Raw genomic sequence first — 54,984 nt, forward strand, 5'->3', positions numbered from 1 at the left:
GACGGGAGCGGCTGCCCGCCCTGGCCGTACTGAACCTCGAGCTCGCCGGCGCGAAGGTGGAGCTGCGCCTGCTCGGGGCCTCCCATCAGGTCCTTCTGGAGGAGGGGGAGGTGCTCTGCTCGGAGACGGTCGCCTGTATGCCCGGCAGCAGTACGCCGCTGCCGCTCGGCGTGGCCAAGCGGGTGGGCGACTGGGAGTACGAGTTCGCCGCGCGGGTCGAGACCCTGTCGCGCGGTTCGTTCGCGGGGCGGGCGCAGGAACTGCTCGCGCTGGTCGCGGATCACCCGAACGGGCTCGCGGGGACCTTCCCGGGCAGCCCGCACGCCTTCACCGCCATGCTGGCGCAACGCTTCGAGGGCCAGGTGCGCTGGCGGACCTGGCACGCGTACCCGCAGGAGGGCCAGTTGGTGGCAACCCGCACCCGGGTGGGCGTACGGATGGGCGCGCCGGCCGGGTCGGCCCTGGAGTCGGCCGCCGCTTCGTCGCTGTAGCGCGGCCGCCCGCGCGGGCGCCGTGGCGCCTTGGCGCAACCGCTCCGGCGGTCGCGCCGCGGTTACGCCAACTGGCTGGACCAGCACCTCACTTGCACCCATGTGGGTGACAGGGTGCACGTGGGTGGTGACGTACGGTTCGCTGCATGATCGACCGTTCCGTCCCGCGCCGGGTACTGCCGGCTCCGGAGTCACGGGGCGTGGCGACCCGTCCGGCCGCCCTGCCCGTACGGCCCAGGACCGGCCGGCTCCTCGTCCTGGCCACCGTGTTCGTATGCGCCGCCTGCGGGCTCGTGTACGAACTGGAGCTCCTCGCCCTCGGCTCCTACCTCATCGGCGACTCCGTCACCCAGGCGTCGGTCGTGCTGTCCGTCATGGTCTTCGCCATGGGCGTCGGCTCGCTCCTCGCCAAACGCCTCAGGAGACGGCCCGCGTTCGGCTTCGGCGCCATCGAAGCCGCGCTCGCCCTGCTCGGCGGGCTCTCCGCCATGGCCCTGTACGCGAGCTTCGCGTGGCTGGGGGAGTCCCGGCCCGCGCTCGTCGCCTTCTCCTTCGCCATCGGGGTGCTCATCGGCGCGGAGATCCCGCTGCTGATGGTCCTGATCCAGCGGATCCGCCGGCAGGACGCGGGCGGGGCCGTCGCGGACCTGTTCGCCGCCGACTACGTGGGCGCCCTGGTCGGCGGGCTCGCGTTCCCGTTCCTGCTGCTCCCGGTGCTCGGCCAGCTCACCGGCGCGATGCTCACCGGCACCGTCAACACGGGCGTCGGCGGCGGGCTCGTGCTGTGGCTGTTCCGCCGCGACCTCAGCCGGCGCGGCCGCTGGGTGCTGATCGCCGCGAACGTGACCGTCCTGGCCGTACTCGCCTCCGCGACCGTCCTCGCCGACGACTTCGAGCGGGTCGCCCGGCGCGCCGTCTACGGCGGGGAGGTCCGGGTCGCCGTGCAGACCGGCGTGCAGGAACTGGTGCTCACCGGGCCCGGCACCGGCTCCCCGCGCTCGCTCGACCTGTACCTCGACGGGCGGCTGCGGGTCAGCGGCTACGACGAGTACCGCTACCACGAGGCCCTGGTGCACCCCGCGATGACCGGCCCGCACGCCCGCGTCCTCGTACTCGGCGGCGGTGACGGGCTCGCCGCCCGCGAGGTGCTGCGCTACCGGGACGTCGCCTCCGTCACCGTGGTGGAGCTCGACCCCGGCGTGGTCCGGCTGGCCCGCACCGACCCGATGCTCTCCCGGCTCAACGGCGGGGCGTACGAGGACCCCCGCCTCGGCGTCGTCACGCAGGACGCGTTCCGCTGGCTGCGCGGCCCGGCCGCGCGGGACCGCTTCGACGTCATCCTGTCCGACCTCCCGGACCCGGCCATCACCCCCAGCACGAAGCTGTACTCGCAGGAGTTCTACGGGCTGGCCGCGCGGGCCCTGAGCCCCGGCGGCCGGATCGCCGTGCACGCGGGACCGCTCACCACCCGGCCGCACACCTACTGGACGGTCGAGTCCACCCTGCGCGCGGCCGGCCTGCGGACCGCCCCCTACAGCGCGGGCGGCCGCCTCACCGGCTTCGCCGCCGGCCCCGACCGGACCCTCGGCGGCAGCGCCTCCCCGCCGCAGGACTGGGGCTTCGTCCTCGCCGCCCGCGCCGCCGTCCCCGCCCTGCGGGTGGACCGTGACACGCCCGGGCTCCGCTCGGTGTCCACCCTGGCCCTCCAGGACGCCGCCCGGGACGCCGAAAGGACCCGCGTGGACGGCCTGCCGCCCTCCACCCTCCCGCACCCGAGGTATTCCTAGGGCCGGCTCTTGGTGCGGGACCGGGTGCTCGGGCCGGTCTCGTCGGTAGGCTCGACCACATGGAGCATCAGGTGTTCGTTCCGGTACCCGCAGCCGACCTCCGCACCGTGCTGCGCGATCCCGCCCGGGTCGCCCGCTGCGTACCCGGGCTCCAGCAGGACGCCGACGCCGAATCCGGGCCGCTGTCGGGCCGGCTGCGGGTGCGGGTCGGCGGGCACACCGTGACCTACCGGGGGGCCCTGGCCCTCACCGAGCGGGACCCCGACCGATTCGGCGTCGAGGGCGAGGGCGCCGAGGCGCGGGGCAGCGGCACGGTCACCTTCTCGCTCGTGCTGCGGCTCTTCCCGCAGGGGGACGGGACCCGGCTGGAGTTCACCGGCGAGGCCACCGCCGACGGGCGGGCCGCCGGCTTCGCCCCCGAGGCCACCGCCACGGCGGTGCAGCGCCTGCTGGAGCGGACCGCCGCGAACCTCGGCGCGGCGGCGACCGCCCCGGAGGCGGAGCCGGTGGCGGACCCGGTGGCCGAGGCCGCGGAGGCCGACGCCGCAGCGGGTTTCGAGGAGGCCGACGGCTTCGAGGACGCCGACGACGTGGACACCGCCGACGGCATCGAGGGCATCGAGGGCATCGAGGGCATCGAGGACGACGAGGACGACGAGGACGACGAGGACGGCGTCACCGAGGTCACCGCCTCGGTGTTCGACGCCGACGTGCCGCCGCCTTCCCTCGACCCCTTCGTCGGAGGCGAGTTCGGTGAGCTGGGCGACCTCGGCAGCCCCGCGCGCCCGCCGGCCGAAGCCGCCCACGCCCGCCGCACGATGATCGGCCGCAGCGCCGAGGAGGTCGACCACGCGCCCCCGCGCGGCCGTTACGCCCCGGTCCCGGCTCCCTCCGCCGGTGCGGCCGGAGTCAGCCTGCGCTGGCTGGCCCCCGCCGCGGCGCTGGCCGTTGCGTCCGCCGTGGTCGTGGGCCGGGTGTTGCGCCGCCGGCGCTAGGGAGGCGGGCCCGGCTCCCTTTAGGGTCGGCGGTATGAGTACGCGACTGAGCGCCGGCGGCGCCGAGCTGACGATCGACCAGGAGAGCGGCTGCCGGATCAGCAGTCTGCGCGTCGACGGGACCGAACTCCTTCGCCAGGGCCCCAAGTACGGGTCCTTCCCGATGGTTCCGTGGTGCGGGCGCACCGCCAACGGCCGGTTCCGGGACGGCGCGACCGTGCACCGGCTGCCGCTCAACCACCCGCCGCACGCCATCCACGGCTTCGGCCGCGACGCGGCCTGGCGCCCGGGCGGCGTCGGCGACACCCGCGCCGCCTTCACGTTCGACCTCGCCGACCCGTGGCCGTACAGCGGCAAGGTGACCCAGATCTTCGAGCTGGCCGAGGACGCGCTGACGCTCACCATGGGCGTGGAGACGTACGAGAGCTCCTTCCCGGCCCAGGCGGGCTGGCACCCGTGGTTCAACCGGACCCTGGCCGCCGACGGCCAGGAAGTCCGGATCGGCTTCGAACCGGCCTGGCAGGAGGAGCGCGGATCCGACCACCTGCCCACCGGCCACCGCATCGACCCGAAGCCGGGCCCCTGGGACGACTGCTTCGGCATGCCCGAGGGCGTCGACGTCACCCTCACGTGGCCCGGTGCGCTGGAGCTCAGCATCACCAGCCGGGCCGAATGGGTGGTCGTCTACGACGAGCAGCCCGAGGCCGTCTGCGTCGAGCCCCAGTCCGGCCCGCCGAACGGGCTGAACACCCTCCCGCAGCTGGTCACGCCCGTGGATCCGCTGGAGATCTCCACGACGTGGACGTGGCGGCGGCTCGGTTAGCGCGCAATTAAGCTCGGGGTCATGAGTGACGTCAATGAAGTAACGCCGTCCGGCACACGCGATGCGCTTCTGCAGCAGATCAAGGACAAGGCCGTCGTGCACGGCAAGGTGACCCTCTCCTCCGGGCGGGAAGCCGACTACTACATCGACCTCCGCCGGATCACCCTCGACGGCGAGGCCGCCCCGCTGGTCGGTCAGGTCATGCTCGACCTGACCGCGGACCTCGACTTCGACTGCGTCGGCGGTCTGACCCTGGGCGCCGACCCGGTCGCGACCTCGATGCTGCACGCCTCCGCCGCGCGCGGCGAGCGCCTGGACGCCTTCGTCGTCCGCAAGGCGCAGAAGGCGCACGGCATGCAGCGCCGCATCGAGGGCACCGACGTCAAGGGCAAGCGCTGCCTGGTGGTCGAGGACACCTCGACCACCGGCGGGTCCCCGCTGACCGCCGTCGAGGCGGTCCGTGAGGCCGGCGGCGAGGTCGTCGCCGTCGCCACGATCGTGGACCGCGGCGCGGCCGGCGCCATCGCCGAGGCGGGCCTGCCGTACCTCACCGGATACCAGCTCCAGGACCTCGGCCTGTCCTAGGTACTGGCTCGACCAGGGCTCGGAACAACTGGGGGCCAAGGTCCTCGCAGATCCCGTGCCGGGTCTTGACCTGGTCTTTTGCCGCCGGGCGGAATGTTTCACGTGAAACGTCCCGCCCGGTTCGCGTTCACCGCGTGGACAGCGGGGTGGAGTGAAGCGCGGAGTCTGGAAAGATGGGGGCGACGGTGACGTCGCCCCCAGGTCAGGGCCCGCAATAAGCACACTCCCCGCACATCCAAGGAGCGGACAGATGCCCATCGCAACCCCCGAGGTCTACAACGAGATGCTCGACCGGGCGAAGGCAGGCAAGTTCGCCTACCCGGCCATCAACGTGACCTCGTCCCAGACCCTGCACGCTGCACTGCGCGGCTTCGCGGAGGCCGAGAGCGACGGCATCATCCAGATCTCCACCGGTGGTGCGGAGTTCCTGGGTGGCCAGCACAACAAGGACATGGTCACCGGCGCGGTCGCCCTGGCCGAGTTCGCGCACATCGTCGCCGCCAAGTACGACATCACGGTCGCGCTGCACACGGACCACTGCCCCAAGGACAAGCTGGACGGCTACGTCCGCCCGCTGCTCGAGGTCTCCGCCGAGCGCGTGGCCCGCGGTCTGAACCCGCTCTTCCAGTCGCACATGTGGGACGGCTCCGCCGAGACCCTGGCCGACAACCTGGCCATCGCCCAGGAGCTGCTGGCCAAGGCCGCCGCCGCCAAGATCATCCTTGAGGTCGAGATCACCCCGACCGGCGGCGAGGAGGACGGCGTCAGCCACGAGATCAACGACGAGCTGTACACCACCGTCGACGACGCGATCCGCACCGCCGAGGCCCTGGGCCTGGGCGAGAAGGGCCGCTACCTGCTGGCCGCCTCCTTCGGCAACGTGCACGGCGTCTACAAGCCGGGCAACGTCGTCCTGCGCCCCGAGCTCCTGAAGGACCTCCAGGCCGGCGTCGGCGAGAAGTACGGCAAGGCCTCGCCGTTCGACTTCGTCTTCCACGGCGGCTCGGGCTCGACGGCCGAGGAGATCGCCACCGCGCTGGAGAACGGCGTGGTGAAGATGAACCTCGACACCGACACCCAGTACGCCTTCACCCGCCCGGTCGTGGACCACATGTTCCGCAACTACGACGCGGTCCTGAAGGTCGACGGCGAGGTCGGCACCAAGTCGAAGTACGACCCCCGCACCTGGGGCAAGGCCGCCGAGGCCGGTATGGCCGTGCGCGTCGCCCAGGCCTGCACCGACCTGCGTTCCACCGGCACCAAGCTGAAGTAGTCCGGCCCGGTACCCGGTAAAGGGGTCCGGCGGTCCGAAAGGGGCCGACGGACCCCTTTCGCATGTCCGAAACCCGGCGGATCCGCCGGAGGTGACATACGCCGGTGGACTGCTGCCCCGCGATGGTGTGGAATCTACGCACAAGAAAGTACCCGCGGTTATGTAATGGCGGCGGGGCAGGAGAGGCGCCATTTATGAGGACAGAGCGACCCCAGGTGAAACAGGACCGGGCGGTGCGCACCCGCCAGGCCATCCTGGAGGCCGCGGCGGTGGTGTTCGAGTCGCACGGCTACGACACGGCCAAGCTCTCGGACATCGTCAACATCGCCAAGGTCACCAAGGGCGCCCTCTACTTCCACTTCGATTCGAAGGAACAGCTGGCGCAGGCCGTCATAGACGCGCAGAACCAGGCGCAGCCGCAGGCCCTGCCGCAGGAGTACAAGGCGCAGGAGTTCGTGGACATCGGGATGGTCTTCTCCCACCAGCTCCAGCACGACGTCCTGATGCGGGCCAGCGCCCGGCTCACCCTGGACCGGGCCGGCCGCAACCTGGACAAAGCGGCGCCCTACCAGGCGTGGGTCGACCTGCACATCGAGGTGCTGTCGGAGGCGAAGCGGCGCGGCGAGCTGCTGCCGAACGTGGACCCGGTGGTTCCGTCGAGGCTGATCGTGGGCGCGTACGCCGGGCTGAACACGATGTCCACGACGCTGGGCCTGGACATGGACCGCCAGGTCTCGGAGCTGTACACGTACGTGATGCCGAACGTGGTGGTCCCGGCCGTGGCGATCCGGCTGGACACCGCCCCGGGGCGGGGTGCGCGCGCTCTCTTCGGGCCGCAGGGCAGCCATGAGTGCGGGGCCGGTTGTCCGACCGGGGTGCCGCCGGCCGACACCGACGCCGCCCCCGAAGCCGAGGCCGAGGCCGAAGCCGAAGCCGCGCATCCTCTTCCATAAAAGATCCTCCTGGGTATTATTTTTCTCCTGGCCCAGGGGGAGAAGACTGTGGACATTGAGGTACTCGGAGAGCTGCGCGTCATCGAGAACGGGGTGCCCATCACGGCACCCACACCGGAATCCCGCCATGTGCTGGCGGTCCTGGCGGCCTGCCCCGACCGGGTCGTACCGGTCAGGGTGCTCGACGGCGAGCTGGCCCGCCGCACCCCGGCCGCGCACGCCCGGTCGCACCTGCTGACCGCCGTACGCCGCCTGCGCGAGCGTTTCGCGGAGGCCCAGGGGGCCGGCTCGGTACGCACCCCCGAAACGGTGCTGGCGGCGCGACCCGGCGGGTATGTTCTCGACACCGGCGGCGGCCGCTCGGACGCCCGGGAATTCGAACGCGAGGCGGGCGCCGGCTACCGCGCCATGGGCCGCGGCGACTTCGAACAGGCGGCCCGCCGGCTGCGCCACGCCCTCGCCCTGTGGACCGGCCCCGCCCTCGACGGCATCGACGCGGGCCCCTGGCTGGCCGGCCGCATCGCCACCCTCGACACCGACCGGCGCTCCGTGCTCGGCCAGTGGGTCGAAGCCGAACTGGCCCTCGGGCGGGACCGGGAACTGCGGCTGGAACTCGCCGGACTGCTCGGCGGCCACGACCGGCCCGGCGGCGCCTACCTGGCCGCCCTGCGCCGCGCCGAGGAACGCGTCGAGGCCCTGCGCGCCGCCCGGCCGGTCCCCGGCCTGACCCTCGCGCTCGCCGCCCGCGGTTAGGTCCGGCCGTTGGGCCGTTGGGCCGTCGGGCCGCTCAAGGCGTGGACACCGGAAGCCGCGCCCCCGCTTGACCCCCCGCCGCCCGGAACCTAGGTTCAAGATCCGGACAGAAAACACCTGGTCGGACGGGGGCGGCAGGATGGGCGGGGACGAAGGCGGCTCGCTCGCCGTGCTGGAACTGCTCGCCGCCGAGGCCCCGCAGAGCGCGTACGACGCCCTGCTGGCCGAAGCCCGCGGCGCGGGCGCCGGCCCCGAGGAGCTCGCGCGGCTCACCCGGGCGGTGGAGCTGGCCCGCTCGGTCCGCAAGAGCGCCAGCCGCCGCGAGCAGCGCGAGGCCGCGCTCACCGCCCTCGTGGACACCGCCCACGACCTGACCTCCCCCTACGACATCGACGGCCTGCTGCGGCTGATCACCCGCCGGGCCCGCCGGCTGCTCGGCTTCGACATGGCCTGGCTGTCGCTGAGCCGCCCCGACGGCTCGGCGTACGTACGGACCTCCGAGGGCGAGACCACCGCCCTGAACGTCGGCCTCGAACTCGGCACCGGCCGTGGCCTCGGCGCCATAGCCCAGGCCCGGCGCTCCGCGGTCTGGAGCGCCGACTACCTGGCCGACGAGGGCATCGCGCACGCCCCCGGCATCGACGCCGTCGTCCGCGCCGAAGGACTGCACGCGATCATCGCCGTCCCGCTCCGGCGCGGGGACTCCACCCTCGGCGCGCTCTACGGTTCCGACCGCTGCGTACGGCAGTTCACCCCCGACGAGATCGGCATGCTGCTCTCCCTCGCCGACCTGGCCGCCGTGGCCATCGAGAAGGCCCGGCTGCTGGAGCAGACCCGGGACGAGGTCACCGAGCTGGAGGCCTTCGGATCGCGGACCAACACCGCCCTCACCCGGGTCCGCTACCTGTGGGAGTGCCACGCCCGGCTGGCCGGTCTGGTGCTGGACGGCGCCGGGCTGCCCACCCTGGCGCGGGCCACCGCGGACGCGCTGGACGGCGTGCTCCAGGTGCGCGACCCCGGCGGGCGGCCGCTGACCGTCACCGGTGAACTCCCCGACCTGGACGAGGACGAGGTGAACCGGGCCTCCCTCCAGGCGCTGATCGACCGGCGCCCCGTCGGGCTGCCCGGCGACGTGTGGCTGGCCCCGGTGCTGGCCGGGGCCGAGGACCTCGGGGTGCTGCTGCTGAGCGCGTCCGCGCCGCTCGCCGACGAGGACGTACGGCTCCTGCAGCTCGCCGCCCAGTCGGTGGCCTCGCTGATGCTGATCCAGCGCGGAACGGCCGCGGCCGAAGGGCCCGTACACGAGGAACTCCTGGCCGACCTGCTGGAGCGCCCCCACTCCGTCGGCCTCCACCTGCTGGAGCGCACCCGCAGGCTCGGCCTCGACCTGGACCGGCCGCATGTGGTGGTCGTGGCCCGGCCCGAAGGCGGCGAACTCGGCAGGGCCGTGGCCTGGGCGTCCTCGTACGCGTACCGGATGGGCGGGCTCAAGGGCGTCCGCCAGGGCTGCATCGTGCTGCTCCTCCCCGGAACGGACGCCTCCGCGGCCGCGCACCGGGCCTCCGGCGAGCTGTCGCCGCTGCTCGGCCACGCCGTCTCCACCGGGGCGGCCGGTCCGGCGGCCGGGCCGGGGGAGGTGGCGCGGGTCTATGCCGAGGCCGTGCGCTGCCTCGACGCGCTCACCGCGCTGGACGGCGCCGGAGGCACGGCTTCGCTGCGCGAGCTGGGCTTCCTCGGACTGCTGCTGTCCGCCGACCACGATGTGGAGGCGTTCATCGCCTCGACCATCGGGCCGGTGCTGGAGTACGACGCGGACCGCCTGACGGACCTGACCCGCACCCTGGACGCGTACTTCGCCTCGGGCGGCAGCCCGACGCACGCCGCGGAGGCGCTGCACGTGCACCCCAACACGGTGTCGCGGCGGCTGGAACGCATCGCGGAACTCCTCGGCGAGGGCTGGCAGAAGCCGGCCCAGGCCCTGGAGATCCAGATGGCCCTCCGCCTGCGCAAGACCCGCCAGGTCCTCCACGCCCGCCGCTCGACGGGCCGCCGTACCCAGGACTAGACCCTGTCGGCCACCCCGCCACGGCCCGCCCGGCCACCCCGCCACGGGCCGCCCGGCCACCGCCGGAACGGCCCGCCCGGCCACCGGCGGAACGGGCCGCCCGGCCACCGGCGGAACGGGCCGCCCGGCCACCGGCGGAACGGGCCGCCCGGTCCCCGGTCAGCAGCCCGCCAGGGCCCCGCACGGCCGGGGCGGGGCGACCAGCCGGCGCCGGGCCGGGGCGGCGGGTCCGGGCGCCCCGGGCTCCACCCGCGGAGCGGCCAGGCCGCCGCCCAGCCACAGCCCCGCGTGCGCCACCGACGCCAGCGTCACGTGCCGGTGCCACCCCGCCAGCGACCGCCCCGCGAAGTCCCGCAGGCCCACCTGCCCCATGGACTGCCCGGCGGCCCGCGACACCCTCCCGGTCTCCTTCGTCATCCGCACCAGCGCCCCCGGCCCCATCCGCACCAGGTCCGTCACCCACAGCTGCACCGGCTGGCGCCGCACATCCGTCCACTCCCCGAACAGCAGCATCTCCCGCCCCCCGAGCAGCACCCGTACCGCCGCGACCAGCGAGCTCCGCCGGGCCCCCGGCCGGTCCGGGTCCGCCCACTCCACCGGCGTGCGCAGCCCCCGCACGCCCTGCAGGACGTCCCGCGCGGCCATCGCCCGGGCCCCGCCGCCCGGCAGCCGCTGGTCCGCCACCACCAGCCGCGCCCCGGCACCGATCCGTGCCACCAGCGGCACCCGGGCCTCCGCGAACCGGCTCACCGTGGCGCGGGTCGCGATGTCGGGCACGTCCAGCACGACGGGCCGCACACCCCCGCCGCCGACACCGCCGCCGACACCGCCGCCGCCACTGCCGACGGCGCCGCGCGCCGTCTCCAGCACCCCCGAGAGCGCGCAGGCCTCGTACGACTCCTCGGCGTCGTCCTCCAGGAACATCCGCCACCCGACCGGCGTCGCCACGCCCCCCGACGTGAACCACGTCCCGAAGGCCTGCTGCCCCTGGAACATCTGCCCCTGGTACGGGTCGAAGCGGTTGCCCACCCCCACCGAGTGCTCCCCGCCCCGCGGGATCGCCATCGGCTGCACCACCCAGGCGTTCAGCGGCGCCGCCCCGGCCAGGTACCGCGACAGCGCGGCCCGGATCGGCTGCCAGTCCCAGGTGGATCCCGCGATGAAGTGGTGCAGGGCCTGCTCCTCCGCCGGGCCGCCGCCACCGGTCTGCTGGGCCATGTTGCGGATCGACTTGCGGCCCTCCGCCGCCAGCAGCCCCCGTACGTACTGACGTCCCCGCTCCCGCTGGTCCCGCCGCCGGAGCGACGCGAACACCGCGCCGCACAACTCCTCGACAGCCTCGTCCAACTGGTCGGGCCGGCCGCCGCCGGTGCTGGTGTCCACGACTTTCCCCCTTCGTCGATGCCCCCCTACCGTCCGCCCCGGGACCCCCCGGCGGGGAGGTGCGCCGGGCACACGGCTTCGCCCCCGGGTGGTGGGCGCCCCACCACCACCCCCGCGGCCGGCCCCGATACCCCAGACTGGGCGCATGTCGATTCACCAGAACCTGCTCGGGGGCCCCGCCCCCACCCACCTGCCCGACGAGCCCGCGCCCCGCGAGGCCCTCGCCGCCGGCACGCCCGCCGCCGAGGTGGCCGCCGCCCACCCGACGTCCTCGCTGGCCTGGGCCACCCTGGCCGACGAGGCCTTCGCCGCCGGGAACACGATCGAGTCGTACGCCTACGCCCGTACGGGCTACCACCGCGGCCTGGACGCGCTGCGCCGCGCAGGCTGGAAGGGCCACGGCCCGGTGCCGTGGGAGCACGAGCCGAACCGCGGCTTCCTGCGCGCCCTGAACGCCCTGGCGCGCGCCGCCGGCGCGATCGACGAGAAGGAGGAGTACGAGCGCTGCTCGACCTTCCTGCGGGATTCCTCGCAGACGGCGGCGGACACGCTCGCATAACACCCGGGCAAAGTGCCCTAGAGGGGTTCCGGATCCCCTGCTTATGATGCGGGTCAGGGGACCGGGGCTCCACTTACCCAACCGGAAGGAGCGGACCGCTACCCGGAAGCACGTGTCGAGGAGACAGAAATGTCGCAAGCCCTTGATGCCTCCGGAGCCGGTTCGGACACCCCGAACCTCGACTTCGCCGGCACCACCCCCTACGAGGACTACGTCCAGGCGGACGTCCTCACCCACCTCCAGCACCTCCGCTCGGACGACCCCGGCGAGATGGTCTTCCTGGTGACGACCCAGGTCATGGAGCTGTGGTTCACCGTCATCGTCCACGAGTGGGAAACCGCCGCGCAGGCGCTGCGCGAGGACCGCATCCCGGTCGCGATGGACGCGCTGAAACGTTCCCTCCGCGAGCTGGAGGCCCTGAACTCCTCCTGGCGCCCGCTGGCGCAGCTCACCCCCGGCCAGTTCAACGCGTACCGCGCGGCCCTGGGCGAGGGCTCCGGGTTCCAGTCCGCGATGTACCGGCGGATGGAGTTCCTGCTGGGCGACAAGTCCGCGTCGATGCTGGTCCCGCACCGGGGCGCGCCGCGCGTCCACGGCGAGCTGGAGAAGGCCCTGCACGAGCCGAGCCTGTACGACGAGGTCCTGCGCCTGCTGGCCCGCCGCGGCTTCGCGATCCCGGCGTCGGTCCTCAGCCGTGACCTCTCGCAGCGCTACGAGCCCTCCCCCGAGGTCGAGGCCGTCTGGACGGCCCTGTACGCCGACCCCGACGCGCAGCTCGACCTGCACCGGCTGGGCGAGGTCCTCACGGACGTGGCGGAGCTCGTCTGGCGCTGGCGCAACGACCACCTGGTGGCGACCCGGCGCGCGATGGGCGCGAAGACGGGCACGGGCGGTTCCGCCGGGGTGACCTGGCTGGAGAAGCGCGCCCAGAAGAACGTGTTCCCCGAGCTGTGGACGGCGCGCAGCCATGTCTGAGCCGATATCCGCCGCGCTCCGGGCGCGGGCGGCGCAGCTGGACGCCGCCGACGACCTCGCCAAGCTCCGCGAGCGCTTCACCCTGCCCGAGGGCGTCGTCTACCTGGACGGCAACAGCCTCGGCGCGCTGCCGGCCGGGGTGCCGTCCGCGACGGCCGACGTCGTGTCCCGGCAGTGGGGCGAGCTCCTCATCCGCTCCTGGGACGAGTCCGGCTGGTGGACCGCCCCCGAGCGGATCGGCGACAAGATCGCCCCCCTCGTCGGCGCGGCCGGGGGCCAGGTGACCGTCGGCGACTCCACCAGCGTCAACCTCTTCAAGGCGCTGGTCGGCGCCGCCCGCCTGGCGGGAGAGGGCCGCACGCAGCTGCTGGTCGACGCGAACACCTTCCCCACCGACGGCTACATCGCCGCGTCCGCCGCCCGGATGACCGGCCTGACGGTGGTTCCGGTCGACCCGGCGTCCGCCGCCGGGGCCATGGGCCCGGACACCGCCGTCGTCCTGCTCAACCACGTCGACTACCGCACCGGCCGCCTCCACGACCTGCCCGCCCTCACCACGGCGGCCCACGCCGCCGGGGCCGTCACGGTCTGGGACCTGTGCCACTCCGCGGGGGCCCTGCCCGTGGACCTCGACGCGAATGCCGTCGACCTCGCGGTCGGCTGCACGTACAAGTACCTCAACGGCGGCCCCGGCGCCCCGGCCTACCTCTACATCGCCGAACGCCACCAGAGCGCCTTCGACTCCCCGCTCCCGGGCTGGAACGGCCACGCGGACCCCTTCGCGATGACCCCGGACTACACCCCGGCCCCCGGCGCCGCCCGCGCCCGGGTCGGAACCCCGGACATCCTGTCCATGCTGGCCCTGGAAGCGGCCCTCGACGCCTGGGACGGGGTGCCGGTCGAAGCCGTCCGCGCCAAGTCGCTGGCCCTGACGGACTTCTTCCTGGAGTGCGTGGCCGCGTACGTCCCCGAAGGCCGGACCGAATCGGTCACCCCGGCCGAGCACGAGCGCCGCGGCAGCCAGGTCTCGCTGCGCACGGAGAACGCCCGCGAGGTCATGGCCGAGCTCATCGCCCGGGGCGTCATCGGTGACTTCCGGGCCCCCGACGTCCTGCGCTTCGGCTTCACCCCGCTCTACGTCGGTTTTGCCGACGCGGAGCGCGCCGCCCGGACACTGGGTCACATTTTCGGGTGACGTAGCGGCGAAACGTCACATCTCAGAGTGCGTCACAGGGCGGGCGGGGCTACGGCTCCGCCCGCGCCCGTCTGTCCTCGCCCCGCCACGGAATGGCCTGTTCCAGCCTGATACGGTCCCGCTCTGCCGTAACACCGGAACATCTGTCCCCGCTGTCACACGCGTTACCGAGAGGTCGAGCCGATGACGGACCCCGCAGTCGAACGGGACGCCGCCGAGGCCGCCTCGGCCTTCTCCCACCCGCCGGTCGAGCCCGACGCCACCGCCGCGTACGGGGAACACCCCGACCAGGTCGTCGATTTCTACGCCCCGCGCGGGGACGCGGCCGCCGGCTCCGCCCCGCTGGTGGTGGTCCTGCACGGCGGTGCCTGGCGGGCCCCGTACGACCGGCAGCACATCACCCCCTTCGCGGACTTCCTGGCCCGCCGGGGCTTCGCCGTCGCCAACGTCGAGTACCGGCGCGGGAGTTCGCTGCCGCACCAGCATGCCAACGGGCCCGTCGCGGGACGCTGGCCCGAGACCTTCGACGACGTCGCGGCCGCACTGGACGCGCTGCCCGGGCTCGCGGCCGGGGTGCTTCCACAGGCGGACGTACGGCGGATCGTGGTGACGGGCCACTCGGCCGGCGGCCACCTCGCCCTGTGGGCCGCGGCCCGCCACGTCCTGCCGGCGGGCAGCCCCTGGCGGCTGCCCGCCGCGCCGCAACTGCGCGGCGTGGTGGCGCTGGCCCCCATCGCGGACTTCACGGTCGCCGAGGAACTCGGCGTCTGCGGTGGCGCGTCGGCGCAGCTGCTGGGGGGCGCGGAGCACTGGGACGAGCGCCTCCCGTTCGCGGACCCCGCTTCGCTGCTCCCGACCGGCATCGCCACGGCCGTGGTCCAGGGCCGGGAGGACATCGTGGTCCCGGAACAGGTGGCGGAGGCCTACGTGGCCGCGGCCGCGCAGGCGGGCGAGCTCGTGGGACTGACCCTGCTGGACGGCGTCGGGCACTTCCCGCTCATCGACCCGGCGGTGGACGCGTGCGCGGTGGTGTCCGAGGAGATCGCGCAACTGGCCTGGTAGGGACCCGCGGAGCCCCGCATGCCCCGCCCCGCCACCCGTCTGCCCGACGCGCCGTCACCCCCCGTGCGCCCGCCGCGCGTCAGGGTCTGGTCCATGAAGCCCGCCCTCACGGCCGCCCTCGCGGCCGCCGCCCTCACCGTGGCGGCGCCCGCCCCGGCGCCCGGCGCCCCGACGGCCCCCACCGCCGCCGCCCGTACCGTCTCCGCATGGCTGCCCTGGTGGGACATCGACACGGGCTACCGCAGCGCCCTGGCGCACGCCGACCAGCTCCACACCGTCAGCCCCTTCTGGTACGCCGTCTCGGACGCGACCGCCGTCGGCAAGGAGACCGGCGCCGGGGACCGCCGCATCATCGACGGCCTCCACGCCGAGGGCGTCAAGGTGGTCCCCACCGTCACCGAGAGCCTGCGCGCCCCGGCCATGGCGGACCTGATGAACGACCCCGCCCGCCGCACCGCGCACGTCGACGCCCTCGTCGCGCTCGCCACGAGCCGCTCGTACGACGGCCTCGACCTGGACTACGAGGTGATGGCCGAGACCGGGGACGAGGCCCTGCGCAAGCGGGTCCGTACCGGATACAACCAGCTCACCACCGACCTCTGCGCCCGCCTCCACGCCCTCGCCAAGCAGTGCGTCATCACCGTCATGCCCCGCACCGGGAACGCCGGCCACGCCTTCGACTACGCCCACCTCGGCGCCGTGGCCGACCGGCTGCGCATCATGGGCTACAACCTGCACGACGCCCTGGGGGCACCCGGGCCGCTCTCGTCGACCGCCTGGTACGAGGAGTTCCTGACCCACGCCGTCACCACCGCCAAGGTCCCGCGCGACAAGCTGGAGGTGGCGCTGCCCGCCTACGGCTGGGACTGGACGGTGGGCTCCAAGGCCCGCGCCAAGCACGTGACGTCGCTGGAGGCCGAATCCCTGCGCCTCGACGTCGGCGCGGACTACGAGTTCGACGCGGTCTCCGGGACCCCGCACTTCGGCTACACGGACGACGAGGGCGAGGAGCACCAGGTCTGGTACCAGGACGCACGGGGCTCGGCGGCCCACCTGGCGGTGCTGGAGCGGTTCGGCGTACGGGGCGCCGGCCTGTGGGCCCTCGGCTTCGAGGAGCCGCAGGTGTGGGACGCGTTCGCGGAGTGAGCGGCCCTCGCCGCTTCGCCTCGCCGGACCGGGCCGGGCCGAGTACGTACGCGTACGCCGGAGGGCGGGACGCCTGAAGCGCCCCGCCCTCCGGTCGGCCGGCGGATTTCCCGCAGGCCCGAAGTCCCCGAGTCCTACAGGAACGAGTTGATCTGGATCGTCTCGGTACGGCCGGGGCCGACGCCGATCGCCGAGATCGGGGCGCCGGACATCTCCTCCAGGGCCTTCACGTACGCCTGGGCGTTCTTCGGAAGGTCGGAGAAGGTCTGGGCCTTGGTGATGTCCTCGGACCAGCCGGGCAGGTTTTCGTAGATCGGCTTCGCGTGGTGGAAGTCCGTCTGCGAGTACGGGAGCTCCTCGACGCGCTTGCCGTCGATCTCGTACGCGACGCACACCGGGATCTGCTCCCAGCCGGTCAGCACGTCCAGCTTGGTGAGGAAGAAGTCCGTCAGACCGTTGACGCGGGTCGCGTAACGGGCGATCGGGGCGTCGAACCAGCCGCAGCGGCGGTCGCGGCCGGTGGTCACACCGCGCTCGCCACCGATGCGGCGCAGCGCCTCGCCGTCCTCGTCGAACAGCTCGGTCGGGAACGGACCCGCACCCACACGCGTGGTGTAGGCCTTCAGGATGCCGATGACGCGGCTGATCTTCGTCGGGCCGACACCCGCACCGGTGCAGGCGCCGCCGGCCGTCGGGTTCGAGGAGGTGACGAAGGGGTACGTGCCGTGGTCGACGTCGAGCAGGGTGCCCTGGCCGCCCTCGAAGAGCACGACCTTGTCCTCGTCGAGCGCATTGTTGATGATCAGGGTGGTGTCGGCGACGTACGGCTTGATCTGCTCCGCGTACTGGAGCATTTCCTCGACGATCTGCGCCGGGTCGATCGCGCGGCGGTTGTACAGCTTCGCGAGGAGCTGGTTCTTGCCCTCCAGCGCCGCTTCGACCTTCTGCGTCAGGATGGACTCGTCGTACAGGTCCTGGACGCGGATGCCGATGCGGTTGATCTTGTCCGCGTAGGTCGGTCCGATGCCGCGGCCGGTCGTACCGATCTTGCGCTTGCCGAGGAAGCGCTCGCCGACCTTGTCGAGGGTGACGTTGTACGGCGTGATCAGGTGCGCGTTGCCGCTCAGGAGCAGCTTGGAGGTGTCGATGCCGCGCTCGTTGAGCCCGCGCAGCTCGGAGAGGAGTACGGCGGGGTCGACCACGACACCGTTGCCGATGACCGGGGTGCATCCGGGGGAGAGGATGCCGGAGGGGAGAAGGTGCAGCGCGTACTTCTGGTCGCCTACGACGACCGTGTGGCCGGCGTTGTTGCCACCCTGATAGCGCACTACATAGTCGACGGATCCACCGAGCAGGTCGGTGGCCTTTCCCTTGCCCTCGTCACCCCACTGAGCTCCGAGCAGCACAAGAGCGGGCACAGGCGTACACCTCTTCCGGATGGGGCATGTCCAAGGTCAGGGGGCGTACGACGATGTACACCGCAGGCTGAGCCGTCGGACCGGTACCCCGGAATAGACGAAGGCCCTGGCGCAATAGCGCAAGGGCCTCTTGCACAAAGATGCTACCCGAGGAAGGACCGAGGTGTCGGCTCCAGAGCCCACCATGAGCCATGCGGGCGCGCCGGTAGGCGGCCTGCTCGTGCTCGTCGACCCGGTCGCCCGCCGTCTTGACGGCGAGTCCGTGCGGATCGCGAAAGATGTGCTGTGCGCCGCGGCGTCGGCGAAAGTTTCTCTCCCCGACTCTCCGGAGGAGTTCGCGCGGGCGCTCGCCCGCCGGGGTCATCGGCGGCTGGTGATCGTGGGGGACGACCGGGCGCTGGTGCGGGCCGTGACCCTGCTGCACCGGTCGCGGGACCTGCCGGGGGAGCCCCTGTCGCTGATCCCGGTGGGCCCGGTCGGCTCCCTCGCGCTGGCGCGGTCCCTCGGTGTGCCGCTGTCGGCGGTGATGGCGGCGCGGGCGGCCCTGGACGGCGTGGCGCACACCCGGGACCTGCTGGTGGACGACAGCGACGGGGTGGTGCTGGGGGGTCTGCGGATCGCGCCGCCGCTGCGTGCCGCGGCGCCGCCCGTACGGAGCTACCGGTCGCTGCTGCGCATGCTGCTGCCCAGTCCGTCGGCCCGGGCGGGGCAGGTGCACCGGCTGCGGGTGGAGGTGGACGGGGCGGTGCTCGCCGATGTGGACCACCCGGTGGAGGAGGTCTTTGTGACCACGCCGGAGCAGGGCGGGCCGGCGGAGGTGGTGGTCCGCCTCGCCGGCTGTCCGGCGCTGACGCGGCGGGCCAGGGCGGTGACGGTGTCCGGGGCGGACTTCCGCTACCGGGCCGACCACGCGGGCGTCACGGGCCCGGTGCGCCGGCGCACGTGGACGCTCCGCCCGGGGGCGTGGGCGCTGACGCTGCCGAGGTGAGCGGCGGGGGCGGTGACCCTGCCGGGGTGTGCGGCGGGGGCGTGGGCGGTGACCCTGCCGGGGTGAGCGGCGCGCGCGTCGGAGGGTCCGGGTGCGGGGGCGGGCCGGCCCCGGGCCCCGTCCGGTGCCGGCCCGCCCCGGACGGGGCCGCGGTGCGGGAGGCGCTGGGGGACTGGCGGCGGGACGGCCTGCTGCTCGGGCTGCTCCCGGTGTTCGGCTGGCCCGCGCTGGCGGGGAGCCTGCTCACGCGCCCGGCGCCGCTGGGGGTGGCCTGCCTCCTGGCGCTCCTCGCGCCGGCCGGGCTCGCGCTGCGGGAGCTGTACGCCGGCTCGCGTGCCCGCCGCGCACTGCGGGAGCCGGGGGTGCGCTGGACCTCGTACGAGGCCACGGTCACGCGCGTCGGACACCGGCCGCCGGTGGTGGTGCTGGACGGCGGCCGGGGCGTCCTGACGCTGGGGCTGCTCGGCCGCCGGGTCCTGTCGGGGGCGCCCGAGCCGGTGGTGTGGCTGGCGGGGGACCCGGAGGCCGGGGGCGTCCTGTGGGCACCCCGCGCAGCAGCCCTGGGCCGGGCGCGGCCGGCCCGCGCGTCCGGGCGCGGCCCGGGGGTGACGCGGCGGCCGGCCCGCGCGTCCGGGCACCGCCGGGGGTGACGCGGCGGCCCGCCCGTGCGCCTGGGCGCCGCCCGGGCTGACGCGGCCGGCGCCACCGGCTCCCGGTCAGGCCAGGTCGAGCGTCGCGCGGTGGTCGCGCCAGCGGTCCATCATGCCGAGCATCTCGTGCTGGAGGAACTCGAAGAACGCCGCCGTCTCCGCGATGCGCGCGCCCGCCGGGGAGCCCGCGCCCAGGCTCGCCGCGCCCTCCCGGAGGGTCTTCTCGAACAGCGTCAGTACCTGGTCCCGCCGGGTGAAGGTCTCGTACCAGAGCTCGTTGTGCAGGACGTACCGGTCCCGCCGCGAGCCCGGTTCCCGCTCCCGGGTGACCATGCTGACCTGCGTCAGATACGAGACCGCGCCCGATACCGCCGCCGGGCTGATCTGCAGGGCATCGCCCAGTTCCGCCGAGGTCATCGCGCCGCTGTCGCTCGCGAGCAGCTGCGCGTAGACGCGGGCGGCCATGCGCTGCATGCCCGCCTCGGTCAGCTGCGCGGCGAACCGCTCCACGAAGCGGGAGACCGCTTCCTCGTCCCGTTCCACATCCATGTCCGCCACCCCTCGAACTTTACGCGATTCCCGAGCTTCACAAGTTTGTGAAAGTAGCGTACGTTCAGAATCATGACGAAGGCAATCAGCGTCGCCGGCCTCCACAAGGCCTTCGGCCGCACCCCCGCACTGGACGGACTCGACCTCGACGTCACCACCGGCGAGGTCCACGGATTCCTCGGCCCCAACGGCGCCGGAAAGTCGACCACCATCCGGGTCCTGCTGGGCCTGCTGCGCGCCGACTCCGGCACCGCCACGCTGCTGGGCGGCGACCCGTGGGCCGACGCCGTCGCGCTGCACCGCCGCGTCGCCTACGTCCCCGGCGACGTCACCCTGTGGCGCAACCTCTCCGGCGGCGAGGTCATCGACCTCTACGGCCGGCTCCGCGGCGGCCTCGACCGGTCCCGCCGCGCCGAGCTGATCGAACGGTTCGAACTCGACCCGACCAAGAAGGGCCGTACGTACTCCAAGGGCAACCGGCAGAAGGTCGCCCTCGTCGCCGCCTTCGCCTCCGACGTCGAACTGCTCATCCTCGACGAGCCCACCTCCGGCCTCGACCCCCTCATGGAGGAGGTCTTCCGGGGCTGTGTGAACGAGGCACGGGCCGCCGGGCGCACCATCCTGCTCAGCTCACACATCCTCAGCGAGGTCGAGACCCTCTGCGACCGGGTCAGCATCATCCGCAAGGGGCGCACGGTGGAGAGCGGAACCCTCACCGAACTCCGCCACCTCACCCGTACGTCCATCAGCGCCGAGCTGGCCGGACCGCCGAACGGCATCGCGCACCTGCCCGGTGTCCACGACGTGGAGGTGCGGGGGCTGAAGGTGCGCCTCCAGGCCGACACCGACAAGCTGGACGCCGTACTGCGCTCGCTGGCCGAGTCCGGGGTGCGGTCGCTGACCTCGACGCCGCCCACGCTCGAAGAGCTCTTCCTGCGCCACTACAGCGAGGACGTCAACACCAAGGCGGGCGCACTGCGATGACGACCAGCCAACTCGCCGGGACCGGCACCCTCCTGCGCCTCGCACTGCGCCGCGACCGCGTGATGATGCCGGTCTGGATCCTCGTGGCGGCGATGACCGTGCTCAGCATGCCCGCCTCCCTCGACTCGATGTACGCCACGCCCGCCGAACGGGCGGAACTGCTCGCCACGATGAACGCCAACGGCTCGCTCCGAGCCCTCTACGGGCCCGTGTTCGGGGACTCGATCGGCGCGCTGACCGCCTGGAAGGGCGGGATCTTCGCCGGGCTCCTCGCCGGGATCATGAGCCTGGTCGTCGTGGTCCGGCACACCCGCGAGGAGGAGGAGACGGGCCGGCAGGAGCTGCTCTCCGCGGCCATGGTGGGCCGGCGCGCCCCGCTGACGGCGGCGCTGCTCGCCGCCCTGGTGGCCAACGGGCTCGTCGTCCTGCTCGTCACCGCCGGCCTCGCCGGGCGCGGGGCCGGCGGCGCCGCGGCCCTCGGGCTGGGCATCGGCGCGACCGGGATGCTGTGCGCGGCGCTGGCCGCCGTCGCCGCCCAGATCACCGAGAGCGCGCGGCTCGCCAAGGGGCTCGCCGGCGGCCTGATCGGCGCGGCGTTCGTACTGCGCGCGGCGGGGGACGCGGGGACCGCCGACGGTTCCTCGGCGCTGACCTGGATCTCGCCGCTGGGCTGGCTGGAGCACGTACGGGCCTTCGCGGACGAACGCTGGTGGGTGCTGGCGCTGTTCGCGGCGGCCACGGCCGCGCTGTCCGCCGCGGCGTACGCGCTCGCCGGCCGCCGGGACCTGGGCATGAGCTTCCTCCCGGCCCGGCCGGGCCCGGCGGAGGGCCGGCTCGCCGGCGCCGGGGCGCTGGCCTGGCGGCTCCAGCGCGGCGCCCTGGCCGGCTGGAGCCTCGGGTTCCTGGTGGCGGGGGTGGTCTTCGGCTCCATGACCGACGGAGCCGCCGACCTGGTCGGGGACAACGAGAAGACCCGCGAGATCATCGAGCGGATGGGCGGCGCCGGCGCCCTCACCGACGCGTTCCTCGCGACGATGGCCGGGATGCTGGGCATGGTCGCCTCCCTCCACATCGTCTCGGCGGTGCTGCGGCTGACCGGCGAGGAGTCGGGCGGGCGCGCCGAACCGCTGCTCGCGAACGCCGTCGGCCGGCTCCGCTGGGCCGGTGGCCACCTCGCCGCCGCCTTCGGCGGCTCGGCGCTGATCCTGCTGCTGGGCGGGCTGGGCCTGGGCATCGGCCACGGCTCGGACGTCGGCGGGGCCGTGGGGGCCTGCCTGACCCAGCTCCCGGCGGTCTGGCTGATCGGCGCGGTCGCCGCCCTGCTGCACGGAGCCGCCCCGAGGTACGCGGTCGCCGCCTGGGCGGTGGCCGGGACGGCGCTGGCCCTCGGATGGGTCGGGCCCGCGCTGAACCTCCCTCAGGTGGTCATGGACCTCTCGCCCTTCGCCCACCTGCCGAAGCTCCCGAGCGCGCAGGCCCTCGCCTGGGCGCCGCTGCTCACCCTCACCGCCCTCGCGGTCGCCCTGACGGCCGGCGGCCTGGCCGCCCTGCGCCGCCGGGACCTGACGGCGTAGCGGACCTGAGGGTGTAGCGGACCTGGCGGCAGGACCTAGAGCTCCACGGCCAACTCCCGCAGCCCGCGGATGACATACCCGTCCCGCCACTGCGGCTCACGTACGAGCCGCAGTGGCGGGACGCCGTCCGCCAGCAGCGCCCCGAACGAGGCCGCCAGCTCCAGTCGGGCCAGCGGCGCCCCGAGGCAGTAGTGGATGCCGGCGCCGAAGGTCAGATGCGGGTTGTCGGCCCGTTCGAGGTCCAGAACATCCGGGTTCGCGAAGCGCGCGGGATCGCGGTTCGCGGACCCGAAGAGCAGCGCGACCTCGGCTCCGCGCGGGATGACGGTGTCCCCGATCGTGATCTCGTCGAGGACCCAGCGTTCGAACATTTGTAGGGGTGTATCGAATCGCATGAGTTCATCCACAGCTGTGGACAACTTTTCGGGATGCGTGCGGAGATCCGCCAACCGGTCGGGATGGCGGTACAGCGCCCACCATCCGTTGACGGTGGTGTTGACCGTCGCCTCGTGCCCGGCGTTGAGCAGGAGCACACAGGTGGAGATCATCTCCTGCTCGCTGAGGCGGCCCTCGTCTTCGTGGGCGGCGATCAGCGCGGAGATCAAATCCGTCCCGGGACGCCGACGGCGTTCGCCGATCAGCGCCCGCAGGTAGTCGCTGAACTCCACGCTCGCCGTGACGGCCCGTCGGGCCGTCGCCTCGTCGGGGTGGAGCTCGTACATCCCGCAGATGTCCGCCGACCACGGCCGCAGCAGCTTCCGGTCCGCCTCCGGGATCCCCAGCAGCTCCGCGATCACCGCCACCGGGAGCGGCTCCGCGAGCGCCGTCAGCAAGTCCCCGCCGCCGTCCGCCAGCAGACCGGCCACCAGCTCCCCGGCCAGCCGCTCCACCGCAGGCGCGAGCCGCTCCACGGTGCGCGGGGTGAACGCCTTCGCCACCAGCCGCCGCACCCGCGCGTGCGCGGGATCCTCCAGGTCCAACAGGCCGTTGTCGTTGAGGACATGGAACGGCTCGTGCTCGGGCGGCGGCGCCTGCCGCCCGAATTCCTCGTGCGAGAAACGGTGCAGGTACGTCCGGCCGAGCCGCCGGTCCCGCAGCAGCGCACTCACGTCGGCGTAATGCGGCACCAGCCACTGACCGGTCGCCTCCGACCACAGCGCCCGCCCCTGCGCCCGCAGCTCCCGGTAGGCCGGGTACGGATCGGCGACGAACGCGGCATCCCACGGATCAAAGCCCATCCCCGCACCCTAGGGGGTGCCTCCCGCGTCCCAGGGGGAGTTCGGGACGACCTCCACGAAATCCGGGCGGCCGGGCGGCCCGGACGAGACCCCCTATCCCGGAGTGACCAGCCGGGTCTCGTACGCGAACACCGCCGCCTGGGTCCGGTCCCGCAGGCCCAGCTTCACCAGGATCCGGCTCACATGCGTCTTGATCGTGGACTCCGCGACGACCAGCCGGTCCGCGATCTCCGCATTGGTCAGCCCCTGCGCGATCAGCACCAGCACCTCCGTCTCCCGCTCCGTCAGCTGAGCCACCCCCGTCGGGTCCGCGAGCCGCGGGGCCTGCGCGAGCTTGGAGAACTCCACGATCAGCCGCTTGGTCACCGAGGGCGCCAGCAAGGCCTCACCGGCAGCCACCACCCTGACCCCGTCGGCCAGTTGCCGGGCGGAGGCGTCCTTCAGCAGGAAGCCCGACGCCCCCGCCCGCAACGCCTGGTACACGTACTCGTCGAGGTCGAAGGTCGTCAGGACCAGCACCTTCGCGTCCGTGTCGGCGGCCACGATCTGCCGCGTCGCCTCCAGGCCGTTCATCTCGGGCATCCGGATGTCCATCAGCACCACATCCGGCCGCAGGGCCGCCACCTGGGCGATGGCCTGGCGGCCGTCCACCGCCTCCCCGACCACCTCGATGCCCTCCATCGCGTTCAGCAGGACGGAGAAGCCCTCACGGACCATCATCTGGTCGTCGACGATCAACACCCTGATCGTCATGCCGACTCCTCCCCGGACTCCGGCCGGCTGCGCACCGGTATGAACACCGCCACCTCGTACCCGCCCGCCGCCGTCTGCGCCGCCGTCATCTCCCCCTCCAGCATCGCCACCCGCTCCCGCATCCCGGTGATCCCGTGCCCGGCTCCCGGCGACGGCGGGACATCCCCGGTCGCCGGACCGTTGACCACCCGTATCCCCAGCCCGCCCAGCACATACGACACCTCGACCCCGGCCGCCGCTCCCGGGGCGTGCCGCAGCGTGTTGCTCAGGGCCTCCTGGATGATGCGGTACGCCGACAGCTCCACGCCCTGCGGCAGATCCCGCACCGCCCCGGTGACCGTCTTCTCCACGGTGAGCCCGGCGTCCCGCACATTGGCCAGCAGCCCGTCCAGCATGGCCAGCGTCGGCTGCGGGGCGTCCGGCGCCTCGTAGTCCGCCGACCGCACCACTCCCAGCACCCGGCGCAGCTCGGTCAGCGCCGCGACCGCGTTCTCCCGGATGGTGACGAACGCCGCCTCCAGCTCCGGCGGCGGGTTCTTCACCCGGTACGGCGCGGCCTCCGCCTGGATCGCCACCACCGACATGTGGTGCGCGACCACGTCATGCAGCTCCCGCGCGATGGTCGTGCGCTCCTCCAGCAGCGTCCGCCGGTCCCGCTCGACCGCCGTGACCTCCTGCTGCGCGGTGACCTCCTGCTGCGCCTGCCTGCGGATGTTCCGCACGGAGACCGTCAGCAGGACGATCGCCGCCACGAAAGCCATCGGACCGACCTCGACCGACTGGGAGCGGCCGAGCAGCATGGGCGTCAGCGTCCCGAACAGCACGGTGATCAGCCACATCCAGCCGGCCACCCGGGGACGGCTCCGCATCGCGACGATGGTCACCACCACGAGGTAGGCGGCGAAGGTGCTCGGCGACCACGGCCAGGTCAAGTCCCTGCTGCCGAGCAGCGACAGCGCCGCCGTCGCGGCCAGCGCCCCCCAGAACGCGGCCACCGGACGCACCAGCGTCATCAGCACCGGCACCGCCGCGATCAGCCCCATCACCGTGTACTGGGCGGGCGGCATACCCGTCCCGGCGCCGGCCATCAGGACCACGATGAAGGCCATCACACCCACGGACGCGTGCGGCAGATACGCCGCCCGCGCCCGTATCCGCTGGGGGAGCAGCCGGATCAGGCGCCCGTCCGTCCGCATCTGCGGCAGCGGTCGGTAGGCGAGGGCATCGGTGATCAGATCCTCGCGCAGGCTCTGGAAGAGCCCCGACGCCAGTCGCAATTCCGGTGTCCGGGCTGCGCCCCCGGTGGTCGTCTCGGTCATGTACGAACCGTAGGTCCGCGCACCCCTCATCCGCGTCGCCGCTGATGGGGATATCCGGGAGTCCCCCTCAAGTACTACGCAGATCCGTCAGTAACCCGTCGGACGGATCAGACCCGTCTCGTACGCGAACACCGCCGCCTGGGTCCGGTCCCGCAGGCCCAGTTTCACCAGGATCCGGCTCACATGCGTCTTCACCGTCTGCTCGGCCAGGATCAGGTGCTCCGCGATCTCCGCATTGGACAGGCCCTGGGCGATCAGCGACAGCACCTCCGTCTCCCGCTCCGTCAGCGCGTCGATCCGCGCCCGCGACGGGGCGCGCGGCGCACCCAGCCGGGAGAATTCCGTGATCAGCCGCTTCGTGATGTTCGGTGACAGCAGGGCCTCGCCGGCCGCCACCACGCGCACCGCCTCCGCGAGCTGGTCGGCCGACGCGTCCTTGAGGAGGAACCCCGAGGCTCCGGCGCGCAACGCCTCGTACACGTACTCGTCGAGGTCGAAGGTGGTCAGCACCAGCACCTTCACGGTGGCGGCCGGATCGGCGGTGATGACCGAGGTGGCCTCGATACCGCCCATGCCCGGCATGCGAATGTCCATGAGCACCACGTCCGGGCGCAGCTCCGCGACCTTCTCGACGGCCTCGGCGCCGTCCACGGCCTGGCCGACGACCTCGATGTCGGGTTGTGCGTTGAGGAGCACGGTGAAGCCCTGGCGGACCATCATCTGATCGTCGGCGATCATCACCTTGATCGGGCCGACCGTGTTGTTCAGGGCAGTCATCAGGCCTTCTTCGTCTCGTTCGGCGCAGGGGCCAGGACCCCGGGCGGATCCATGGGCAGGACGGCGCTCACCTCGTACCCGCCGTCGGGGCGCGGGCCGGCCGCCAGCTCCCCGCCCAGCATGCCTGCCCGTTCACGCATGCCGAGCAGCCCGTGCCCGGCACCGTGGGACGGCGGGGCGGGCCGGGTCGGCGCGCTGTTGGCCACGCACAGGTGCAACTCGCGCGGCCCGTAGGCGATGCCGACCTCCACCTGTGAACCGGGGGCGTGGCGCAGACAGTTGCTCAGCGCCTCCTGCACGATCCGGTACGCGGTGAGCTCCACGCCCGGGGTCAGCGCCCGCCGGATGCCCGCGATCTCGGTGGTCACGTCCAGGCCCGCCCCCCGGACGTTGTCCACGAGGCCGTCCAGTTCGGCGAGGGTGGGCTGCGGGTGATGGGGGTTCGCCGGGTCGTCCGCGTGCTCCGAGCGCAGGACGCCCAGCACCCGGCGCAGCTCGGTCAGGGCTTCCAGCGCGTTCTCCCGGATGCCCGCGAGGTTCTCCTTGAGCTCCTCGGACGGGTTCTCCACCAGGTGCGGAGCGACCTGCGCCTGGATGGAGATCACGGACATGTGGTGCGCGACGACGTCGTGCAGCTCGCGGGCGATGCGGCTGCGCTCCTCCAGCAGGGTCCGCTGCGCCCGCTCCGTCTCGGTCAGGGTCTCCTGCTCGACGAGCTTGCCGCGGGCCAGCCGGGTGGCCCGCAGCGCGTAACCGAGCAGCCCGGTGACACCGAAGACGAGGAGCACCCCGATGACGCTGCTCCGGCTGTGCTCCGGCTTGAAGAACCCTTCGGCGAGCCCGGTGTAGGCGACCGAGACGCCCACGACCGCCGTGGTCACCGTGGGCGGCACGCGCAGGGCCACCAGCAGGATCAGCGGGGCGAACGCGAACGGCCCGACGGGCGTCCAGGGCCAGTCCTGGCCCTGCCCGACCTGGCTGTGGATCGCCCAGGCGATGAGGCCGGCGGTCAGCAGGCCGAGCCACCAGCCGGCGATCGGACGGAACATCGCGGTCACGATCGAGAAGCCGGTGAGGATCGACAGGACGACCATGACGGTGGAGTCGTGGACGTCGTAGTGGTCCTGGAGCTGCGAGGACGTGAGGAAGCCGAAGAGGACCGCCACGTAGACGACCAGCACGTGCGGCAGCCTGGCCAGCCAGCGAGGGCGCGACATCCGGGGCAGCGGATCCCTCTCCAGGGTGAACAGGGCCGGGGCCAGGGTGCGCAGGACGCCGCGGGTTTTCACGGAGATCGGGACCGGGGGCTCGCTCAGCTCGTTCACGTCGTCCAGCCTAGGCATGGGTGATCTCCCTGGCGGGTCCCACCCGGGTCTCGGGGGAGACGGGGCCGGCGGCGACGCGGACGGTGCGGCCCGCCCGCCGGGGACCGCCCTGCTCGTACGTCCGGAACGCGGCCCAGCAGACGGTCAGCGCGGCGGCGAACACCGGCAGCCACAGCAGCCGGGCGGCTATCCAGCCGGGGGAGCCGGGCACGGTGTGCAGCCCGGGCAGGTCGGCGGAGACCAGCATCCCGAGGGCGGTGACGGCCATCATCGAGGTCTGGTGCCACAGGAAGATGGTCATCGCGGACAGGTTCACCAGCGCCACCTTCGCCCACGCCCGGGGCCGCAGCATCGCCCGGGCCAGCGGTTCGCGCACCAGCAGGGCCAGCCCGCACTGGGCGAGGCCGAAGGCGACCGCGGCGATGGTCGGCGGGTTGAGGTTCGAGATCTCCGCGCCCGGAACACCGACCATGGACGCCGGGTACCCGCCCCAGAGGATCAGCGCGGCGGTCGCGAGGGCCCCGCCCACCAGCAGGGCCACGGCCGGGGTGCGCCGGGCGAACGCCCCTCGGGACCAGGCGGCCCCCAGGGTGAACGGGACGAGCCAGCCGGCGGCGACATTGACCCAGCCGATCCACTCGGGGCCCTCGAAGCCGAACCGCCAGACATCCACGCCCGCCACGACCGCCAGCGGCCACACCGGGCTCAGCCGCGCCACCAGCGGGGTCGCGGCGGTGAGCGCCGCGAAGACCAGCAGGAACCAGAGCGGCGACAGCACCAGCTTCAACAGGGTCTGGACGGTGGCTAGCTCCACCCCGCCGAGCAGCATCCCGACCGCGGTGACCGCCCACAGCACGAGCACCGCGGCCACGGGCCGGAACAGCCGGCCCAGCCGCTGCCCGATCCAGGTGCGGTACGAGACCCCGCGCGCCCGCGCCGACACGTAGCCCTGGGCTGCGACATGGCCGCCGACGAGGAAGAAGACGGCCAGCGTCTGGAACACCCAGGAGACCGGGGCCAGCCGGCTCATGTGGGCCAGCGGACTGGTGGTGCTCAGGCCGCCGTCGGCCGTCGTGAGCGCGGTGACCAGCCAGTGCCCCAGTACCACGCCGAGGATGGCGAAGGCCCGCAGAGCGTCGACGGAGCGGTCCCGGGAGGCCGGCGTACCGGCGTGTATGCGGTCGGCCAGGGCGGACCAGCGGGCGTGCTGCTTACGCATGGGAGCCCTCCGAGGCAGTGCGCTGCGCGGCGGAAACAGGGGAGGCGGAGACAGGGGCAGCGGGAGCAGGGGCGGTGGGGGCAGGGGCAGCGGGGGCAGGGGCGGTGGGACCAGGGGCAGCGGCAGGGGCAGCGGCAGGGGTCTCAGCGGGACCGATGACGATCCGGGCCAGGCTGTCGAGCGACTCGGTGCCCGCCTTGAGGTAGTCGCTGTGCCCGGCGGTGCCCGCGGAGAAGGCCCGGGCGCCGAAGGCGGGATCCACGGGGTCGGTGCCGAACCCGACGCCGCCGAGCCGGACATGGGGCACATGGCCTATCCAGTCGCCGCTGCCCCGCCCGGCCCAGACCCGGGCGGCAGTCGGCAGCCCGGCTGCGGACCCCGCCCCGGTGCCCGGACTGCCGAACAGGACCACGTCGGTGACCTCGGGCCCGGTCTCGGTCCGGGCGCAGACCACCGAGCCGTAGGAATGGCACAGCAGGGAGATCCGGGCCCCCGCCGGGGCGAGGTCCTTCAACCGGGTCAGGAAGGGACCCAGTTCGGCCGCCGCCTCGTCGGCGCGGTCGGCGGTCAGGACCGTCGTACTGACCGTGCCGGGCGTGTCGTACCCGAGCCAGGCGACCACGGCGGAGCGCGGACGCTCGGCCTGGAGGCGCTGCTGGAGGGCGACCGCCCCGGCACGGAACCTCTGGTAGGTGTCCAGGCTGGTGTCGGAGCCGGGCACCAGCACGGCGACCCGCTCCGCGCTCTCCAGATCACCGAACACCTCGACGGCGCGCCCCTGTCCGCGCCCGTCGAAGCTCAGGAACCGGGCCCCGCCCGCAGGCGAGGCCATCTCCCGCAGCTTCGCGGCCCGCCCCCTGCGCCCCGCCTCCTGCGCCATGGCGGCGGCCTCCGCGAGGTTGTCGAGGTTGGCGGCGTACCGCACCTGCGGCGCGGCGGGACCGCTGAAGACCACCGGGCTCGGGGCGGGGACGTGGGGCGAAGCGGCTGCGGACACCGGGAACACCACGGCCGCGGCGATGAGGCCGGCCAGCAGGGTGCGGCGCGTACGGCTGCCAGTGCTCATGGCGTTGGTTCCTTCGGTCCGGAGGTCCAGGGAAGCGGTGCGTCTTCTCTGGTTCCGAAACTAGGAATCGGGGCCCGTGGTCGGCGTCACGCTGCGGAGCCGCCTTCTTGAGTAGCTCTCAGGTATGACAGGGGAGACTTCCGAGCCACGGGCCGTTGCCGCCGGGGGCGCCAACACGCCCCGCGAACGCCCCGGTTAGGGTCCCGGTATGAGCGAGAGCGACTGGCGCAAGGACCGCATCGGCAGCGCGCACCGGGGGGAGAACCCGACCGTGCTGCGCCGCCTCGGCTCAGGGTTCGCGGCCATCGGGGACCGGCAGTTCCTGCCCGGGTACTCGGTGCTGCTGACCGACGATCCCGCCGTGACCCGGCTCTCGGAGCTGCCCCGGGCGCGCCGGATCGCCTACCTGACCGACCTGGAGCGGCTCGCCGAGGCCGTCGAACGCGCCTGCGCGCGCCTCGACCCGGCCTTCCGGCGCGTCAACATCGAGATCCTGGGCAACACCGACCCGTACCTCCACGCCCACATCTGGCCCCGCTACGACTGGGAAGCCGCCGACATCGTCCGGCTGCCCGTCTGGCTCTACGAGGGCGAGGAGTTCTGGCGCGGCGACCGCCACGCGCTGGCACCCCGCCACGACGGACTGCGCACCGCCATCGGCGAGGAACTCGACCGCCTCCTCGACTAGGCCGGTCCGCCAGCCCGGTCAGCAGCAGGTGGACCAGTACGAGGAGCGCCATCCCCGCCGCCGGGCGCAGGCCGGCCGAGGAGGCGAGGAGTTGGCTGAGCCCGCGGCTCAGTCCGCCACCAGGGGCTCCACGTAGACCGCCCGCCAGCGCGGCGCCGGATCCTGTCCCGGGCTGGTCCAGTACTCCCTGGCGCCCACGATCTCGCCGTTCCGCACCGTCCACAGGGAGACGGCCCGGTACACGACGTGGTCCTGGGGTATCTCCACCTCGGTGACGACGAGGTCCCCGTCCGCGAGGATGCGCAGGACCTCGACGGACCCCTCGTCCGTGTAGTCGTCGTCGCTCAGCACGGCGATGAAATTGGCCCGTCCCACGATGCGCTCGCTGCTCACGGGCCACTCGATGACCGCGTCCTCGGCGATCAGCCCGGCCACGCCGTCCCAGTCGCGTGCCTCGATCCGCTCCCACAGTTGTGCCACTACGTTCAACGGCTCCATGTGCCGCAGTCTGCGATGGCCTCATCGCACGTAACAAGCTTTGCTTGCAGGCTTATTGACTTCGACACAATCGGCTGCCGACTACTCCCTGTCATACGTGAGAGGGGGGTTCGCGGACCCCTCCAGCTCACGCCGCAGGCTCCCGTCGGGCAGCAGCCGCAACCGGCTCGGACCGCCGTTCGTGCAGGTGGGAGGGGCTCCGGAGGTGACGGTGGAGGCGTCGAGCAGCACCGGGTCGGGGCCGCTGCGCAGGGTCGCCCGCCAGGCGCAGGAGTAGCCCGGGTCCTCGACTCGCAGGGTCATGACGGAATCGCCGACCGCGCCGCGTCCGAGGGCGAGGTGCCAGGTGGCGGTTCCGGATACGGCCCGCCAGGTGCCGGCGTACGCGTCGGGGAGGGTGGCGGCGGGGGCTCCGGCCGCCGCGTCACCGGTGCCGGTCGGGGTGGCCGTGGACGCCGGGTGGGGGCCGGGCGGCAGGGGTGCGCGGTCGGTGCTCATCACCGCGTACACCGTGCCGCCCGCCGCGACGGCGACGACCACCGCCACCGCCAGCAGGAAGGCCGTCGACGCCCGGGGCGGGCGGGGCGCGGGCGACGGCGCGCGCTCCGGGTAGGCCGGCCCGTACGCCTGCGGGTACGCCTGCCCTTGCACCGGCCGGTACGCCTGCCCCTGCGTCGGCCCGTAGACCTGCCCGTACGACGGCCCCTGCACCGGCCCGTACGCCTGCCCGTACGACGGCCCCGGCGGCGGCGGCGGGGCCGGCACCTGCGGCGCGCGGTCCGGGCCGGCGTCCTCGCGGTCGAGGAGCTCTACGGCGTGCCGCCCCAACCGCGCCACGAGCGGTGCCGGAAGCCACGGTTCCAGAGCCCGCCCGTCGGCCACGGTGTCGCCCGCGCCGACCCTGGCGAGCACCTGTGCCGGGTCGGGCCGCGCGGCGGGGTCCTTGTGCAGGCAGTCCCGTACGAGTTCCTGCAACCCGGCCGGTACGCCGTCCAGCTCCGGTTCCGCTTCGACGATGCGCAGGAGTAACCCGGCCGCTCCGCCGGGCTGCTCCGCGTCACCGAAGGGCAGTCGGCCGGTGGCCGCGTACGCCAGGACGGCTCCCAGGCAGAACACGTCGCAGGCCGCGGTGACGTCCTGGCCGCGGACCTGCTCGGGCGCCATGAAACCGGGGGAGCCGATGAGTTCGCCGGGCCGGGTCAGACCGCCGTCCGGGACCTCCAGGGCCCGGGCGATGCCGAAGTCGATCACGCGGGGTCCGTCGAGGGTGAGCAGGATGTTGGAGGGTTTCAGGTCGCGGTGGATCAGCCCCGCGCGGTGGATGTCCTGGAGGGCGTACGCCAGGCCGGCCGCGAGGATCCGTACGGTGCGGAGCGGGAGCGGGCCGAAGTCCTCGGCCACGGCCTGGCGCAGGCTCGGCCCGGCGATGTAGGCGGTGGCGAGCCAGGGGGCCGCGGCCTCGGTGTCGGCGTCGAGGAGCGGCGCGGTCCAGTCGCCGCCGACGCTGCGGGCGGCGGCGACCTCCTGGCGGAACCTGGTGCGGAACTCCTCGCGGAGGGCGAGGCCGGGGTGCACGAGCTTGACCGCGACGGTGCGGCCGCGGTCGGAGCGGGCGAGGTAGACCTGGCCCATGCCGCCGGCGCCGAGGCGGGACAGGAGCCGGTAGGGGCCGATGCGGTGGGGGTCGGCGGGGTGGAGTCGTTCCATGCCGGGTGGTCCCTCCCACGGGGGTGGCCGGACGGGCCGAGCGGTGCGCTCCGTACGGGGAGGGACGGCATCCGGGCGGGCCTGGTTGCGGGGCCGGCCCGCCCCGTCGGGGTGAACCGGGCGCGGCTCCGTTGCCGGTGGCTCTGCCCCGGGACCCCCGTGCCTCAAACCCCGCCGGACCGGTGAGGCGCCGTTGCCGGGTCCCGGACCCGCGCCTCACACCCCGCCGGGGCCGGATCCGGCCGGTGGCGCCGCCGACGCCGACGGGTCGGGTGACGCCGGCAGGGCAGGTGAAGCGGCGTCGCCGGGGGCCGCCTCACCCGCGCCCGCCCCCTCCGAGCCGGCCTCCTCCGCGCCGGCCCCCTCCGCGTCGGCCCCCTCGCCCGCGACGGCGTCCAGGGCCGCCGTCAGGCGCTCCAGGACGCGGGCCGTCTCCGCGAAGGCGGCCTCGCCCAGTTCGGCCGCCAGGCGGCCGGCCAGGGTGGCGTGGCCCGGGGTGATGCGGGCGACGGCGGCGCGCCCGGCGTCGGTCGGGCGCAGGAGCTTCGCACGGCGGTGGGCCGGGTTCGGGACGTACTCCGCGAGCCCGGCCGCGGCCAGCAGGTCCGCGACCCGCTGGACGCTCTGGCGGGTGATGCCCATGGCCCGGGCGATGCCCGCGACCGGCAGGGGCTCCCGGAGCACGGCGCCCAGCACCTGCCAGCGGGCCGCCGTCAGACCGGCGGGCCGGGCCAGTTCCTCCGAGATGGCGAGGAACTGGCCGTTCAGCCGGAACACCCCGAGCGCCGTGCGGCTCAGCAGGTCCTGGCGGGCCCTGACGGAGAGCCCCTCGGGGGGCTGCGGCTCAGGCATCGCCGGCTTCCGCCGCCGCCATCAGGACCGGGAACGCACTCGCGTCCGAGTCGTGGAAGAGCCGGTACCAGGCATCCAGGACGTCCGGCTTGTAGACGTCCAGCCGGGCGAAGACCTCCCGGGCGAAGGCCACCGGCTCGGTCGGGCCGGCCGTGATCAGGTCGCCGTCCGTGACCGCGTCGGCCTCGACGTACGCCGCGCCTCCCGCGTATCCGGGCTGCGCCGCCAGGTATTCGGCCGCCCCGCTGGTGTGCGGGCGGCCGTCCAGCAGGCCCTCCCGGGCCAGGCCGGCGGTGGCTCCGCAGATCGCCGCGACCGGAACCCCGGCGGCCAGGAACTCGCGGGCCTTCGCCGCGAAGGGGGCCAGGTCGTCCCCGGTGTCCCAGAGCGCGGCGCCCGTCAGGATCAGCAGGGAGGAGTCCTCGGGGCGCAGGTCGGCCAGGGCCAGGTCGGGCTGGATGCGCACTCCGCCCATGGTGGTGACCGGCGCGGCGGCGGCGAAGCCGACCGTACGGATCTCGTGGCCGCGCTGGGTGAGGTGCGCGGTGGTGTGGCCGGTCTCCCAGTCCGCGTACGTGTCGTAGACCGCGAGGTGGACGGGCTTGCGCGGGGTGTCGCTCATGGTGCTCGCCTCCGGGGTGGGTGTTCTTCGTGGGTGTCCTTCGCCCTGCCAATGACATAAGGCTGTCATGACGACAGGATGCTGTCAATCGTTCGGCGCGGACGGGTCGAGCCCGGACAGGTGCAGACAGACTGCCGAGGGCGGGCCCCCACCCCCATACAGTCCGCCGATATCCCTCCCCACCTGCGCACTTCTAGCGTGACGGCATGACCCCTCATGTCACCGGCGCGGCCGTCAAGGCCGCCGATCGCGCCCACGTCTTCCACTCCTGGTCCGCCCAGGCCCTGATCGACCCGCTCGCCGTCGCCGGGGCCGAGGGGTCGTACTTCTGGGACTACGACGGGAACCGCTTCCTCGACTTCTCCTCCCAGCTGGTGAACACCAACATCGGCCACCAGCACCCCAAGGTCGTCGCCGCCGTCCAGGAGCAGGCCGCCAAGCTCTGCACCCTCGCGCCCGGCTTCGCCGTGGACGTCCGCTCCGAGGCCGCAAGCCTCATCGCCGAGCGGACCCCCGGCGACCTCGACAAGATCTTCTTCACCAACGGCGGCGCCGAGGCCGTGGAGAACGCCGTACGGATGGCCCGGCTGCACACCGGCCGCCAGAAGGTGCTGTCCACCTACCGCTCGTACCACGGGGCCACCGCCGCCGCGATCAACCTCACCGGCGACCCGCGCCGCTGGCCCTCGGACACCGCGGCGGCGGGCGTCGTGCACTTCTGGGGGCCGTTCCTCTACCGCTCGCCGTTCCACGCGAGCACCGAGGCCGAGGAGTGCGCCCGCGCCCTGGCGCACCTCGCCGACACCATCGCCTTCGAGGGCCCGGCCACCATCGCCGCGATCATCCTGGAGAGCGTGCCCGGCACCGCAGGGATCATGACCCCGCCGCCCGGCTACCTCGCGGGCGTGCGCGAGCTCTGCGACCGCCACGGGATCGTCTTCATCCTCGACGAGGTCATGTCCGGCTTCGGGCGCACCGGCAAGTGGTTCGCCGCCGAGCACTGGGACGTCACCCCGGACCTGATCACCTTCGCCAAGGGCGTGAACAGCGGTTACGTGCCGCTCGGCGGCGTCGCCATCTCCGCCGCCATCGCGGAGACCTTCGCCACGCGCCCCTACCCGGGCGGACTGACGTACTCGGGCCACCCGCTGGCCTGCGCCGCCGCCGTCGCGACGATCAACGCGATGGAGGAGGAGGGCGTCGTCGCGAACGCCGCCCGCATCGGGGAGCACGTGATCGGCCCGGCGCTCGCCGAAATGGCCGAGCGGCACCCCTCGGTCGGGGAGGTCCGGGGTCTGGGCACCTTCTGGGCGCTGGAACTCGTACGGGACAAGGCGACGAGGGAGCCGCTCGTTCCGTACAACGCCTCCGGTGGCGACAACGCGCCCATGGCCGAGTTCGCGGCGGCCTGCAAGGCGTCCGGTCTGTGGCCCTTTGTCAACATGAACCGGACACATGTCGTCCCGCCGTGCACGATCACGGAAACCGAGGCCAAGGAGGGTCTGGCCCTGCTGGACGCCGCCCTCGACGTGGCCGACCGCCACACGCTGGGCGGATAGCCGCCCGGAAGGGTGTCGTCCGGATATCGGGCGTCTTATCCGTATACCGGCCGCGAACCGCTCAGTTTCAGCCGTGCTGCCTGGCCTAAGGTGTCCGAAGTTCTACGGAGGAGACGGACCCCTATGCCAGGCAGCGGAGCTGTCACCCGCAACACACTTCGCCAGCAGATCGCGGACGCGCTGCGCGACGAGGTGCTCGCGGGACGCCTGCCCCCCGGTACCGAGTTCACGGTCAAGCAGATCGCCGAGCAGTACGAGGTCTCCGCGACCCCGGTGCGCGAGGCGCTGGTGGACCTGTCGGCCCAGGGGCTGCTGGAGTCCGTCCAGCACCGGGGATTCCGCGTCCGGGTCTACTCCGTCGACGACTACCGGGGCATGCTCGAAGCCCGGATGCTGATAGTGGACGGGATCTTCCGCCGCCTCGTCGAACGCGGCACCGCCGTCGGCGCGGGCGAGATGCTGGTGTCGGTACGGCGCCGGGCGGAGGAGGCGCGCCGCGCCGCGCAGAGCGGTTCGCTCGAAGTGCTGATCGGCTACGACCTGCGCTTCTGGCGCGAGCTGAGCGGGCTGGTCGGCAACACGTACATCTCCGAGTTCCTGCACCGCATCCGGGTGCAGTGCTGGGTCTTCTCCGTGCCGCACCTCCAGGGGGCCCCGGACATGCGCAGCGCCCTGTGGGACGGGCACAGCGAGCTGGTGGATGCGGTGACCCGGGCCGACGCGGAGGAAGCGCGGCGGATCGTGCACGCGTACAACCAGCACGGGCTGGACTGGGCCGCCGGGATCAAGCCGGGGCGCTAGCCGGTGCGCCGGCGGGGCTCAAGCCGGGACTCCCGCCTCGCTCCCACCGGCCCGCCGCCGGGGCGCCACACCTCCGCGCCGACCTCCGCGCCGACCTCCGCCGGGCCCGCGGCCCCGCTCCGCGGCCGCTGTAGTCGCCGCCGGCCTCTTCGCTGAGCGTGTCCGGCACACTACGCTGGCCCGATCGGCGCCAACGACTGATCGGAGCCCGCGTGGCCTGTGACCTGTGGCTGGTCCCCCTTGTCGACGTGCTGTGCCACAGCCCCGACAACCCCTTCGCCGAAGAGATCGCCTCGTACGACAAGGCGCTGGGCGACGCGGGACTGCCGTCCGTGCCCGTGTTCGCGTACATGCCGGGGCTGTCCGGGGACGTCGCCCCGGTGGCCGGTTTCGACTACGACGCCCTGCACTTCCTGCGCAGGGCGTACCTGCTGCAGATCTGCGGCCTGCCGGTCACGCCGGTGGACGAGCTGGGCGGGGACTACGAGCAGCTGCTGGAGATGTTCGAGTCGACGGCGCAGCAGTCGCACCTGGTGTGGCACTACGACCACGCGGGGGCGTACGTGCCGGTGGACTTCGCGGCTCCGCTGGCCAACGAGGAACTGCTGGCCGGCGGCGGACCGCTCGGGTCCGCGCAGGGGCTGCTGCGGGAGCTGGCCTTCGTGGCGCCCGCGATCGGGATAGACCCGGGGAACCCGCCGACGGCGCCCGCGCCGCCGGGGCGTCCGACGTCACTGGAGGAGCCGGCCGGGCCGATCCCGTACGACGACAGCCCCTTCGCGCGGGAGCGGCACGTCTGGCTGGGTCTGCACGCGGCGGCCACGCGCAGCCTGGGCCAGGGCTCGATGATCATCTTCAGCTGACCGGTCCCGCTCCTGACGCCCCGGACCCGCCCCGCAAGCGTCCCCGGCCCTGCCCCTCAGCGGGGCTGCTCCGGCGGGCGCTGGCGGGGCATGTTCGGGCGGGTGCCCGGCGGGAGCGGGAAGCGGGCCGCCGGGGCGCCCGGGTCCGGGCGCGAGGTGGAGCCGGCCAGGGACTGCATCACCAGCGGTGCCGGGCCGGCCCGGAACTCCACCATCCAGTCCGCCGTCTCCGAGCGCACCAGCTCCGTGACGTCCTCCGAGAAGCGCCGCAGCACGGTCAGGCACCGCTCCGCCGCCTCGCTCGCCGTGCCCTCCGTGGGGCCCAGCACCTCCCGCACGTTCTCGGAGGCCCAGTCGAACTGGAGCGTCTGGAGCCGGCGCTGCACGGCCTGGGCCGTGGCGACGTCCCGCATCCACCCCGACGTCAGCCCGAAGAACCGGTCGCAGGCCAGGCAGGCGGCGCCCAGCAGCAGGCACAGGTACCCGTACGAGGCTCCGCCCGGCGCCGACCCCGTCAGCTCCAGCAGCGGCATCGCCGCCCCCGTGACGGCGCCCGTGGCCGCGCCCGCCCGCAGTGCCCGCGCGCCCCGCCGCTTCCACGCCCGGTCGGCCAGGTACCACTCGGCGGTGCGCAGTGCGTCGGCCTCGACCCGCCGGTAGAGCTCGTCGAGCCGCTCGGCGGGCTCGCCCCAGTCCCCGAGAGGGAACGGTCGCCCGGTCAGGTCGCCGTCCTCTGCGGGATCCCGGGGTGGCCCCTCGGGCTGCATCTCCGGCTGACTCACCCGGCACTCCCTCTGCCTGCGCTGACGTGTCGTGGTGCGCGTGTGCGCAATGATGCGCATGCTCTTCCTACCTTCGAATGACACGCGATGGACAACGAATCCCGGCTTTTCCGCCCGCAAGGACGTCTCCATCAGGTGTGGGCGCACCCGGTCTCTCACTCGAAAGAGTTGGTCCTCACGGCGTAGGGCGCGCCGCGCGGGGAGCACGTAGGCTCGGATTGACCAATGTTCCGAAGGTATGGAGTGAGTGCCCTGTGATTTCCGGTGGTGGCCAGCCCAACATGCAGCAGCTGCTCCAGCAGGCCCAGAAGATGCAGCAGGACCTCGCCGTGGCCCAGGAAGAGCTTGCCCAGGCCGAGGTCGAGGGCCAGGCCGGCGGCGGCCTGGTGAAGGCGACCGTCACCGGTTCCGGTGAACTGCGCTCGCTGGTGATCGACCCGAAGGCCGTGGACCCCGAGGACACCGAGACGCTCGCCGACCTGGTGGTCGCGGCGGTCCAGGCCGCCAACGAGAACGCCCAGGCGCTCCAGCAGGAGAAGCTGGGCCCCCTGGCCGCGGGCCTGGGCGGCGGCAGCGGTATCCCCGGCCTGCCGTTCTAGCCCCCGCGGCCGACCCCGCGGAATCCACAGCGAAAGATCCACAGCGAAAGAAGGCAGTCCGTTGTACGAAGGCGTGGTCCAGGACCTGATCGACGAACTGGGCAGGCTGCCCGGCGTCGGGCCCAAGAGCGCGCAGCGGATCGCCTTCCACATCCTGCAGGCCGAGCCCACCGACGTCCGCCGCCTCGCGCACGCGCTGCTCGAGGTGAAGGACAAGGTCCGCTTCTGCGCGGTCTGCGGGAACGTGGCCCAGGAGGAGCGGTGCGGGATCTGCCGCGACCCCCGCCGCGACGAGACGGTCATCTGCGTCGTGGAGGAGCCGAAGGACGTCGTCGCGATCGAGCGGACCCGCGAGTTCCGGGGCAAGTACCACGTCCTCGGCGGCGCGATCAGCCCGATCGAGGGCGTCGGCCCGGACGATCTGCGCATCCGCGAGCTGCTGACGCGCCTCGCGGACGGCACGGTCACCGAGCTGATCCTGGCGACCGACCCGAACCTGGAGGGCGAGGCGACCGCCACCTACCTCGCCCGCATGATCAAGCCCATGGGCCTGAAGGTCACCCGCCTGGCCAGCGGGCTCCCCGTCGGGGGAGACCTGGAGTACGCGGACGAGGTCACGCTGGGGCGGGCCTTTGAAGGAAGGCGACTTCTCGATGTCTGACGCAACGCTGCACGCCCTGGGCCAGGATCCGGACGACTTCGCCGTCCAGATCGCGGACCAGATCGAGTCCTTCATCGTCGCGGTCACCGAGGTGGCCAAGGGCGAGGACCCGGACAGCGCGGTGCCCTTCCTCCTGCTGGAGGTCTCCCAGCTGCTGCTGGCGGGCGGCCGGCTGGGCGCGTACCAGGACGTCGTACCCGACGAGCGCTACGAGCCCGACCTGGGCCCCGAGCCCGATGTGGACGAGCTGCGCGAGCGGTTCGCGTACATGCTGGAGCCCGTCGACGTGTACTCGGAGGTCTTCGACCCGTACGAGCCGCGCAAGGCCCCGGTCGCGCACCGGATCTCCGACGACCTGGCCGATGTGGTCGCCGACCTGCGGCACGGGCTGGCGCACTACCGGGCGGGCCGGACGACCGAGGCGCTGTGGTGGTGGCAGTTCTCGTACTTCTCGAACTGGGGCTCCACGGCCTCCGCCACGCTGCGCGCGCTCCAGTCGCTGGTGGCGCACGTACGGCTCGACCAGCCGCTGGAAGAGCTGGACGGCCTGGACACGGACGAGGACCTGACCGAGGATGATCTTGCGGAGCAGGCCGGACGGGTCATGGCGCAGGAGATCGGCGGTCCGCTCGGTCTGGGCGGTAAATGATCCCGCTGTGCGAGGGAACCCGTTCTTTGATCTTTTCGTCTCATGATGTGGTACGAGGCGGTCGGATCGCGGCCGCTCGTTAGACTGCACCAGCAATGAGACGGACTGAGCGAGGAGCGCACGTGGGCCTTGTCGTGCAGAAGTACGGAGGCTCCTCCGTAGCCGATGCCGAGGGCATCAAGCGCGTCGCCAAGCGGATCGTGGATGCCAAGAAGAACGGCCACCAAGTGGTCGTCGTGGTGTCCGCGATGGGCGACACGACGGACGAGCTGATCGATCTCGCCGAGCAGGTGTCCCCGATGCCTGCCGGGCGCGAATTCGACATGCTGCTGACCGCCGGAGAGCGGATCTCCATGGCCCTGCTGGCCATGGCGATCAAAAACCTGGGCCACGAGGCCCAGTCGTTCACCGGCAGCCAGGCAGGCGTCATCACCGACTCGGTCCACAACAAAGCGCGCATCATCGATGTCACGCCGGGCCGTATCCGCACCGCGCTGGACGAGGGCAACATCGCCATCGTCGCCGGCTTCCAGGGCGTGTCCGCGGACAGCAAGGACATCACCACCCTCGGCCGGGGCGGCTCGGACACGACCGCCGTCGCGCTCGCCGCGGCGCTGGACGCCGAGGTGTGCGAGATCTACACCGACGTCGACGGCGTCTTCACCGCGGACCCCCGCGTCGTGAAGAAGGCCAAGAAGATCGACTGGATCTCCTCCGAGGACATGCTGGAGCTCGCGGCCTCCGGGTCCAAGGTGCTGCTGCACCGCTGCGTCGAGTACGCACGCCGCTACAACATCCCGATCCACGTCCGCTCGTCCTTCTCCGGACTGCCGGGCACCTGGGTCAGCAACGAGAATCCGCAAGGGGACGAGCCGGTGGAGCACGCCATCATCTCCGGAGTCGCTCATGACGTCTCCGAAGCCAAGATCACGGTCGTCGGCGTTCCGGACAAGCCGGGCGAGGCCGCGGCGATCTTCCGCGCCATCGCGGACGCCGAGATCAACATCGACATGATCGTGCAGAACGTGTCCGCCGCCTCCACGGGCCTGACGGACATCTCCTTCACCCTCCCGAAGGCCGAGGGCCACAAGGCCATCGACGCCCTGGAGAAGGCGAAGGCCGCGATCGGCTTCGACTCCCTGCGCTACGACGACCAGATCGGCAAGATCTCCCTGGTCGGCGCCGGTATGAAGACCAACCCGGGCGTCACCGCCTCGTTCTTCCAGGCGCTGTCCGACGCGGGCGTGAACATCGAGCTGATCTCGACCTCGGAGATCCGCATCTCGGTCGTCACCCGCCAGGACGACGTCAACGAGGCCGTCCGCGCCGTGCACACGGCCTTCGGCCTCGACTCCGACAGCGACGAAGCCGTCGTCTACGGAGGCACCGGACGATGACCGCCACCCGGTCGACCCCGGCTCCGGCACTCGCCGTGGTCGGGGCGACCGGAGCGGTCGGTTCGGTCCTGCTCCCGATCCTGTCCCAGCGGGCGGACGTCTGGGGCGACATCCGCCTGATCGCCTCCAGCCGCTCGGCCGGCCGCATGCTGGCCGTGCGCGGGCAGGAGACCGAGGTGCTCGCCCTCACCGAGGACGCCTTCGACGGCCTCGGGGTGGGCGATGTCGTGGTCTTCCTGACCCCGGCCGAGGTCTCGGCGCGCTGGGCCCCCGTCGTCACCGCGCGCGGCGCCGTGGTCGTGGACCAGTCCTCGGCCTTCCGGGACGACCCCGAGGTGCCGCTGGTGGTGCCCGAGGTGAACGGGCATGCCGTACGGATCCGGCCGCGCGGGATCGTCGCGGGCCCGGACTGCGTGACCGCCACGATGATCGCCGCCCTGGGCGCGCTGCACGCCGAGTACGGCCTCGCCGACCTGGCCGTCTCCTCGTACCAGGCGGCGAGCGCGGCGGGCCGGGGCGGCGCCGAGACCCTGCGCCGCCAGCTGTCGCTGGTCGCCGGGACCTCCCTGGGGGAGCAGACCGGGGACGTGCGCCGGGCCGTCGGGGAGGACACCGGCTCCTTCGCGGCTCCGCTCGCCCTGAACGTGGTGCCGTGGTCGGGCGAGCTGCGCGAGGACGGCTGGTCCTCGCACGAGCTGGCCGTACGGGCGGAGACCCGGCGGATCCTGGACCTGGCGGAGCTGCCGGTCTCGGTGACCTGCGTACAGGTCCCCGTGCTGACCGGGCACTCCCTGACCGTGCGGGCCCGGTTCGAGCGCGAGGTGGACGCCGTGCACGCCCGGGAGATCCTGGAGGCCGCGCCCGGGGTGGTCCTCGTCGACGATCCGGCGGCGGGGGAGTTCCCCACCCCGGTGGACGCGGCCGGGACGGATCCGGCCTGGGTGGGCCGGGTGCGGGCCTCGCTGGACGATCCGCGGTCCCTGGAATTCTTCGTATGTGCGGACAATCTCCGCAAAGGCGCTGCCCTGAATGCCACTCAGATCTCGGAACTGATCGCGGGTGAATTTGCGTAATTCGCTTTGTAGGATCGGTGTCGATCCCTTGATCAAGGTGATGGCCCGACTGCCGCCTGGATAGACGGGGCAATCGGGAAGAGCGGGTACGCATGAGGGCAATGGGGAAATTGCTGGAGACTCTGCCTCGCGCGTACAACCCTGACGGGGGGACGCGTGTCCAACGGGCGTGGCAGAAGCATTGCTCGACCTGGCCCTCATACCGGTGCGCACCGGGACCATTCCGACGCGCCGACGCGTCGCTGTGCCCGGTCCCGGTGGCTTCCCCGTGATCGTGCCCGTCCCGCCGGCGAGCGTGCCGGCCGCCAAGCATCCCGTCGTACCGACCCGGGGCGGCCGCGTGCCCTCGCCCCGCGATAGCGCCGACGCCGCCGGGAGCAGCCCCGCCGCCGACCACCCCGCCGAGGCTTCCGCGGATGTCTCCGCCGAGATGTCCGTCGATGTCTCCGTCGAGGCCGCTGTCCGGGGCTCCGCCGGGTCCGCCGCGGAGGCCGCCGTCGAGACCCCCGCCGAGAAGGCCGTCGTGGCGGGCACCACGGTCGACCACCTCACCGCGACCTACCAGGCCCACTACCGCTCGCTCCTGGGACTGGCCGCACTGCTCCTCGACGACACCGCCTCCTGCGAGGACGTGGTCCAGGAGGCGTTCATCCGCGTCCACTCGGCCCGCAACCGCGTCCGGGACCGCGACAAGACCCTGGCCTACCTGCGCCAGACCGTCGTCAACCTCTCGCGCTCCGCGCTGCGCCGCCGCATCCTCGGCCTGAAGCTGCTGTCGAAGCCGATGCCGGACATGGCCAGCGCGGAGGAGGGCGCGTACGACCAGCTGGAGCGGGACGACCTGATCAAGGCGATGCGGGGACTCCAGCGGCGCCAGCGTGAGGTACTGGTCCTGCGCTACTTCGCGGACATGACGGAGGTCCAGGTCGCGGAGACGCTCGGGATATCGCTCGGCTCGGTGAAGGCGTACGGATCGCGGGGCATTGCCGCGCTGCGGGTGGCGATGGAGGCTGCGCAGTCATGATGGACGACCAGAAGAACCCGCCGGGCATGCCGGGCGGCACGGGCGGTCCGGGCGGCGGCGCGAGCGTCGGGAGCGGCGAAGGCGCCGAGGAACAGGCGCTGCGCCGGCTGCTGAGCGGCGCCGTCCAGGGCCTGGAGCCCTCCGAGGGGGCGCTGGACCGGCTGCGGTACGCCGTCCCCGCGCGCCGGGCCCGCAAGCGGCAGGTCCTCGTCGGCGCGGCCGCGGCCGCCCTCCTGGCCGGCACCGCGATCCCCGCCGCCCTGCACATGACGGCGGACCAGGGCGGCACCGCGGACCACTCCGCCATGGCCGGGCACGGGGAGCAGCAGGGCGCCCACCCCGACGGCACCTCCGATCCGCACCAGAACGGCTCGGGCGCCACCGCGCCGAGGCCCTCCAGGTCCCCCGGCTCCGGCCAGGAGGTGGGCGGCGCCGGCACACAGCCGACGCCGCAGCCCAGCGGCTCCACCGCCGCCGGCGGTGTGGTGGCGGGCCCGTCGAGCACCGGGGCCTCCGCCGGGGCCGCGAGCGGCACCGGATACACCCTGCCGCCCCCGCCGGCCGCCCCCGGCGTCCCCGGGTGCTCCGCCGAGCAGCTCGGGGTGCTGGGCAGCGCCCGCGCCCCCGAGGCCGACGGCAAGGTGTACGGCAGCTTCAAGGTCACCAACGTCTCCGGCCGGGGCTGCATGGTCACCGGCCCGGACACCGTCACCGCCGCCTCGGTGGCCGGTTCGGCCCCGCCCGCGCAGGGCTCCGGGGTCACGGTGCTCAGCCATACCGCCGGGGACCCGGCGAGCGCTCTGCTGCCCGATCCGTCCGCCGAGTCCCCCGCCGTGGTCCTCCAGCCGAACGCGGCGTACGAGGTGCGGTTCGCCTGGGTTCCCTCGGCGCAGTCCTGCCCGGCGGCGACCCCCGGTCCGACGGCCAAACCCCCGCAGGGCAACACGGGGGAGACCCCGGCGGGCGCAACGGGCTCGGCCGCGGCCGGCAGTGACGGGGCGACGGCCGCGGATCCGCTGAGCGGCGGGGCCGGCCCGGACCCGACCGGCGTGGCCGTGTCCCACACCCCGAACACGCCCGCGGCGGGGGCTCCCGTCACGCAGACGACGATTCCCGAGGCCTGCGGGGGGACGGTCTACCGCACGGGCGCTATCGCGCTGGGCGGGGCGAAGCCGTAGCCGCGCCGGCGGGCTCGGCCGGGAGCGGCTCCGCCGCGAGCAGCCCGGCCTCCGCGTCCCGCAGGCTCTCCACCTCGCGTCGGTAGAGCCGGAACCACATGAAGAGCACGAACGCGGCGAAGACGAACCACTCGCCGGTGTAGCCGAGGTTCTGGAAGGCCTTGAGGTCGAGGCCGGTGTTGACCGGAGCCTGCGCGGGCACCGCGGCCATCCCGTCCGACGGGGTCTGCACCGTCAGCCAGACGTCGTACAGCGGGACCTGCACCATGTTGACCAGCGTCGCCGCCCCGATCACCCCGAGCTGCCCGGCCGGCAGCCCGCCCTGCGCGTGCACGCCCTTGGTCCCGGAGGTCTCCGCGGCCTGCAGCGCCCCGCTGACCTCGACCCGCCCGCCCGGCGCGGCCGGCGCCTTCGCCGGGTCGGCGGTCCCCGGCAGCCAGCCCCGGACCACGGGGACGGCCTTGCCGTTGTCGGTCTTCAGCAGGGTCAGCACGTAGAAGCCGGACTTCCCGTCGAGCTGCCGCTCGGGGACGAGCAGCTGTTCGCCGTACTCCCCGGACGCCGAAGCCAGCCGCCCGGAGGTCTTCGTGCTCACCGGGAGCAGCGAGTCCAGCGGCGCGGCGCTCTGGTCGGCGGGCCGTTCGGCGGAGGCCTCCCGGTGGCTGTCGACACGGTCCTCGAACCGGCCGAGCTGCCAGGTCCCCATGAACAGGCAGACGGGGACGGCGAGCGCGACGAAGACGTTGATCCCCCACCAGCGCGGGGTCAGGAGAAACCGGTGCACCCCACCACGGTACGGGGGGCGCACCGGTTCCCGGCCGCCGGGTCAGGCGGGCAGGTGCCGCAGGGCGAACTCCAGATCCATCCGGACCTGCTTGATCCGCTCCTCCACCACCAGCGAGCCGTGCCCGGCGTCGTAGCGGTACACCTCGTGCACCGCCCCGCGCGCGGCGAGCCGGTCCACGTAGTTGTCGATCTGCCGGATCGGGCAGCGCGGGTCGTTGACACCCGCCGCGATGTGCACGGGGGCCTTCACCGCGTCCACGTACGTCAGGGGCGAGGACGCCTCGAAGCGGTCCGGGACCTCCTCGGGCGTACCGCCGAAGAGGGTGCGGTCCAGGGACTTCAGCGCCTCCATCTCGTCGTGGTACGCCGTCACGTAGTCCGCGACCGGTACGGCGGCCAGGCCCACGGCCCAGGAGTCCGGCTGCGTGCCGAGGCCCAGCAGCGTCAGGTACCCGCCCCACGAGCCCCCGGACAGCACCAGCCGCGCCGGGTCCGCGAGGCCGGATTCCACGGCCCACTCGCGCACCGCCGCGATGTCCTCCAGTTCGATCAGCCCGACGCGGTGCTTGAGGGCGTCGGTCCACTCCCGTCCGTAGCCCGTCGAGCCGCGGTAGTTGACCCGGACCACCGCGAAGCCGTGGTCGAGCCAGGCCGCCGGGGTCGCAAGGAAGGAGTCGCTGTCGTGCCAGGTCGGGCCGCCGTGGATCTCGAAGACCGTCGGGAAGGGGCCGTCACCGTGGCCCTGCGGACGCTGCGCGAGCGCGTGCACCCGCCCGCCCGGGCCCTCCACCCAGACGTCCTCCACCGGCACCGAGCCCGGCGGCCGGAAACCGGGCGGGTCCAGCACGACCCCGCCCGCGGTGGACCGTACGGAAGCCGGCTCGGCCGCCGAGGACCACTGGTACTCCACCGTCCCGTCCGGGCGGGCCGTCGCACCCGAGACCGACCCCGCGGGCGTGTCCACGCGTACGAGCTGCCGCGCGGCCAGGTCGTACCGCCACAGCTCGCTGCGCGCCTCGAAGCTGTGCGAGACCAGCAGGGCCGACCCGTCCGGGTACCACTCGGCGCCCACGTCGCCCGGGAGGTCGATCGCCAGCTCCTCCTCGGTGCCCGTGGCCACGTCCCACACCATCGGCTCCCAGCGGCCGCGCCGCTGGTGGCCGACGAGCAGCCGGGTGTCGCCCTCGACCGGGGCGAAGCCGAGCACGGCCAGGCCGAGCTCCTGCGTGCCGCCCTTGGAGTCGTCGAGCTCCGCGACGGTGGTGCCGTCGAGGGTGACCACGCGCAGCGCCGAGTGCATGGCGTCGCCGTGCTCGGTGTGCTCGATCACGATCAGGGTGCCGTCACGGGAGAGGTCGCCGACACCGGCCGACTCGGGGTGCCGGTAGATGACGGCCGGGGCGCTCCCGTCGGGCCGTACGACGTGGATGGTGCTGCCGTCCTCGTCGGTGGACCGGCCGACGACCGCGGTGCCGTCCCGCCCGATGGCGAGCCCGGCGGGGTACGAGGGCTCCAGCCCGGGGGTGGCCGGCTCGTCGGGGCCGCCCGCGAAGGGCTGGCGGACCCAGGTGCCGAACTCGTCGCCGTCGGTGTCGGAGAACCACCAGATCCACTCGCCGTCGGGGGAGAGGGTGCCGTCGGTGGTGCCGTTGGGGCGGTCGGTGGCCTGACGCTGGGAGCCGGTGGCGCGGTCCCAGGCGTAGAGCTCGAAGGTCCCGGTCGCGTTCGAGACGAAGAGGGAGCGGTCCGGCGCGTCCTCGGCCCACTCGGGCAGTCCGACGCGCGGGGCCCGGAATCGCTTCTCCCAGTCGGGCATGGCGGGCGTGGCTGCTGTGGCGTCTGCGTCAGTCATGCCCCCTATGTAACCCGATTGGCGCTGCCGGATGGTCGTCGCGGCGAGGAAGGGGCAGCGTGGGCGGGGATCCCACCCGCCGTCCTCAAGGAGGAACGATCATGGCGAAGCAGCGCAAGGAGCAGTCCGACATGTCGGGCGACAGCGGTTCGTCGAACTCGCGGATGCCGAAGAGCTCGGAGCAGCGGAGCAAGGGCAGGATCGAGGACGTGGCCGAGGCCCAGACGAAGGCCATGGACGAGAACGCGCGCCGCGAGCGGGCCATGAAGGCTCGGCCGTCCGGGTCGAACGAGGCCTGAGCACCCGCAGGGGTCCCCTGTCCCTCCGGATGCCGCACCGGCCGAACGGAGGGACAGTGGAGTGCGTACGCCGTTTCCGCGCTCCGAGGAGGAGTGATCATGGCGAAGAAGGCCCGTACCGGACATCACGGCCACCAGGACTCCGAGCGGGCGCTGGCGAAGAACACCGCGGCCGAGGCACGGGCCAAGGCCGCCGTCAGGGATGTGCAGTCGCTCTCCGCCAAGACGCGGGGCATGCAGCAGAAGGCCCAGGCCAAGCGCGGCTGACCGGAGGAAGCGCCACGCGGCCCGCGGGTGCCCCGGAAACCGCGGACCGCGTGGCGCTTCCTCCGGTGTGCCGCAGGGGTCCGAGCCGTACGCTGACGCCATGCGGATGATCGTGCGGGGCGCCCGGCTGCTGACCCACCACGGCACCGGCCACGGCACCGGCCACGGCACCGGCCACGGCACCGGCCACGCCGCCGTGCACCCCACCGGCCACGACGGGCTCAGCGACGTCGAGGTCGCGGAGGACGGCCGGATCGCCCGCGTCGTCCCGTACGACGACCAGAAGGAACCCCCGGCGACCGGTGTGCTGATCGAGGCGCACGGCGGCCTGCTGACGGCCCCCTTCGTGGAGCCGCACATCCACCTCGACACCGCCCTGACCGCCGGCGAACCGCGCCCGAACGCCTCCGGCACCCTCTGGGAGGGCATCGCCCGCTGGAGCGAACGCAAGCGGACCCTGACCCGCGAGGACGTCATCGCCCGCGCCACCGAGGTGCTGCGCTGGCAGGCGGCCCAGGGCGTGCTGCACGTACGGACCCACTGCGACACCACCGACCCGGAGCTCACCGCGCTCGACGCGCTGCTGGAGGTCCGCGACCGGGTGCGGGACGTCATGACCCTGCAGATCGTGGCCTTCCCGCAGGAGGGGATCGTCTCCTTCCCGGACGGGGAGGCCCTGCTGCGCGAGGCGGTGCGGCGCGGAGCCGACGTCGTCGGCGCGATCCCGCACTTCGAGGACACCCGGGAGGACGGGATCGCCTCCCTCGGGACCGCCTTCGCGCTGGCCGAGGAGCACGGCCTGCGGGTCGACGCGCACTGCGACGAGATCGACGACGAGCAGTCCCGCTTCCTGGAGGTACTGGCCACCCTCGCCCTGCGCTCGGGGCTGCGCGAGCGCGCGACGGCCTCGCACACGACGGCGATGGGCTCCTACGGCGGCGCGTACAGCTTCAAACTCCAGCGGCTGCTGTCCCGTTCCGGGATCAGCCTCGTCTGCAACCCCTTCGCCAACCTCAACCTCCAGGGCCGCTTCGACGCCTACCCCAAGCGGCGCGGCCTCACCCAGGTCAAGGAGATGCTGGCCGCGGGGGTCAACGTGGCCTTCGGCCACGACGACGTGATGGACCCCTGGAACGCCCTGGGCACCGGCAACCCGCTCCAGACCGCCCTCGTCGGCCTCTACGCCGCCCAGCTCACCGGCGCCGACGAAATCCCGCTCGCCTTCGAGATGGTGACGGGGCGTGCGGCCCGGGTGCTCGGCCTGGGCGCCGACGAGTACGGCATCACGCAGGGCGCGCCCGCCTCCTTCGTGCTGCTTCCGGCCGAGTCGCCCGCCGAGGCGATCCGCCGCCAGGTCCGTCCCCGGTACGTCGTCTCGCGCGGCACCGTCCTCGCGGAGACCCCGCCCGCCCCGGCCCGGCTGCTGTCCTGGCCCGGGGAGACGGGGCCGTCGGAGGTGGACTTCAGGCGCCCGTGAGGCGGCTGCGGGGCGGCTGCCGGACGCCTGCGGGACGGCTGTGGGGCGCCCGCGGGGCGCCCGCGGGGCGCCTGTGGGGGCCCCGCGAGCCTTCCGCGCCGCCGGCCCCGCGGGTCACGCACATCCGCCACCGCGTCGGATAGCGTGCCCGCATGTCCTGGGACGAGACCGGATCACCGCACCCGCTCGCACAGCGCCGCACCGGACGCAGCGAGCTGGAACCGGAGCGGCTGCCCGAGGTCCGGGAGCTGGAAGTGCTCGGCTGGGAGCTCGCGGACGAGCACGCCCTGTGGGTGTTCCTCCCCTACGTCTGGCCCCCCGAGGCCCGCACCTGGATCCCGGACCGCGGCACCCGCTGGGCCGTGGAGAGCTCCCTGGACGGCCACGGCCACATCACGCGCGTGCAGTGCGCCCCGCTGTCGGCGCAGGACCTGGACCTCCTCGACACCGAGGCCGCGGCAGGGCTCTCCGCCCTGGGCCTGCCGCCCCACCCGCGGGGTCGCCTGTGGCTGCTGCGCCCCGTCGGCCCCTTCGACTCCGTCGACGCGGTCCTCGGCCATCTCCTCGCCCTGGCCGAGGACCGCTCGGTGGACACCCGGACCCCGGAGTTCGTCACCCTGGTCCGCACGGAACTCGCCGCCCTCGCGGCGCCGGGATCCTGACCCGGCCGCTCAGGCGAGCAGCCGCTCTTTTGCCTTCTGGAACTCCTCCGGGGTGAGGACACCGTCGTCCTTGAGCCTCACCAGCCGCTCCAGGGCGTCGACGTGACGGCCGGCGGGGGTCCCCGGGTCGCCGCCGCCGGCGTCGCCCGGGCCGCCCGCGGCATCACGGATGTACGACTTGAAGGCGGCCTCCGCCTTCTTGGACGCCTCCGCGTCGCGCTGGGCCATCGATCGGCCGCGGACGATGAGGTACACGAGCACGCCGAGGAACGGGATCAGGATCAGGAAGATCACCCAGGCGGCCTTGACCCAGCCGTTCATCTCGTGGTCCCGGAAGAGGTCCGTGAGGATCTTGAAGAGCAGGAAGAACCACATGACCCACAGGAACAGCATGAGCATGGTCCAGAACACGTTGAGCAGCGGGTAGTCGTACTCGTACTCATCCACCGGCGTCTCCGAAGGTCGGGCCGAGCCACGGCGGCAGGGCTCGATCCATGCTTGTCGGCAGCGCCCGGGCACCGCACCCGCTGTGGGCCGAACAGGTCACGCCGAGTCCCTCAGGACCCGTCGACGCACACCACCGGCACCCGTTGGACCGCGTTGTTGCCGAAGCCGCCCCGGTTCCAGGGCGGTCCGAGCGGCTGGACCCGCCCCCCGGCGTCCGTGGCCCGTACGGCGAGCGTGTGGGCGCCCGGCGTCGCCGTCCACACCCCGCGCCAGGCCTGCCAAGCGCACCGCTGCCCGTCCGGCGCCGCCAGCTCGGCGTCGTCCCAGGTCAGCCCGCCGTCGCCGCTGATCTCCACCCGTACGACGGGCCCGTACCCCGACCAGGCGCGGCCCTCCAGCGGTACGGGGCCGGGGCGTACGACGCGGGTGCGGGACATGAAGTCCGGGTACCCCGGCGGCACCATCAGGGCGCGCGGCGCGATCAGGGTCACCGCCTCGCCGGGCTCGTCGGGGGACTGCCGGTACCGGTAGGCCACGGCCTGCTGGAACCCGGTGAAGGGGGCGTCGACCAGCGTGATCTCCCTGAGCCACTTCACATGTGCCATGCCGTACCAGCCGGGGACCACCAGCCGCAGCGGATGCCCGTGCTGCGGCGGCAGCGGCCGCCCGTTCATCTCGTACGCGAGCAGCACGTCCGCGCCGACCGGCAGCGGCAGACTGCGCCGGTAGTCCTGCTCGACCCCGCGCTCCACACCGTGGTCGGCGCCGGTGAACACGGCCTCGACCGCGTCCGGCTCCACCCCCGCCTCGGCGAGCACCCTCAGCAGCGGCACTCCGGTCCAGTCCGCGGTGCCCACCGCCTCGACCAGCCAGGGCTGGCTCACCGGCCGCGGCGACAACCGGGCCCGCCCGTTCCCGGCGCACTCCATGGTCACCCGCCGCGTGACGGCCGGGTACCGGCGCAGCTCCGCCAGGCCCAGCGACAGGGGGCTCCGCACCCGCCCCCCGACCGCGAGGCGCCACCCGTCCGCGTCGGCGGCCGGGATGTCGTAGTGCACCAGTACGTAGTGCAGCCCGGGCGGAGTCACCTCGTACCGCAGCGCCTCCAGGGGCAGCCCGTGATTCCGCGCGGCCAGCGCCAGCTCGTCCGGCCCGATCCCCTCCCCGGCCGCGGCCACCCGCGCCGGCCCGCTGACACCCCCCAGGGACGCCTGCTCCATCCCTCCATGCTCCCCCGAAACCGACCGAGGGGCTCGACGCAGCCACCCTGGGGGGCGGCGATCGGAGTGGCGGGCCGGTGCGGGCGCCCGGGGGGGCCTGGCGTCAGGACACTTCGGCGCGGATCGCCTTGCCGATCAGGCCGTCCGTGTACGTCACCGTCTTCGCGGTGAACGCACCCTTGCCGGTGATCGCACCGGTCACGTTCTCACCCGGTGCCAGCTCCACGGTGGCGATCTGATCCTCGTCGACCGCGAGTTCGGCCGTGTGCTTGGTCCCGTTGGTGTCGGTGATCGTGCAGTACAGCGGATTGACGTCGATCGGCTTGGACGAGTTGTTCGTGATCGTGACGGACACGCTCGTGTAGGCGTCGCCCTGCGCGAGGATGCTCTTCTTGAACTCGGCCTTCTTCGCGACGACGTCGACCGCGGCCTTCTTCTCCGGCGCGGCGGAGGACGGCTTGGGCTCGGGGGCCTTCACCGGCGCGGACGCCCCGGCGGCCGCAGGCGCGGGCCCCTTCGCGGGCTTGTCGTCGCCCGAACCGCCGACGACCGCGCCGATGACGCCGAGCAGCACGACGAACCCCACGATGCCCAGACAGGAGAAGCCGACGATCTTTCCCGCGTTGGACTTCCCCGGCTGCGGCGGGGGCGGGTAGCCGTATCCGGGCTGCGGCTGACCGGGCGGCGGGTACCCGTATCCGGGCTGCTGGGGCTGCTGGGGCTGCTGGGGCTGGCCGGGCGGCGGGAACTGTTGAGACACGATGAACCCCCACAGGAACGAGGAACGGGTGCGAATCCGGTCACCGTATGGGGACATCGCGGTCCAGGTGCGGCTATATCCGAACCGTGACATTCGGCGGCATACGGCAGGGCGTCACGCGACGCGGATCAATCCCGCCCGAGGACTCACCCCACGATCAGTCGCAGCGCTCGGTGACGTCCGGCGTGACCGCACGGTGGCAGCCGCGGCGGCGTACGGCTCTTCAGCTCCCGCCGGCGAGCTCGCCGGTGAGGGTCCCGTGCAGGTGGGCGCTGGGGCCGTTCAGGCCGGTGATCTCCACGCTCTTGCCGCGCTGGGCGTACCGGTGCTCGATCGCGTCGAGGGCGGCCACGGAGGAGGCGTCCCAGATGTGCGCGGCAGAGAGGTCTATGACCACCTTGTCGGGGTCGCCGGCGTAGTCGAACTGCTCGACCAGGTCGTTCGTGGAGGCGAAGAACAGCTCGCCGGTCACGCGGTGGACGACCCGGCCGCCGTCCGGATCGCGGACGGAGGTGACGTCCGCCAGGTGCGCGACCCGCTTCGCGAAGATGACCGTCGCGGTGACGGAGCCCACGACGACGCCCACGGCCAGGTTGTGGCTGACGACCACGCACACGACGGTGACGACCATGACGGCGATCTCACCGGTGGGCATGCGCTTGAGGGTCTTCGGTGCGATGGAGTGCCAGTCGAAGGTCGCGAAGCAGACCATGACCATGACGGCCACGAGGGCCGCCATCGGAATGTCGGAGACCACCGGCCCGAAGGCGATGCACAGCACCATCAGGAAGGCGCCGGCGAGGAAGGTCGACAGCCGAGTCCGGGCGCCCGACACCTTCACGTTGATCATCGTCTGGCCGATCATCGCGCAGCCGCCCATGCCGCCGAAGAACCCGGTGACGATGTTCGCGATGCCCTGGCCGATGGATTCCCGCGTCTTCGAGGACCGAGTGTCGGTGATCTCGTCGACCAGCTTCGCCGTCATGAGCGACTCCATCAGCCCGACGAGCGCCATGGCCAGCGCGTACGGGGCGATGAGGGTCAGCGTGTCCAGGGTGAGCGGCACGTCCGGCAGGCCCGGCACCGGCAGCGCGGACGGCAGCGCGCCCTTGTCGCCGACGGTCGGGACCGCGATGCCCGCGGCCACGGTGATCACGGTGAGGATGACGATGGACACGAGCGGGGCGGGGACCGTCTTCGTGACCTTCGGGAAGAACACCATCAGCGCCAGCCCGGCCGCCATCAGCGGGTAGACGGCCCAGGGAACGCCGAGCAGCTCGGGGACCTGGGCCATGAAGACCAGGATGGCCAGCGAGTTGACGAAGCCGACCATCACCGAGCGCGGGATGAAACGCATCAGCTTCGCCACGCCCAGCGCGCCGAGCACGATCTGGAAGACGCCGGCCAGGATCACCGCCGCGACCAGGTAGCCCAGCCCGTGCTCCCGGTTCAGCGGAGCGATCACGAGCGCCACGGCGCCCGTCGCGGCGGAGATCATCGCCGGACGCCCGCCGACGAACGCGATCACGACGGCCATCGTGAACGAGGCGAACAGCCCGATCGCCGGATCCACCCCGGCGATGATCGAGAACGAGATCGCCTCGGGGATCAGCGCCAGCGCGACGACCAGACCGGCGAGGACCTCGGTCCGCAAGACCTTCGGCGAGAGCCAGGCCGGCCGCGGCGGACGACGAAAGCCGGGCAGCCGTTCGGACATGGGCGCGGGTGAAGAAGACATGGGGCACGGACCTCGGGCTCGGGCGGGCTGGCGCACCCGAACCGGCAGGCGGGTGCGCGGAGAAGACGCGAAGGGCGAGGTCGGTCAGGACGCCTGGGAGAAGCCGATCAAGATCTTCTCCCAGACTTCTTCCGAACGATCGCCGGAGACGCAGGAAGGGCCTGATCCGCGATGCGGATCAGGCCCTTGACCTGGTCTTACGAAGTCGGGGTGGCGGGATTTGAACCCACGACCTCTTCGTCCCGAACGAAGCGCGCTGCCAAGCTGCGCTACACCCCGATTGTTGCCTTGCAGCGCTTGCTGCCGTGGCGACATCGATTACTTTAGCGGACCTCTCGCCGGAGACGAAATCCGGTTTTCGCGAGGGGCCCGGCCAGGGCGGGAGGCAGGCCCCGGCCGGCTCAGGCCTTCGGGGTCAGCGTCAGCAGTGTCGCCTCGGGCGGGCAGGCGAAGCGCACGGGCGTGAAGCGGTTGGTGCCGCAGCCCGCCGAGACGTGCAGGTACGCGCGGTTCCCGCCGCTCTCGTGCGTGGAGAGCCCCTTCACCCGCTTCGTGTCCAGGTCGCAGTTGGTGACCAGCGCCCCGTAGAAGGGGATGCACAGCTGCCCGCCGTGCGTG

55 protein-coding genes and 1 tRNA gene (2 of these 56 only partly in view) are annotated in these 54,984 nt (G+C 73.1%); 33 read left to right on the forward strand and 23 right to left on the reverse strand.

The genetic code is table 11. The features are described 5' to 3' along the window. From ACZ4TG_RS06320 to ACZ4TG_RS06360, 9 genes are all read left to right on the forward strand, one after another. Nucleotides 1–491: the 3' portion of a DUF2617 family protein gene (locus ACZ4TG_RS06320; protein ID WP_468160162.1), read on the forward strand. The gene continues 64 nt to the left of window position 1, outside the view; 491 of the gene's 555 nt are visible here — the last part of the coding sequence; its start codon lies off the left edge, out of view; its stop codon occupies nt 489–491. A gap of 146 nt (nt 492–637) precedes the next feature. Continuing rightward, nucleotides 638–2,278 (forward strand): polyamine aminopropyltransferase, encoded by a 1,641-nt coding sequence (locus ACZ4TG_RS06325; RefSeq protein WP_468160163.1) that lies wholly within the window; start codon nt 638–640, stop codon nt 2,276–2,278. A 59-nt stretch (nt 2,279–2,337) separates the two neighbouring features. Further along, nucleotides 2,338–3,273: an SRPBCC domain-containing protein gene (locus tag ACZ4TG_RS06330; protein ID WP_468160164.1), complete on the forward strand. Its 936-nt coding sequence runs from the start codon at nt 2,338–2,340 to the stop codon at nt 3,271–3,273. 34 nt (nt 3,274–3,307) lie between these two features. After that, complete coding sequence (locus ACZ4TG_RS06335; protein ID WP_468160165.1) at nt 3,308–4,096, forward strand: aldose epimerase family protein; 789 nt, start codon at nt 3,308–3,310, stop codon at nt 4,094–4,096. A gap of 21 nt (nt 4,097–4,117) precedes the next feature. Continuing rightward, nucleotides 4,118–4,681, forward strand: a complete 564-nt coding sequence (gene pyrE, locus ACZ4TG_RS06340) for an orotate phosphoribosyltransferase (protein WP_468160166.1) — start codon at nt 4,118–4,120, stop codon at nt 4,679–4,681. A 250-nt stretch (nt 4,682–4,931) separates the two neighbouring features. Further along, nucleotides 4,932–5,954: a class II fructose-bisphosphate aldolase gene (fbaA, locus tag ACZ4TG_RS06345; RefSeq protein ID WP_468160167.1), complete on the forward strand. Its 1,023-nt coding sequence runs from the start codon at nt 4,932–4,934 to the stop codon at nt 5,952–5,954. Between the two features lie 194 nt (nt 5,955–6,148). Further along, the gene (locus ACZ4TG_RS06350; protein ID WP_468160168.1) at nt 6,149–6,907 is read left to right on the forward strand and encodes a ScbR family autoregulator-binding transcription factor; all 759 of its coding nucleotides are present in this window, start codon (nt 6,149–6,151) and stop codon (nt 6,905–6,907) included. 48 nt (nt 6,908–6,955) lie between these two features. After that, the gene (locus tag ACZ4TG_RS06355) at nt 6,956–7,660 is read left to right on the forward strand and encodes an AfsR/SARP family transcriptional regulator (protein ID WP_468160169.1); all 705 of its coding nucleotides are present in this window, start codon (nt 6,956–6,958) and stop codon (nt 7,658–7,660) included. Nucleotides 7,661–7,799: 139 nt separating this feature from the next. Next, nucleotides 7,800–9,725, forward strand: a complete 1,926-nt coding sequence (locus ACZ4TG_RS06360; RefSeq protein ID WP_468160170.1) for a helix-turn-helix domain-containing protein — start codon at nt 7,800–7,802, stop codon at nt 9,723–9,725. A 159-nt stretch (nt 9,726–9,884) separates the two neighbouring features. On the opposite strand, the gene ACZ4TG_RS06365 is transcribed toward ACZ4TG_RS06360, so the two are convergent. Next, nucleotides 9,885–11,108: an IS701 family transposase gene (locus ACZ4TG_RS06365; RefSeq protein ID WP_468160171.1), complete on the reverse strand. Its 1,224-nt coding sequence runs from the start codon at nt 11,106–11,108 to the stop codon at nt 9,885–9,887. Nucleotides 11,109–11,253: 145 nt separating this feature from the next. Here ACZ4TG_RS06365 and ACZ4TG_RS06370 point away from each other — a divergent pair, with 145 nt between their 5' ends. From ACZ4TG_RS06370 to ACZ4TG_RS06390, 5 genes are all read left to right on the forward strand, one after another. After that, nucleotides 11,254–11,667, forward strand: coding sequence for a DUF3151 domain-containing protein (locus ACZ4TG_RS06370; protein WP_468160172.1), 414 nt, complete (start codon nt 11,254–11,256; stop codon nt 11,665–11,667). Between the two features lie 129 nt (nt 11,668–11,796). After that, complete coding sequence (locus tag ACZ4TG_RS06375; protein WP_468160173.1) at nt 11,797–12,642, forward strand: tryptophan 2,3-dioxygenase family protein; 846 nt, start codon at nt 11,797–11,799, stop codon at nt 12,640–12,642. Next, complete coding sequence (kynU, locus tag ACZ4TG_RS06380) at nt 12,635–13,837, forward strand: kynureninase (protein WP_468160174.1); 1,203 nt, start codon at nt 12,635–12,637, stop codon at nt 13,835–13,837. The genes ACZ4TG_RS06375 and kynU overlap by 8 nt, the downstream gene beginning before the upstream one ends. A 183-nt stretch (nt 13,838–14,020) precedes the next feature. After that, entirely contained in the window at nt 14,021–14,899 is an 879-nt protein-coding gene (locus ACZ4TG_RS06385; protein ID WP_468160175.1) for an alpha/beta hydrolase, read from the forward strand. Nucleotides 14,900–15,331: 432 nt separating this feature from the next. After that, a complete protein-coding gene (locus tag ACZ4TG_RS06390) occupies nt 15,332–16,045 on the forward strand; it encodes a glycosyl hydrolase family 18 protein (RefSeq protein ID WP_468160440.1) in 714 nt (237 codons plus the stop codon). A gap of 134 nt (nt 16,046–16,179) precedes the next feature. Here the strand turns inward: ACZ4TG_RS06390 and ACZ4TG_RS06395 are convergent, their stop codons facing one another. Further along, on the reverse strand, nt 16,180–17,463 hold the full coding sequence (locus ACZ4TG_RS06395; RefSeq protein ID WP_468160176.1) for an adenylosuccinate synthase: 1,284 nt from the start codon (nt 17,461–17,463) through the stop codon (nt 16,180–16,182). A gap of 184 nt (nt 17,464–17,647) precedes the next feature. Between ACZ4TG_RS06395 and ACZ4TG_RS06400 the strand changes: the two genes are divergently transcribed. Together ACZ4TG_RS06400 and ACZ4TG_RS06405 are read left to right on the forward strand one after the other, a co-directional pair. After that, on the forward strand, nt 17,648–18,451 hold the full coding sequence (locus ACZ4TG_RS06400) for a diacylglycerol kinase catalytic domain-containing protein (RefSeq protein ID WP_468160442.1): 804 nt from the start codon (nt 17,648–17,650) through the stop codon (nt 18,449–18,451). Nucleotides 18,452–18,603: 152 nt separating this feature from the next. Continuing rightward, nucleotides 18,604–19,101: a hypothetical protein gene (locus ACZ4TG_RS06405; protein ID WP_468160177.1), complete on the forward strand. Its 498-nt coding sequence runs from the start codon at nt 18,604–18,606 to the stop codon at nt 19,099–19,101. Nucleotides 19,102–19,167: 66 nt separating this feature from the next. Here the strand turns inward: ACZ4TG_RS06405 and ACZ4TG_RS06410 are convergent, their stop codons facing one another. Then, nucleotides 19,168–19,650 carry a GbsR/MarR family transcriptional regulator gene (locus tag ACZ4TG_RS06410; RefSeq protein ID WP_468160444.1) on the reverse strand — a complete coding sequence of 161 codons (483 nt, stop codon included), beginning with the start codon at nt 19,648–19,650 and terminating at the stop codon, nt 19,168–19,170. A gap of 72 nt (nt 19,651–19,722) precedes the next feature. Here ACZ4TG_RS06410 and ACZ4TG_RS06415 point away from each other — a divergent pair, with 72 nt between their 5' ends. Next, nucleotides 19,723–20,634: an ABC transporter ATP-binding protein gene (locus tag ACZ4TG_RS06415; protein WP_468160178.1), complete on the forward strand. Its 912-nt coding sequence runs from the start codon at nt 19,723–19,725 to the stop codon at nt 20,632–20,634. Then, on the forward strand, nt 20,631–22,208 hold the full coding sequence (locus ACZ4TG_RS06420) for an ABC transporter permease (protein ID WP_468160179.1): 1,578 nt from the start codon (nt 20,631–20,633) through the stop codon (nt 22,206–22,208). The genes ACZ4TG_RS06415 and ACZ4TG_RS06420 overlap by 4 nt, the downstream gene beginning before the upstream one ends. Before the next feature lie 35 nt (nt 22,209–22,243). Here the strand turns inward: ACZ4TG_RS06420 and ACZ4TG_RS06425 are convergent, their stop codons facing one another. The 7 genes from ACZ4TG_RS06425 to ACZ4TG_RS06455 all read right to left on the reverse strand — a co-directional run bounded on the left by ACZ4TG_RS06425 (nt 22,244) and on the right by ACZ4TG_RS06455 (nt 29,905). After that, nucleotides 22,244–23,446 (reverse strand): cytochrome P450, encoded by a 1,203-nt coding sequence (locus ACZ4TG_RS06425; RefSeq protein ID WP_468160180.1) that lies wholly within the window; start codon nt 23,444–23,446, stop codon nt 22,244–22,246. 93 nt (nt 23,447–23,539) lie between these two features. Beyond that, nucleotides 23,540–24,199 (reverse strand): response regulator, encoded by a 660-nt coding sequence (locus tag ACZ4TG_RS06430; protein WP_468160181.1) that lies wholly within the window; start codon nt 24,197–24,199, stop codon nt 23,540–23,542. Next, nucleotides 24,196–25,518, reverse strand: coding sequence for a sensor histidine kinase (locus ACZ4TG_RS06435; RefSeq protein WP_468160182.1), 1,323 nt, complete (start codon nt 25,516–25,518; stop codon nt 24,196–24,198). The genes ACZ4TG_RS06430 and ACZ4TG_RS06435 overlap by 4 nt, the downstream gene beginning before the upstream one ends. A gap of 87 nt (nt 25,519–25,605) precedes the next feature. Further along, a complete protein-coding gene (locus ACZ4TG_RS06440) occupies nt 25,606–26,295 on the reverse strand; it encodes a response regulator (protein WP_468160183.1) in 690 nt (229 codons plus the stop codon). Continuing rightward, on the reverse strand, nt 26,295–27,638 hold the full coding sequence (locus ACZ4TG_RS06445) for a sensor histidine kinase (RefSeq protein WP_468160184.1): 1,344 nt from the start codon (nt 27,636–27,638) through the stop codon (nt 26,295–26,297). Before ACZ4TG_RS06445 ends, ACZ4TG_RS06440 begins: the two co-directional genes overlap by 1 nt. Next, on the reverse strand, nt 27,631–28,839 hold the full coding sequence (locus ACZ4TG_RS06450; protein ID WP_468160185.1) for an acyltransferase family protein: 1,209 nt from the start codon (nt 28,837–28,839) through the stop codon (nt 27,631–27,633). The genes ACZ4TG_RS06445 and ACZ4TG_RS06450 overlap by 8 nt, the downstream gene beginning before the upstream one ends. Then, entirely contained in the window at nt 28,832–29,905 is a 1,074-nt protein-coding gene (locus tag ACZ4TG_RS06455; RefSeq protein WP_468160186.1) for an alpha/beta hydrolase, read from the reverse strand. Before ACZ4TG_RS06455 ends, ACZ4TG_RS06450 begins: the two co-directional genes overlap by 8 nt. Nucleotides 29,906–30,113: 208 nt before the next feature. Here ACZ4TG_RS06455 and ACZ4TG_RS06460 point away from each other — a divergent pair, with 208 nt between their 5' ends. After that, entirely contained in the window at nt 30,114–30,593 is a 480-nt protein-coding gene (locus ACZ4TG_RS06460) for an HIT family protein (protein ID WP_468160187.1), read from the forward strand. A gap of 108 nt (nt 30,594–30,701) precedes the next feature. On the opposite strand, the gene ACZ4TG_RS06465 is transcribed toward ACZ4TG_RS06460, so the two are convergent. The 4 genes from ACZ4TG_RS06465 to ACZ4TG_RS06480 all read right to left on the reverse strand — a co-directional run bounded on the left by ACZ4TG_RS06465 (nt 30,702) and on the right by ACZ4TG_RS06480 (nt 34,272). Continuing rightward, nucleotides 30,702–31,091: a nuclear transport factor 2 family protein gene (locus ACZ4TG_RS06465; RefSeq protein WP_468160188.1), complete on the reverse strand. Its 390-nt coding sequence runs from the start codon at nt 31,089–31,091 to the stop codon at nt 30,702–30,704. An 81-nt stretch (nt 31,092–31,172) separates the two neighbouring features. Next, a complete protein-coding gene (locus tag ACZ4TG_RS06470; RefSeq protein WP_468160189.1) occupies nt 31,173–32,798 on the reverse strand; it encodes a serine/threonine-protein kinase in 1,626 nt (541 codons plus the stop codon). A 216-nt stretch (nt 32,799–33,014) separates the two neighbouring features. Then, nucleotides 33,015–33,650: a MarR family winged helix-turn-helix transcriptional regulator gene (locus ACZ4TG_RS06475; RefSeq protein ID WP_468160190.1), complete on the reverse strand. Its 636-nt coding sequence runs from the start codon at nt 33,648–33,650 to the stop codon at nt 33,015–33,017. Then, nucleotides 33,643–34,272 (reverse strand): DJ-1/PfpI family protein, encoded by a 630-nt coding sequence (locus ACZ4TG_RS06480; protein WP_468160191.1) that lies wholly within the window; start codon nt 34,270–34,272, stop codon nt 33,643–33,645. Before ACZ4TG_RS06480 ends, ACZ4TG_RS06475 begins: the two co-directional genes overlap by 8 nt. Before the next feature lie 206 nt (nt 34,273–34,478). Here ACZ4TG_RS06480 and ACZ4TG_RS06485 point away from each other — a divergent pair, with 206 nt between their 5' ends. The 3 genes from ACZ4TG_RS06485 to ACZ4TG_RS06495 all read left to right on the forward strand — a co-directional run bounded on the left by ACZ4TG_RS06485 (nt 34,479) and on the right by ACZ4TG_RS06495 (nt 37,495). Continuing rightward, a complete protein-coding gene (locus ACZ4TG_RS06485) occupies nt 34,479–35,831 on the forward strand; it encodes an aminotransferase class III-fold pyridoxal phosphate-dependent enzyme (RefSeq protein WP_468160192.1) in 1,353 nt (450 codons plus the stop codon). A gap of 123 nt (nt 35,832–35,954) precedes the next feature. Further along, a complete protein-coding gene (locus tag ACZ4TG_RS06490) occupies nt 35,955–36,632 on the forward strand; it encodes a GntR family transcriptional regulator (protein ID WP_468160193.1) in 678 nt (225 codons plus the stop codon). Between the two features lie 212 nt (nt 36,633–36,844). Continuing rightward, nucleotides 36,845–37,495, forward strand: coding sequence for a hypothetical protein (locus ACZ4TG_RS06495; protein ID WP_468160194.1), 651 nt, complete (start codon nt 36,845–36,847; stop codon nt 37,493–37,495). Between the two features lie 56 nt (nt 37,496–37,551). On the opposite strand, the gene ACZ4TG_RS06500 is transcribed toward ACZ4TG_RS06495, so the two are convergent. Next, nucleotides 37,552–38,277: an SLATT domain-containing protein gene (locus tag ACZ4TG_RS06500; RefSeq protein WP_468160195.1), complete on the reverse strand. Its 726-nt coding sequence runs from the start codon at nt 38,275–38,277 to the stop codon at nt 37,552–37,554. Between the two features lie 254 nt (nt 38,278–38,531). On the opposite strand from ACZ4TG_RS06500, the gene ACZ4TG_RS06505 reads away from it, so the two are divergent. From ACZ4TG_RS06505 to ACZ4TG_RS06535, 7 genes are all read left to right on the forward strand, one after another. Beyond that, nucleotides 38,532–38,876 carry a YbaB/EbfC family nucleoid-associated protein gene (locus tag ACZ4TG_RS06505; RefSeq protein WP_468160196.1) on the forward strand — a complete coding sequence of 115 codons (345 nt, stop codon included), beginning with the start codon at nt 38,532–38,534 and terminating at the stop codon, nt 38,874–38,876. 61 nt (nt 38,877–38,937) lie between these two features. Beyond that, nucleotides 38,938–39,537, forward strand: a complete 600-nt coding sequence (gene recR, locus ACZ4TG_RS06510; protein WP_468160197.1) for a recombination mediator RecR — start codon at nt 38,938–38,940, stop codon at nt 39,535–39,537. Further along, the gene (locus ACZ4TG_RS06515; RefSeq protein ID WP_468160198.1) at nt 39,530–40,186 is read left to right on the forward strand and encodes a DUF5063 domain-containing protein; all 657 of its coding nucleotides are present in this window, start codon (nt 39,530–39,532) and stop codon (nt 40,184–40,186) included. Before recR ends, ACZ4TG_RS06515 begins: the two co-directional genes overlap by 8 nt. 122 nt (nt 40,187–40,308) lie before the next feature. Then, the gene (locus tag ACZ4TG_RS06520) at nt 40,309–41,583 is read left to right on the forward strand and encodes an aspartate kinase (protein ID WP_468160199.1); all 1,275 of its coding nucleotides are present in this window, start codon (nt 40,309–40,311) and stop codon (nt 41,581–41,583) included. Continuing rightward, a complete protein-coding gene (locus tag ACZ4TG_RS06525) occupies nt 41,580–42,656 on the forward strand; it encodes an aspartate-semialdehyde dehydrogenase (RefSeq protein ID WP_468160200.1) in 1,077 nt (358 codons plus the stop codon). Before ACZ4TG_RS06520 ends, ACZ4TG_RS06525 begins: the two co-directional genes overlap by 4 nt. Nucleotides 42,657–43,086: 430 nt before the next feature. Continuing rightward, the gene (locus tag ACZ4TG_RS06530) at nt 43,087–43,680 is read left to right on the forward strand and encodes a SigE family RNA polymerase sigma factor (protein ID WP_468160446.1); all 594 of its coding nucleotides are present in this window, start codon (nt 43,087–43,089) and stop codon (nt 43,678–43,680) included. Continuing rightward, the gene (locus ACZ4TG_RS06535; RefSeq protein ID WP_468160201.1) at nt 43,677–44,858 is read left to right on the forward strand and encodes a hypothetical protein; all 1,182 of its coding nucleotides are present in this window, start codon (nt 43,677–43,679) and stop codon (nt 44,856–44,858) included. The genes ACZ4TG_RS06530 and ACZ4TG_RS06535 overlap by 4 nt, the downstream gene beginning before the upstream one ends. Here ACZ4TG_RS06535 and ACZ4TG_RS06540 read toward each other — a convergent pair. Further along, nucleotides 44,830–45,642 (reverse strand): SURF1 family protein, encoded by an 813-nt coding sequence (locus tag ACZ4TG_RS06540; RefSeq protein WP_468160202.1) that lies wholly within the window; start codon nt 45,640–45,642, stop codon nt 44,830–44,832. The two genes, ACZ4TG_RS06535 and ACZ4TG_RS06540, sit on opposite strands and share 29 nt — an antisense overlap. Before the next feature lie 42 nt (nt 45,643–45,684). After that, nucleotides 45,685–47,496 (reverse strand): S9 family peptidase, encoded by a 1,812-nt coding sequence (locus tag ACZ4TG_RS06545; RefSeq protein ID WP_468160203.1) that lies wholly within the window; start codon nt 47,494–47,496, stop codon nt 45,685–45,687. Between the two features lie 101 nt (nt 47,497–47,597). On the opposite strand from ACZ4TG_RS06545, the gene ACZ4TG_RS06550 reads away from it, so the two are divergent. The 4 genes from ACZ4TG_RS06550 (at nt 47,598) to ACZ4TG_RS06565 (ending at nt 50,201) form a co-directional block, all read left to right on the forward strand. Then, nucleotides 47,598–47,795 carry a hypothetical protein gene (locus ACZ4TG_RS06550; RefSeq protein ID WP_468160204.1) on the forward strand — a complete coding sequence of 66 codons (198 nt, stop codon included), beginning with the start codon at nt 47,598–47,600 and terminating at the stop codon, nt 47,793–47,795. A 99-nt stretch (nt 47,796–47,894) separates the two neighbouring features. Continuing rightward, nucleotides 47,895–48,062 carry a hypothetical protein gene (locus ACZ4TG_RS06555; protein WP_167739578.1) on the forward strand — a complete coding sequence of 56 codons (168 nt, stop codon included), beginning with the start codon at nt 47,895–47,897 and terminating at the stop codon, nt 48,060–48,062. A gap of 100 nt (nt 48,063–48,162) precedes the next feature. After that, on the forward strand, nt 48,163–49,539 hold the full coding sequence (codA, locus tag ACZ4TG_RS06560; protein WP_468160205.1) for a cytosine deaminase: 1,377 nt from the start codon (nt 48,163–48,165) through the stop codon (nt 49,537–49,539). A gap of 152 nt (nt 49,540–49,691) precedes the next feature. Beyond that, entirely contained in the window at nt 49,692–50,201 is a 510-nt protein-coding gene (locus tag ACZ4TG_RS06565; RefSeq protein ID WP_468160206.1) for a DUF5956 family protein, read from the forward strand. A gap of 9 nt (nt 50,202–50,210) precedes the next feature. Here the strand turns inward: ACZ4TG_RS06565 and ACZ4TG_RS06570 are convergent, their stop codons facing one another. From ACZ4TG_RS06570 to ACZ4TG_RS06595, 6 genes are all read right to left on the reverse strand, one after another. Next, nucleotides 50,211–50,600, reverse strand: a complete 390-nt coding sequence (locus ACZ4TG_RS06570; protein WP_468160448.1) for an SHOCT domain-containing protein — start codon at nt 50,598–50,600, stop codon at nt 50,211–50,213. A gap of 158 nt (nt 50,601–50,758) precedes the next feature. After that, nucleotides 50,759–51,868, reverse strand: coding sequence for a sulfite oxidase (locus ACZ4TG_RS06575; RefSeq protein ID WP_468160207.1), 1,110 nt, complete (start codon nt 51,866–51,868; stop codon nt 50,759–50,761). A gap of 103 nt (nt 51,869–51,971) precedes the next feature. Continuing rightward, nucleotides 51,972–52,628 carry a DUF4352 domain-containing protein gene (locus tag ACZ4TG_RS06580; protein WP_468160208.1) on the reverse strand — a complete coding sequence of 219 codons (657 nt, stop codon included), beginning with the start codon at nt 52,626–52,628 and terminating at the stop codon, nt 51,972–51,974. 223 nt (nt 52,629–52,851) lie between these two features. After that, nucleotides 52,852–54,366: a SulP family inorganic anion transporter gene (locus ACZ4TG_RS06585; RefSeq protein ID WP_468160209.1), complete on the reverse strand. Its 1,515-nt coding sequence runs from the start codon at nt 54,364–54,366 to the stop codon at nt 52,852–52,854. A gap of 205 nt (nt 54,367–54,571) precedes the next feature. Beyond that, a tRNA-Pro gene (locus tag ACZ4TG_RS06590) sits at nt 54,572–54,645 on the reverse strand. 122 nt (nt 54,646–54,767) lie between these two features. Then, nucleotides 54,768–54,984 carry the 3' portion of a metallophosphoesterase gene (locus tag ACZ4TG_RS06595; protein WP_468160210.1) on the reverse strand. 722 nt of this gene lie beyond the right edge of the window, so 217 of the gene's 939 nt are visible here — the last part of the coding sequence; its start codon lies beyond the right edge, outside the window; the stop codon is at nt 54,768–54,770.

The sequence above is a fragment of the Streptomyces sp. NPDC028314 genome (assembly GCF_055565795.1).

Bases quoted from the DNA above. Each gene is read 5' to 3' on its own strand.
- ACZ4TG_RS06375 (WP_468160173.1), top strand. From the start codon at position 11,797: ATGTCGCAAGCCCTTGATGCCTCCGGAGCCGGTTCGGACACCCCGAAC.
- ACZ4TG_RS06430 (WP_468160181.1), bottom strand. From the start codon at position 24,199: ATGACGATCAGGGTGTTGATCGTCGACGACCAGATGATGGTCCGTGAG.
- ACZ4TG_RS06440 (WP_468160183.1), bottom strand. From the start codon at position 26,295: ATGACTGCCCTGAACAACACGGTCGGCCCGATCAAGGTGATGATCGCC.
- ACZ4TG_RS06570 (WP_468160448.1), bottom strand. From the start codon at position 50,600: ATGCTCATGCTGTTCCTGTGGGTCATGTGGTTCTTCCTGCTCTTCAAG.
- pyrE (WP_468160166.1), top strand. From the start codon at position 4,118: ATGAGTGACGTCAATGAAGTAACGCCGTCCGGCACACGCGATGCGCTT.
- ACZ4TG_RS06535 (WP_468160201.1), top strand. From the start codon at position 43,677: ATGATGGACGACCAGAAGAACCCGCCGGGCATGCCGGGCGGCACGGGC.
- ACZ4TG_RS06575 (WP_468160207.1), bottom strand. From the start codon at position 51,868: ATGGAGCAGGCGTCCCTGGGGGGTGTCAGCGGGCCGGCGCGGGTGGCC.
- ACZ4TG_RS06465 (WP_468160188.1), bottom strand. From the start codon at position 31,091: ATGGAGCCGTTGAACGTAGTGGCACAACTGTGGGAGCGGATCGAGGCA.
- ACZ4TG_RS06485 (WP_468160192.1), top strand. From the start codon at position 34,479: ATGACCCCTCATGTCACCGGCGCGGCCGTCAAGGCCGCCGATCGCGCC.
- kynU (WP_468160174.1), top strand. From the start codon at position 12,635: ATGTCTGAGCCGATATCCGCCGCGCTCCGGGCGCGGGCGGCGCAGCTG.
- ACZ4TG_RS06545 (WP_468160203.1), bottom strand. From the start codon at position 47,496: ATGACTGACGCAGACGCCACAGCAGCCACGCCCGCCATGCCCGACTGG.
- fbaA (WP_468160167.1), top strand. From the start codon at position 4,932: ATGCCCATCGCAACCCCCGAGGTCTACAACGAGATGCTCGACCGGGCG.
- ACZ4TG_RS06480 (WP_468160191.1), bottom strand. From the start codon at position 34,272: ATGAGCGACACCCCGCGCAAGCCCGTCCACCTCGCGGTCTACGACACG.
- ACZ4TG_RS06415 (WP_468160178.1), top strand. From the start codon at position 19,723: ATGACGAAGGCAATCAGCGTCGCCGGCCTCCACAAGGCCTTCGGCCGC.
- ACZ4TG_RS06330 (WP_468160164.1), top strand. From the start codon at position 2,338: ATGGAGCATCAGGTGTTCGTTCCGGTACCCGCAGCCGACCTCCGCACC.
- ACZ4TG_RS06390 (WP_468160440.1), top strand. From the start codon at position 15,332: ATGAACGACCCCGCCCGCCGCACCGCGCACGTCGACGCCCTCGTCGCG.
- ACZ4TG_RS06435 (WP_468160182.1), bottom strand. From the start codon at position 25,518: ATGACCGAGACGACCACCGGGGGCGCAGCCCGGACACCGGAATTGCGA.
- ACZ4TG_RS06335 (WP_468160165.1), top strand. From the start codon at position 3,308: ATGAGTACGCGACTGAGCGCCGGCGGCGCCGAGCTGACGATCGACCAG.
- ACZ4TG_RS06530 (WP_468160446.1), top strand. From the start codon at position 43,087: ATGTCCGTCGATGTCTCCGTCGAGGCCGCTGTCCGGGGCTCCGCCGGG.
- ACZ4TG_RS06445 (WP_468160184.1), bottom strand. From the start codon at position 27,638: ATGCCTAGGCTGGACGACGTGAACGAGCTGAGCGAGCCCCCGGTCCCG.
- ACZ4TG_RS06400 (WP_468160442.1), top strand. From the start codon at position 17,648: ATGAGCCATGCGGGCGCGCCGGTAGGCGGCCTGCTCGTGCTCGTCGAC.
- ACZ4TG_RS06550 (WP_468160204.1), top strand. From the start codon at position 47,598: ATGGCGAAGCAGCGCAAGGAGCAGTCCGACATGTCGGGCGACAGCGGT.
- ACZ4TG_RS06420 (WP_468160179.1), top strand. From the start codon at position 20,631: ATGACGACCAGCCAACTCGCCGGGACCGGCACCCTCCTGCGCCTCGCA.
- ACZ4TG_RS06525 (WP_468160200.1), top strand. From the start codon at position 41,580: ATGACCGCCACCCGGTCGACCCCGGCTCCGGCACTCGCCGTGGTCGGG.
- ACZ4TG_RS06425 (WP_468160180.1), bottom strand. From the start codon at position 23,446: ATGGGCTTTGATCCGTGGGATGCCGCGTTCGTCGCCGATCCGTACCCG.
- ACZ4TG_RS06555 (WP_167739578.1), top strand. From the start codon at position 47,895: ATGGCGAAGAAGGCCCGTACCGGACATCACGGCCACCAGGACTCCGAG.
- ACZ4TG_RS06585 (WP_468160209.1), bottom strand. From the start codon at position 54,366: ATGTCTTCTTCACCCGCGCCCATGTCCGAACGGCTGCCCGGCTTTCGT.
- ACZ4TG_RS06410 (WP_468160444.1), bottom strand. From the start codon at position 19,650: ATGGATGTGGAACGGGACGAGGAAGCGGTCTCCCGCTTCGTGGAGCGG.
- ACZ4TG_RS06460 (WP_468160187.1), top strand. From the start codon at position 30,114: ATGAGCGAGAGCGACTGGCGCAAGGACCGCATCGGCAGCGCGCACCGG.
- ACZ4TG_RS06490 (WP_468160193.1), top strand. From the start codon at position 35,955: ATGCCAGGCAGCGGAGCTGTCACCCGCAACACACTTCGCCAGCAGATC.
- ACZ4TG_RS06350 (WP_468160168.1), top strand. From the start codon at position 6,149: ATGAGGACAGAGCGACCCCAGGTGAAACAGGACCGGGCGGTGCGCACC.
- ACZ4TG_RS06565 (WP_468160206.1), top strand. From the start codon at position 49,692: ATGTCCTGGGACGAGACCGGATCACCGCACCCGCTCGCACAGCGCCGC.
- ACZ4TG_RS06515 (WP_468160198.1), top strand. From the start codon at position 39,530: ATGTCTGACGCAACGCTGCACGCCCTGGGCCAGGATCCGGACGACTTC.
- ACZ4TG_RS06370 (WP_468160172.1), top strand. From the start codon at position 11,254: ATGTCGATTCACCAGAACCTGCTCGGGGGCCCCGCCCCCACCCACCTG.
- ACZ4TG_RS06470 (WP_468160189.1), bottom strand. From the start codon at position 32,798: ATGGAACGACTCCACCCCGCCGACCCCCACCGCATCGGCCCCTACCGG.
- ACZ4TG_RS06360 (WP_468160170.1), top strand. From the start codon at position 7,800: ATGGGCGGGGACGAAGGCGGCTCGCTCGCCGTGCTGGAACTGCTCGCC.
- ACZ4TG_RS06325 (WP_468160163.1), top strand. From the start codon at position 638: ATGATCGACCGTTCCGTCCCGCGCCGGGTACTGCCGGCTCCGGAGTCA.
- ACZ4TG_RS06455 (WP_468160186.1), bottom strand. From the start codon at position 29,905: ATGAGCACTGGCAGCCGTACGCGCCGCACCCTGCTGGCCGGCCTCATC.
- codA (WP_468160205.1), top strand. From the start codon at position 48,163: ATGCGGATGATCGTGCGGGGCGCCCGGCTGCTGACCCACCACGGCACC.
- ACZ4TG_RS06450 (WP_468160185.1), bottom strand. From the start codon at position 28,839: ATGCGTAAGCAGCACGCCCGCTGGTCCGCCCTGGCCGACCGCATACAC.
- ACZ4TG_RS06475 (WP_468160190.1), bottom strand. From the start codon at position 33,650: ATGCCTGAGCCGCAGCCCCCCGAGGGGCTCTCCGTCAGGGCCCGCCAG.
- ACZ4TG_RS06385 (WP_468160175.1), top strand. From the start codon at position 14,021: ATGACGGACCCCGCAGTCGAACGGGACGCCGCCGAGGCCGCCTCGGCC.